This window comes from Mesotoga sp. UBA6090, from assembly GCF_002435945.1.
In the GTDB taxonomy this organism is placed as follows: domain Bacteria; phylum Thermotogota; class Thermotogae; order Petrotogales; family Kosmotogaceae; genus Mesotoga.
Genome location: NZ_DIXC01000042.1, coordinates 1 through 57,394, shown reverse-complemented (window position 1 = coordinate 57,394; position 57,394 = coordinate 1). Strand labels below are relative to the sequence as shown.

The 57,394-nt window shown below is 44.3% G+C and carries 60 protein-coding genes, 1 tRNA gene and 1 pseudogene (1 of these 62 cut by a window edge); 25 read left to right on the top strand and 37 right to left on the bottom strand.

The annotated features are described in order from the left end of the window. The 3 genes from B3K42_RS06345 to B3K42_RS06335 all read right to left on the bottom strand — a co-directional run. Positions 1-1,063, bottom strand: partial view of a dipeptidase gene (locus B3K42_RS06345; protein WP_110990760.1) — the 5' portion only. The gene continues 599 nt to the left of window position 1, outside the view; only the first 1,063 of its 1,662 coding nucleotides appear in the window; its start codon is at positions 1,061-1,063; its stop codon lies off the left edge, out of view. A 61-nt stretch (positions 1,064-1,124) separates the two neighbouring features. Further along, on the bottom strand, positions 1,125-2,408 hold the full coding sequence (locus B3K42_RS06340) for a hypothetical protein (RefSeq protein ID WP_110990759.1): 1,284 nt from the start codon (positions 2,406-2,408) through the stop codon (positions 1,125-1,127). Then, complete coding sequence (locus B3K42_RS06335) at positions 2,408-3,031, bottom strand: DUF6305 family protein (protein ID WP_258367344.1); 624 nt, start codon at positions 3,029-3,031, stop codon at positions 2,408-2,410. Before B3K42_RS06335 ends, B3K42_RS06340 begins: the two co-directional genes overlap by 1 nt. 470 nt (positions 3,032-3,501) lie before the next feature. Between B3K42_RS06335 and B3K42_RS06330 the strand changes: the two genes are divergently transcribed. After that, positions 3,502-3,645: a hypothetical protein gene (locus B3K42_RS06330; RefSeq protein WP_181419092.1), complete on the top strand. Its 144-nt coding sequence runs from the start codon at positions 3,502-3,504 to the stop codon at positions 3,643-3,645. A gap of 25 nt (positions 3,646-3,670) precedes the next feature. Here B3K42_RS06330 and B3K42_RS06325 read toward each other — a convergent pair whose 3' ends face one another. After that, the gene (locus tag B3K42_RS06325) at positions 3,671-3,955 is read right to left on the bottom strand and encodes a hypothetical protein (RefSeq protein ID WP_258367343.1); all 285 of its coding nucleotides are present in this window, start codon (positions 3,953-3,955) and stop codon (positions 3,671-3,673) included. A gap of 24 nt (positions 3,956-3,979) precedes the next feature. Continuing rightward, complete coding sequence (locus tag B3K42_RS06320; protein WP_258367342.1) at positions 3,980-4,528, bottom strand: hypothetical protein; 549 nt, start codon at positions 4,526-4,528, stop codon at positions 3,980-3,982. 29 nt (positions 4,529-4,557) lie between these two features. On the opposite strand from B3K42_RS06320, the gene B3K42_RS06315 reads away from it, so the two are divergent. Continuing rightward, on the top strand, positions 4,558-5,361 hold the full coding sequence (locus B3K42_RS06315; protein WP_110990757.1) for a methyltransferase domain-containing protein: 804 nt from the start codon (positions 4,558-4,560) through the stop codon (positions 5,359-5,361). On the opposite strand, the gene B3K42_RS06310 is transcribed toward B3K42_RS06315, so the two are convergent. The 4 genes from B3K42_RS06310 to B3K42_RS06295 all read right to left on the bottom strand — a co-directional run bounded on the left by B3K42_RS06310 (position 5,353) and on the right by B3K42_RS06295 (position 9,556). Continuing rightward, positions 5,353-6,291, bottom strand: coding sequence for an alpha/beta hydrolase family esterase (locus B3K42_RS06310; RefSeq protein ID WP_110990756.1), 939 nt, complete (start codon positions 6,289-6,291; stop codon positions 5,353-5,355). The genes B3K42_RS06315 and B3K42_RS06310 overlap by 9 nt on opposite strands. A gap of 68 nt (positions 6,292-6,359) precedes the next feature. Continuing rightward, positions 6,360-7,085: a hypothetical protein gene (locus B3K42_RS06305; RefSeq protein ID WP_110990755.1), complete on the bottom strand. Its 726-nt coding sequence runs from the start codon at positions 7,083-7,085 to the stop codon at positions 6,360-6,362. Then, positions 7,082-7,900, bottom strand: coding sequence for a patatin-like phospholipase family protein (locus tag B3K42_RS06300; protein ID WP_110990754.1), 819 nt, complete (start codon positions 7,898-7,900; stop codon positions 7,082-7,084). The genes B3K42_RS06305 and B3K42_RS06300 overlap by 4 nt, the downstream gene beginning before the upstream one ends. Positions 7,901-8,209: 309 nt before the next feature. Next, a complete protein-coding gene (locus B3K42_RS06295; RefSeq protein WP_110990753.1) occupies positions 8,210-9,556 on the bottom strand; it encodes an FAD-dependent oxidoreductase in 1,347 nt (448 codons plus the stop codon). 608 nt (positions 9,557-10,164) lie between these two features. Here B3K42_RS06295 and B3K42_RS06290 point away from each other — a divergent pair. Continuing rightward, on the top strand, positions 10,165-10,698 hold the full coding sequence (locus B3K42_RS06290; protein ID WP_258367341.1) for a hypothetical protein: 534 nt from the start codon (positions 10,165-10,167) through the stop codon (positions 10,696-10,698). Positions 10,699-10,700: 2 nt separating this feature from the next. Here B3K42_RS06290 and B3K42_RS06285 read toward each other — a convergent pair whose 3' ends face one another. Next, the gene (locus B3K42_RS06285) at positions 10,701-11,345 is read right to left on the bottom strand and encodes an MgtC/SapB family protein (RefSeq protein ID WP_110990752.1); all 645 of its coding nucleotides are present in this window, start codon (positions 11,343-11,345) and stop codon (positions 10,701-10,703) included. Positions 11,346-11,626: 281 nt separating this feature from the next. Here B3K42_RS06285 and B3K42_RS06280 point away from each other — a divergent pair, with 281 nt between their 5' ends. Next, positions 11,627-12,346: a sugar phosphate nucleotidyltransferase gene (locus B3K42_RS06280; RefSeq protein ID WP_110990751.1), complete on the top strand. Its 720-nt coding sequence runs from the start codon at positions 11,627-11,629 to the stop codon at positions 12,344-12,346. A gap of 157 nt (positions 12,347-12,503) precedes the next feature. Here the strand turns inward: B3K42_RS06280 and B3K42_RS06275 are convergent, their stop codons facing one another. The 5 genes from B3K42_RS06275 to B3K42_RS06255 all read right to left on the bottom strand — a co-directional run bounded on the left by B3K42_RS06275 (position 12,504) and on the right by B3K42_RS06255 (position 19,395). After that, the gene (locus B3K42_RS06275; RefSeq protein WP_110990750.1) at positions 12,504-13,013 is read right to left on the bottom strand and encodes a ferritin family protein; all 510 of its coding nucleotides are present in this window, start codon (positions 13,011-13,013) and stop codon (positions 12,504-12,506) included. A 92-nt stretch (positions 13,014-13,105) separates the two neighbouring features. Then, positions 13,106-16,636 carry a pyruvate:ferredoxin (flavodoxin) oxidoreductase gene (gene nifJ / locus B3K42_RS06270; RefSeq protein ID WP_110990749.1) on the bottom strand — a complete coding sequence of 1,177 codons (3,531 nt, stop codon included), beginning with the start codon at positions 16,634-16,636 and terminating at the stop codon, positions 13,106-13,108. Positions 16,637-17,022: 386 nt separating this feature from the next. Further along, the gene (locus B3K42_RS06265; RefSeq protein WP_110990805.1) at positions 17,023-18,036 is read right to left on the bottom strand and encodes a lipoate--protein ligase; all 1,014 of its coding nucleotides are present in this window, start codon (positions 18,034-18,036) and stop codon (positions 17,023-17,025) included. Continuing rightward, complete coding sequence (locus B3K42_RS06260) at positions 18,011-18,850, bottom strand: M23 family metallopeptidase (protein WP_110990748.1); 840 nt, start codon at positions 18,848-18,850, stop codon at positions 18,011-18,013. The genes B3K42_RS06265 and B3K42_RS06260 overlap by 26 nt, the downstream gene beginning before the upstream one ends. Before the next feature lie 224 nt (positions 18,851-19,074). Then, a complete protein-coding gene (locus B3K42_RS06255; RefSeq protein ID WP_110990747.1) occupies positions 19,075-19,395 on the bottom strand; it encodes a hypothetical protein in 321 nt (106 codons plus the stop codon). An 88-nt stretch (positions 19,396-19,483) separates the two neighbouring features. Here B3K42_RS06255 and B3K42_RS06250 point away from each other — a divergent pair, with 88 nt between their 5' ends. Beyond that, positions 19,484-21,349: a glycoside hydrolase family 127 protein gene (locus B3K42_RS06250; RefSeq protein WP_110990746.1), complete on the top strand. Its 1,866-nt coding sequence runs from the start codon at positions 19,484-19,486 to the stop codon at positions 21,347-21,349. 100 nt (positions 21,350-21,449) lie between these two features. Beyond that, positions 21,450-23,366, top strand: coding sequence for an alpha/beta fold hydrolase (locus B3K42_RS06245; protein ID WP_110990745.1), 1,917 nt, complete (start codon positions 21,450-21,452; stop codon positions 23,364-23,366). Between the two features lie 95 nt (positions 23,367-23,461). Here B3K42_RS06245 and B3K42_RS06240 read toward each other — a convergent pair whose 3' ends face one another. Next, positions 23,462-24,046, bottom strand: a complete 585-nt coding sequence (locus B3K42_RS06240) for a DUF1349 domain-containing protein (protein WP_110990744.1) — start codon at positions 24,044-24,046, stop codon at positions 23,462-23,464. Between the two features lie 363 nt (positions 24,047-24,409). Between B3K42_RS06240 and B3K42_RS06235 the strand changes: the two genes are divergently transcribed. From B3K42_RS06235 to B3K42_RS06220, 4 genes are read left to right on the top strand one after another with little or no spacing between them, the layout of a single operon-like run. Continuing rightward, the gene (locus B3K42_RS06235; protein WP_110990743.1) at positions 24,410-25,450 is read left to right on the top strand and encodes an ABC transporter permease; all 1,041 of its coding nucleotides are present in this window, start codon (positions 24,410-24,412) and stop codon (positions 25,448-25,450) included. Next, the gene (locus tag B3K42_RS06230; protein WP_110990742.1) at positions 25,447-26,841 is read left to right on the top strand and encodes an ABC transporter permease; all 1,395 of its coding nucleotides are present in this window, start codon (positions 25,447-25,449) and stop codon (positions 26,839-26,841) included. The genes B3K42_RS06235 and B3K42_RS06230 overlap by 4 nt, the downstream gene beginning before the upstream one ends. Before the next feature lie 5 nt (positions 26,842-26,846). Beyond that, on the top strand, positions 26,847-27,818 hold the full coding sequence (locus tag B3K42_RS06225) for an ABC transporter ATP-binding protein (RefSeq protein WP_110990741.1): 972 nt from the start codon (positions 26,847-26,849) through the stop codon (positions 27,816-27,818). Then, entirely contained in the window at positions 27,815-28,843 is a 1,029-nt protein-coding gene (locus tag B3K42_RS06220; RefSeq protein WP_110990740.1) for an ABC transporter ATP-binding protein, read from the top strand. Before B3K42_RS06225 ends, B3K42_RS06220 begins: the two co-directional genes overlap by 4 nt. 580 nt (positions 28,844-29,423) lie before the next feature. Here the strand turns inward: B3K42_RS06220 and B3K42_RS06215 are convergent. The 7 genes from B3K42_RS06215 to B3K42_RS06185 all read right to left on the bottom strand — a co-directional run bounded on the left by B3K42_RS06215 (position 29,424) and on the right by B3K42_RS06185 (position 35,404). Continuing rightward, complete coding sequence (locus B3K42_RS06215; protein WP_110990739.1) at positions 29,424-30,596, bottom strand: iron-containing alcohol dehydrogenase; 1,173 nt, start codon at positions 30,594-30,596, stop codon at positions 29,424-29,426. 66 nt (positions 30,597-30,662) lie between these two features. Continuing rightward, positions 30,663-31,463, bottom strand: coding sequence for an MBL fold metallo-hydrolase (locus B3K42_RS06210; protein ID WP_110990738.1), 801 nt, complete (start codon positions 31,461-31,463; stop codon positions 30,663-30,665). A 159-nt stretch (positions 31,464-31,622) separates the two neighbouring features. Continuing rightward, positions 31,623-32,450, bottom strand: a complete 828-nt coding sequence (locus tag B3K42_RS06205) for a metal ABC transporter permease (RefSeq protein ID WP_110990736.1) — start codon at positions 32,448-32,450, stop codon at positions 31,623-31,625. After that, the gene (locus B3K42_RS06200; RefSeq protein ID WP_110990735.1) at positions 32,447-33,187 is read right to left on the bottom strand and encodes a metal ABC transporter ATP-binding protein; all 741 of its coding nucleotides are present in this window, start codon (positions 33,185-33,187) and stop codon (positions 32,447-32,449) included. The genes B3K42_RS06205 and B3K42_RS06200 overlap by 4 nt, the downstream gene beginning before the upstream one ends. Beyond that, on the bottom strand, positions 33,177-34,061 hold the full coding sequence (locus B3K42_RS06195) for a metal ABC transporter substrate-binding protein (protein WP_110990734.1): 885 nt from the start codon (positions 34,059-34,061) through the stop codon (positions 33,177-33,179). The genes B3K42_RS06200 and B3K42_RS06195 overlap by 11 nt, the downstream gene beginning before the upstream one ends. Further along, the gene (locus B3K42_RS06190) at positions 34,058-34,462 is read right to left on the bottom strand and encodes a Fur family transcriptional regulator (protein ID WP_110990733.1); all 405 of its coding nucleotides are present in this window, start codon (positions 34,460-34,462) and stop codon (positions 34,058-34,060) included. Before B3K42_RS06190 ends, B3K42_RS06195 begins: the two co-directional genes overlap by 4 nt. Positions 34,463-34,570: 108 nt before the next feature. After that, positions 34,571-35,404, bottom strand: a complete 834-nt coding sequence (locus B3K42_RS06185; RefSeq protein WP_110990732.1) for a thermonuclease family protein — start codon at positions 35,402-35,404, stop codon at positions 34,571-34,573. A 161-nt stretch (positions 35,405-35,565) separates the two neighbouring features. On the opposite strand from B3K42_RS06185, the gene B3K42_RS06180 reads away from it, so the two are divergent. Next, the gene (locus tag B3K42_RS06180) at positions 35,566-36,357 is read left to right on the top strand and encodes a diguanylate cyclase domain-containing protein (RefSeq protein WP_110990731.1); all 792 of its coding nucleotides are present in this window, start codon (positions 35,566-35,568) and stop codon (positions 36,355-36,357) included. Next, positions 36,354-37,250 carry an alpha/beta fold hydrolase gene (locus B3K42_RS06175; protein ID WP_292597597.1) on the top strand — a complete coding sequence of 299 codons (897 nt, stop codon included), beginning with the start codon at positions 36,354-36,356 and terminating at the stop codon, positions 37,248-37,250. Before B3K42_RS06180 ends, B3K42_RS06175 begins: the two co-directional genes overlap by 4 nt. Positions 37,251-37,309: 59 nt before the next feature. Here the strand turns inward: B3K42_RS06175 and B3K42_RS06170 are convergent, their stop codons facing one another. The 7 genes from B3K42_RS06170 to B3K42_RS06140 form a co-directional block, all read right to left on the bottom strand. Beyond that, positions 37,310-37,729 carry a hypothetical protein gene (locus tag B3K42_RS06170; RefSeq protein WP_110990730.1) on the bottom strand — a complete coding sequence of 140 codons (420 nt, stop codon included), beginning with the start codon at positions 37,727-37,729 and terminating at the stop codon, positions 37,310-37,312. A 333-nt stretch (positions 37,730-38,062) separates the two neighbouring features. Next, positions 38,063-38,638, bottom strand: coding sequence for a flavodoxin family protein (locus B3K42_RS06165; RefSeq protein ID WP_110990729.1), 576 nt, complete (start codon positions 38,636-38,638; stop codon positions 38,063-38,065). A 77-nt stretch (positions 38,639-38,715) separates the two neighbouring features. Next, complete coding sequence (locus B3K42_RS06160) at positions 38,716-38,949, bottom strand: thioredoxin family protein (protein ID WP_110990728.1); 234 nt, start codon at positions 38,947-38,949, stop codon at positions 38,716-38,718. A gap of 18 nt (positions 38,950-38,967) precedes the next feature. Continuing rightward, positions 38,968-40,083, bottom strand: a complete 1,116-nt coding sequence (locus tag B3K42_RS06155) for a permease (protein WP_110990727.1) — start codon at positions 40,081-40,083, stop codon at positions 38,968-38,970. 14 nt (positions 40,084-40,097) lie between these two features. Continuing rightward, positions 40,098-40,631, bottom strand: a complete 534-nt coding sequence (locus B3K42_RS06150; RefSeq protein ID WP_110990726.1) for a permease — start codon at positions 40,629-40,631, stop codon at positions 40,098-40,100. Further along, positions 40,628-41,113, bottom strand: a complete 486-nt coding sequence (locus B3K42_RS06145; protein ID WP_110990725.1) for a permease — start codon at positions 41,111-41,113, stop codon at positions 40,628-40,630. The genes B3K42_RS06150 and B3K42_RS06145 overlap by 4 nt, the downstream gene beginning before the upstream one ends. Further along, positions 41,114-41,401, bottom strand: coding sequence for an ArsR/SmtB family transcription factor (locus B3K42_RS06140; RefSeq protein WP_110990724.1), 288 nt, complete (start codon positions 41,399-41,401; stop codon positions 41,114-41,116). 147 nt (positions 41,402-41,548) lie between these two features. Here B3K42_RS06140 and arsB point away from each other — a divergent pair, with 147 nt between their 5' ends. From arsB to B3K42_RS06115, 5 genes are all read left to right on the top strand, one after another. Beyond that, a complete protein-coding gene (gene arsB, locus B3K42_RS06135) occupies positions 41,549-42,595 on the top strand; it encodes an ACR3 family arsenite efflux transporter (protein ID WP_110990723.1) in 1,047 nt (348 codons plus the stop codon). 18 nt (positions 42,596-42,613) lie between these two features. Continuing rightward, a complete protein-coding gene (locus B3K42_RS06130; RefSeq protein ID WP_258367351.1) occupies positions 42,614-42,931 on the top strand; it encodes an ArsR/SmtB family transcription factor in 318 nt (105 codons plus the stop codon). Beyond that, positions 42,931-43,701 carry a metallophosphoesterase family protein gene (locus B3K42_RS06125; RefSeq protein ID WP_110990721.1) on the top strand — a complete coding sequence of 257 codons (771 nt, stop codon included), beginning with the start codon at positions 42,931-42,933 and terminating at the stop codon, positions 43,699-43,701. The genes B3K42_RS06130 and B3K42_RS06125 overlap by 1 nt, the downstream gene beginning before the upstream one ends. 201 nt (positions 43,702-43,902) lie before the next feature. Further along, complete coding sequence (locus B3K42_RS06120) at positions 43,903-44,391, top strand: nitrophenyl compound nitroreductase subunit ArsF family protein (RefSeq protein WP_110990720.1); 489 nt, start codon at positions 43,903-43,905, stop codon at positions 44,389-44,391. Continuing rightward, positions 44,391-45,074, top strand: a complete 684-nt coding sequence (locus B3K42_RS06115) for an aromatic aminobenezylarsenical efflux permease ArsG family transporter (protein ID WP_110990719.1) — start codon at positions 44,391-44,393, stop codon at positions 45,072-45,074. The genes B3K42_RS06120 and B3K42_RS06115 overlap by 1 nt, the downstream gene beginning before the upstream one ends. A gap of 61 nt (positions 45,075-45,135) precedes the next feature. On the opposite strand, the gene B3K42_RS06110 is transcribed toward B3K42_RS06115, so the two are convergent. The 3 genes from B3K42_RS06110 to B3K42_RS06100 all read right to left on the bottom strand — a co-directional run bounded on the left by B3K42_RS06110 (position 45,136) and on the right by B3K42_RS06100 (position 47,820). Next, on the bottom strand, positions 45,136-45,492 hold the full coding sequence (locus B3K42_RS06110) for a DUF3147 family protein (protein ID WP_258367338.1): 357 nt from the start codon (positions 45,490-45,492) through the stop codon (positions 45,136-45,138). 100 nt (positions 45,493-45,592) lie between these two features. Beyond that, positions 45,593-46,771 carry an MFS transporter gene (locus B3K42_RS06105; protein WP_110990717.1) on the bottom strand — a complete coding sequence of 393 codons (1,179 nt, stop codon included), beginning with the start codon at positions 46,769-46,771 and terminating at the stop codon, positions 45,593-45,595. Positions 46,772-46,905: 134 nt separating this feature from the next. Next, positions 46,906-47,820, bottom strand: coding sequence for a GNAT family N-acetyltransferase (locus B3K42_RS06100; RefSeq protein WP_110990716.1), 915 nt, complete (start codon positions 47,818-47,820; stop codon positions 46,906-46,908). Positions 47,821-47,906: 86 nt separating this feature from the next. Between B3K42_RS06100 and B3K42_RS06095 the strand changes: the two genes are divergently transcribed. The 3 genes from B3K42_RS06095 (at position 47,907) to B3K42_RS06085 (ending at position 50,920) form a co-directional block, all read left to right on the top strand. Further along, on the top strand, positions 47,907-48,800 hold the full coding sequence (locus B3K42_RS06095) for an RHS repeat domain-containing protein (protein WP_110990715.1): 894 nt from the start codon (positions 47,907-47,909) through the stop codon (positions 48,798-48,800). A gap of 304 nt (positions 48,801-49,104) precedes the next feature. Beyond that, on the top strand, positions 49,105-50,349 hold the full coding sequence (locus tag B3K42_RS06090) for a C13 family peptidase (RefSeq protein WP_110990714.1): 1,245 nt from the start codon (positions 49,105-49,107) through the stop codon (positions 50,347-50,349). An 85-nt stretch (positions 50,350-50,434) separates the two neighbouring features. Next, positions 50,435-50,920: a hypothetical protein gene (locus tag B3K42_RS06085; protein ID WP_258367336.1), complete on the top strand. Its 486-nt coding sequence runs from the start codon at positions 50,435-50,437 to the stop codon at positions 50,918-50,920. A gap of 298 nt (positions 50,921-51,218) precedes the next feature. Here B3K42_RS06085 and B3K42_RS06080 read toward each other — a convergent pair whose 3' ends face one another. Then, positions 51,219-51,488, bottom strand: a complete 270-nt coding sequence (locus B3K42_RS06080) for a 4Fe-4S cluster-binding domain-containing protein (protein WP_110990713.1) — start codon at positions 51,486-51,488, stop codon at positions 51,219-51,221. Beyond that, complete coding sequence (locus B3K42_RS06075; protein ID WP_110990712.1) at positions 51,488-51,670, bottom strand: hypothetical protein; 183 nt, start codon at positions 51,668-51,670, stop codon at positions 51,488-51,490. Before B3K42_RS06075 ends, B3K42_RS06080 begins: the two co-directional genes overlap by 1 nt. 188 nt (positions 51,671-51,858) lie before the next feature. Here B3K42_RS06075 and B3K42_RS06070 point away from each other — a divergent pair. Further along, positions 51,859-52,061, top strand: a pseudogene (locus B3K42_RS06070) (helix-turn-helix transcriptional regulator). Then, positions 52,039-52,545: a hypothetical protein gene (locus tag B3K42_RS06065; protein ID WP_292597582.1), complete on the top strand. Its 507-nt coding sequence runs from the start codon at positions 52,039-52,041 to the stop codon at positions 52,543-52,545. The pseudogene B3K42_RS06070 and the gene B3K42_RS06065 overlap by 23 nt, the downstream one beginning before the upstream one ends. Positions 52,546-52,703: 158 nt before the next feature. Here B3K42_RS06065 and B3K42_RS06060 read toward each other — a convergent pair whose 3' ends face one another. Beyond that, a complete protein-coding gene (locus B3K42_RS06060) occupies positions 52,704-54,215 on the bottom strand; it encodes a YifB family Mg chelatase-like AAA ATPase (protein WP_110990710.1) in 1,512 nt (503 codons plus the stop codon). 88 nt (positions 54,216-54,303) lie between these two features. On the opposite strand from B3K42_RS06060, the gene B3K42_RS06055 reads away from it, so the two are divergent. The 3 genes from B3K42_RS06055 to B3K42_RS06045 all read left to right on the top strand — a co-directional run bounded on the left by B3K42_RS06055 (position 54,304) and on the right by B3K42_RS06045 (position 57,000). Beyond that, positions 54,304-54,792, top strand: coding sequence for an NUDIX domain-containing protein (locus tag B3K42_RS06055; protein WP_110990709.1), 489 nt, complete (start codon positions 54,304-54,306; stop codon positions 54,790-54,792). Positions 54,793-54,860: 68 nt separating this feature from the next. Beyond that, the gene (hpf, locus tag B3K42_RS06050) at positions 54,861-55,394 is read left to right on the top strand and encodes a ribosome hibernation-promoting factor, HPF/YfiA family (RefSeq protein WP_110990708.1); all 534 of its coding nucleotides are present in this window, start codon (positions 54,861-54,863) and stop codon (positions 55,392-55,394) included. 64 nt (positions 55,395-55,458) lie between these two features. Further along, entirely contained in the window at positions 55,459-57,000 is a 1,542-nt protein-coding gene (locus B3K42_RS06045) for an Rne/Rng family ribonuclease (protein WP_258367334.1), read from the top strand. Here the strand turns inward: B3K42_RS06045 and B3K42_RS06040 are convergent. Then, positions 56,979-57,053 (bottom strand) — tRNA-Val (locus B3K42_RS06040). The genes B3K42_RS06045 and B3K42_RS06040 overlap by 22 nt on opposite strands. Positions 57,054-57,394 lie beyond the last annotated feature (341 nt).

The window sequence follows — 57,394 nt, the reverse complement described above, 5'->3', positions numbered from 1 at the left end:
GCTTACTGGAACCGGCATAACGATTAGGATTGCCAAATGGGCCGGCCGCGAGACCCTGGGTCAAATCAAACTCGGTGCCTTCGTAGTGGTCTCTGAACAGATCAATGACATCTGCCACAGACAGTTTCTTGTCAGGTACGATAGAGAATGGGTAGTCTTTTGTAAAACTGTCTTCTACCCAGGGAGAAAGTCCAAGAGATGGGGAGACTCTGTCGAGAACTCTCCATGTTCTTCTCAGACTGTAGTAAGGCATAGAGTACTCGCCTGTACTAACAGTTCCCATCCAGTCTATAGGACCTGTGCTGGGATCGTACCAGCCAGCTTCTGTAGCAACATCGATAAGATTCGGCGAGAACATATTGTCAGGACTTTCAGGATCGAGTTCTCTGATCCTGAACATGTTCGATTCTACGAAGACTTCTCCATCGGGAACCTTCTTTGCCGCCCAAAGTGCACTCTTCTTGTCTGGCGATGCACAGATTTCGAAGACCCAGGCTTCGTTGGGGTCTGCTACTGTGAGTGTTTCTCCCCAACCGTAGTAACCGTACTCAACGGCAAGTGCACCCATGAGTTCGATAGCTTCTCGGGCTGTGGTAGTTCTTTCCATTGCCACTCTTGAAAGAGCTGCAACATCGAAAATGCAATCTTCACTTGGCCGAGCATAGACCTTTGCAGAACATGTACATTCACCGATTGCCAGCTGATGTTCATTGATTACGCCGTAAACTGCATCAAAGTAGCCAAATGTGTGCTCGACCTGATCGATGTAACCCAGAGGCTCTGTTGCCGGAAGGTCTGGATCGTTGTAGGTCGGACCCATATCTGCGCCAACATAACGCGGATATGGCTCAATGAACGGGTAAACAGCTCTCTTTGCTCCCGCTTCATAGTCTGCGGGTGGAACATAGACGTACCTGAAATCACAGAGGCCGCAGTCAGCTGAATGGCTCGTCATTACCGAACCGTCAACAGACGCACCCTTAGTAACGATGATCGTGGTACAGGCAAGGCCTATACTGACTATTGCCGCGGCCACAATCAGGACCGATAGGATCTTACGCAATTGAAACCCCTCCCAACTTGATTTTATTGGGGATATACCCCAGATTTAAGGTCTAAAGACCTTATCTTTTCATTGAAATCAGCCAGAGATCTCTATCTGCCTGAGCTGGTTTAACACCAAATTCACTCGAGTTCGTGTGCCCCGTGAAGAAGACATAACCGTCCGCTTTTGCCAGCGATAGGATTAAGTCATCTTTAGCACCGCCAATGGTAGTAGACTCGAGAAGCTTGCCCGACACATCGATCACAATTACCCAACCGTCAGTCTTCCCGTGATTACTCTTGACATCGTAATTGCTGGAGTTAGTATGCCCGGCGATCATTAAGTCTCCAGTGTCAAGTTCAATAATCCCGCGCGCAGTCTCGGAATAGCTTCCGCCGAAATTCCTGCTCAAGATCTCCTCACCATTTTCATCCGAAGCCAGTACCCAGAAGTCTCTTCCACCATACCCGCTTGAAAAGAGAGACTGACCGGCATCTTGCTCTCCTACAACAAATATCTGACCTTCGCTGGATACAATTCCGTCGTAGCCGCTCTCAAGCCATCTATCTCCATATTGCTTAAACCAGATCATTTCGCCGGAAGGATCAAGTTTTAATAACGAAAGCTGGTTATCAACGTACTGACAGCTCACATTGCAATCTCTCTTTGAGAAGTAACCTACCGAATATATGGATCCCTCACCATCTTGGAACAGCCGTCTCGGGCTGTCCTCACTCTGCGCGACATCAAACAACCACTGACTAAGAAGAGTACCGTCTTCATCGATTTCAACTAACCAGAAATCCTCTCCCCAGATGTAGTTCTCTACATCACCGTCGTTGGATCTAGTGTAACCCCCTACAACAAGGCTTCCGTTTCCCATATCTACCAAATCGAATGCGTGATCCTGAACCCTACCACCAAAGGATCTTTCCCAGAGAAGCTCTCCTTCAGCAGAAACACATATTACCCAGTAATCGCCAAAACCGTTGTTAAAAGAAACATCACCGTCAGATGATTCGGTGAGGCCCACCAAAACGAAATTGCCATTGGCAGTCTGCACAACGCCTTCAGCCATATCCCGCCTGGACCCTCCAAACGAGTTCCACCACTGGAGCTTCAGATCTTCGCTAAATTTCGCAATTAGAAAGTCTTCCTCACCGTTTCTGGAGAAGAATTCGCCCTCAGAAGAGGAAGTGTAACCTACAACAACTATCCCTCCGTCGCGCGTGGCTATAATATCTTTCCCCGCATCATCTCCATTACCCCCAAACGCTCTCGCAACAACAGATGGAACGCTAGCGAAAGAGACCACAGAGAAAACAACTAACAGAAACTGGAGTGCAATTGATTTGTTCTTCATTAGTCACAGCACCTGCCGCCGCCGAAATCCCTTTCAAAGATTGAAACGAGATCTACAACAACCGGCAACTCCACCAATATCGGGATATCACTTTTCAGATATGGCAAGTATTGATCAATGGGGCTCTCAGCTACTATAAGGACATCTAGAAAGGGAACGATTGATCGGACGAATTCTCCCTTTACGGGATCGTCTCCAGTTCCTTCAACATCGATATCTATTGCCAGAACCTTTCCTCCAGATCCCTTCACTGAAGAGGCAAGCATCTCAATTCTATTGACATCTTCTGCTGATCCCCGTTCAGCGCCTCCAACAATGACAACAAGAGTACGATATGGAGTACCGGAAACGAAGAAGGGATGAAAAAATTCGTCGGGTAGCTCTCTCCCAATCCTGAATCCAGCGCCAGAACTGAGGTCTTCGACTGTCGCAAACCGCGAATAGTCACGAGCAATCTGAAGACTGTCACAGAAATAGTTTATATTCAGAAGCTCTATGCTCTCACCCCAAACTGTCATTAACAGAGGATCTTCAATTACGGGCAGAGGTTCCACTGTCAGAGAGCATAGAATCGAACAAGCTAAAAGAATGAATATAACCGTAGCAATTTTCAAGAGTGCCATCCCCAAAGTAAATAATAATTAGTTCAACGCAGAAAACTCATTAAGTTAGCTTGTAAAACTTTCTTATAGTCATTCTATACTCAGTTTGCGCGTCCAATTTCCTCACTAACTACTCATTCTGGCAAATATTGGGTCCAAACGTTTCCTTGAAGGCTGCCGAAGAATAAAGAGACAAACTATAAAATAAGTACGTAATCCTTATCGTTTACAGATTTATTCTACCATCTCTTCAATCCCTGACAAACTATGATCAGTCAAGATGATCTCCAATGTAGGGCAACTACGGTCGATTATCACTTCGTAGTTAATTGAGGTGTGATTAGCCAATCTGCAAATGCATTCTTGTTTAATTCTCTGCTTTCATTCGCTTTCAATTCAGTTAATTACCAGCACTGTTATGTTTGCGGAAATTACGCATACTCATCTCGTGCATGCTACTATAGAAACCGAAAATCTTTTTCGGGAGGGTTTTGATAAAGAGCTGGAAGGTCTGGGAAGATTACGAGTACATAATGTTGAAACCAAGCGAGTTGAAGGACATAAGAAATGCCATAAGATATTACGACCCCAAAGGAAAGCTTGTCGCGGTCCAGTTACTTAAGAAAAAGAAGTAAACTGGGTCAGATGAAGATCGCATAATCATCCTATAATGCAGGTTCCCATATCCATATCCTGCACAATTATCAGGCCCATCGAATACATGACCAGGCATAAGACAAAATACAGCCCAAGAGGAATTAGTACTCGAAGAACTCTACTAGAAGCTCTGGAATTCAGTTTTTCAACTACGAAATTGACTGAGAGTATTATAGCCACAACAAGAACGTACTCGACTCCAAACAAAAAGAATGGTAAATCGTTTATCTGGTTAACGCTGAAATAGGCTTGGCCAACTTTCTCCCAGAAAGGCCAGGGTGTGAACATCAAATGGCTGATAAGATAGACTGCTCACGTGCCAAGAACAACCGGCAAACTCTTAGAGGTCTTCAGATAGTATTTTGAAAAAAGATAGGCGCCAATAACTATTCCCGAAAGATGCACAACGTCATACACTATCTGGAGCATGTAAATGTGGTCAGAAAGATCGAGAGTTGAGAGCGCCGCAACAAGAGAGATTCCCATTGTCGCCATTGCCCCCTGTTTCGCCCACTCCCACCCAAATAACAGAGCCAACCAACCAATCAAGAATACTAGATAACACAGATAGATCAAATTATGTAAGTTGTTCGTCGAGAAACAAGTAATCTCGCCGTCAGAAGTGCGCTCGTATTCCATATCAAGAAGATCGAGATCGAAATGCTGGTTTGGCCTATTGTAACCGCATTCTCGCCACTCGTAAAGCCACCCGTCCCAGGTCAAGTAGAAGATGAAAATCACGATCCACAAAACCATGAAGGAAATTCCAAGCCTTCTCTCGAATTTGTTGTGGTTCAGCTTCATAAAGACTCCCGTCAACAAGACCAAAGATAATCCAGATTTTATCATGATATAATGCATAATAGAATTCATCCACTGGAGCGATTTTCTTGTCACTGAACTGGATCGATGTTACAAACATTGACATCAAGACTCTTCTACTGCTGGAAAAGCACAATATCTCCCATTTTGCGAGAAACCATTCATGCCAACAATCTCTGGCAATAGTTCTAAAGATCAATCCCGAAATCCTCTGGTATTTCAAGACGGTTCTACCTGACGGCGCGGAGATATTCGAAAGAATGGTGAATGAAACCTCGGAAAACCTATCTAGAGAAGAGATCAGAAAAGCAGAACTAGAAGTATTGAAGAATTCGAATGACTGGGTTGTATACATTGTCGATCCATCTGTATACGACTCTCTCGAATTCACGGAGTGGGATGACAAATTACTGACAGACTTGGTTGAATTCAGTGGCAAGAGAGTTGTTGATTTGGGGGCGGGTACTGGCAGGCTGTCATTCGTTGCGGTGAACGAGGAAGCATCAGTCGTTTACGCAGTTGAGCCGATGAGAACTTTGAGGGAGTACTTGAAAAAAAGGGCGAAAGTAAAAGGATTAAGCAATTTCTTTGTTGTTGATGGCTTGATAGAGGAGATTCCCTTTGAGAAAGACTTCGCGGATGTTGTCATCTCGGGCCACGTTTTTGGAGATTTCATTGAAGATGAATTCTGTGAGATGCACAGAGTTACTAGGAATGGCGGAGATATTGTTCTCTTTCCTGGCAACAGTGATTCGGATAATGAGATTCACCAGTTTCTTATAAAAAGAGGATTTAGATGGGGAAAGTTTCAGGAACCAGGAGTTGGCTATGTAAGATGGTATCACCTAGAAGTGCATAAGAAATCATTCTAGGTGCTTGGCTTCAAAAAACTCCCAGATCATTTCACTAGCTTTTATGCTTGCATTGGAGGAACTGCTGAGAGAGTCGATCCCCTTTTCTCTTCCCGGCCAGGTGTGATCACCGTCAGTTAGCATGTAGAAATGGACAAGACTCCTCTCGTCTTTCCCGGTGTACTCTTTCAGTATAACCAGTCCATTTTCCTGTTGTGTCTCCTGTACGGTACTTGCTCCCATCTTGGTTGCCCAAAATTCCACAGATTCTTCTACCGGGGGGAAATACATTCCGTTGGCTTCCGAGCTGCTAGAAAAACCTCCCTCAAATGGTATTATAGGATCTTTCATCCCATGGAACACTATCAGCGGAACTTCCCTATCCGGAGGGTTTATCATAACAACTGCATTTTCATCAGTTCCGCCCGCCGGAGAAGAAGAGACAATTGCACATGCTGCAAATAGCTCTGGATAGCGTGACATAAGCCTGTAGACAATCATACCTCCATTGGAAAGACCGACAAGATAGATTCTAGCCTCGTCAATGGGATAAATGTTTTTTATTTCGCCAACCAGCTCATAAATATACGAGACATCATCAACATTGTTTTCCATAGCGTATCCGCAACAGAAACCCGAATTCCAGCTCAAGAAAACGCTGTTCAGAGGGCCCGTCCCCTCAGGATAGACTGAAATGAAACCCTCTTTGTCAGCAACTTCCGTTATTCCGTATGTATTCCTTGTGTAGTTACTATTGCCAAAGAGACCATGAAAAACAAAGACTACCGGTAACTTCTCGTCTTTGATTGTCGGAGGTAAATGAACTATGCTCTGCCTCGTTCTGCCGTCATACTCCATCGTTATAATCTCATCTACTCCCTTTTTCGTGCCACTGACGAGGTAGAATCCCATGGCCAGAAGAGTACCGATTATCACCATTGTTTTGAACACTTAGCTGCCCCCCATTCACCTCTTGATTTTGACAGCAAATAACATATTAATACTACCACTTGTCAAGACTAGAATCTCTTCCTCAACTTCTCTAGAAAACCTAACACATTGTCCGAACAAACCCGCTTTGCAACTCTTACTAAGCGGCATTCAGAATGTGAAAGCATCTCCCTGGCGTAATTCAACGAGCGTATTTCCATCGCCTGAAACAGTAAATCTGAAGCTGTTTTGAGCCTGCCGGAAGATGGTTCCCTAAAGTTGACAAGGACTGTATCTCCGTCCGAGATAAAGGATACTGGAATCTGGCTAAGATATGTAGTGGTAACGTATCTGCCCATATAAGGCGGGAAGAGACCCGGGAAAGAAATGCATGAGGCTGCAACTCCCCTGGCCATTCCTGAAACAAGTTTTACCGTCCGTTCTTCAAGATCAAAGACCTCGGAACTGAAATCAATATTTCCTGAAACCCCTTTCAGAAAGAAATCCCTCACATTGCTCTCAAAGACATGATTTTGTCTGGACCAGATCCGGCAGTGCCGAAGCTTTTGCAGCTTATGTCGCAGCCCTATCGGTGTGGAGACTGCAAAGCCATCCATTACTCTCAGCGTGTTGAAGAACCTTTTTACGAACTCAGATAACCGGCCAATACCCTCATTTTCTCCCAGCGTTTCTGCAATCACAGCATAATATCCGGCCAGTCCGTTAAGTATAATCTCTCCCTTGCCAACGAGACTATTCATGTGTTCCACAGCGGCAAGGCCCTGAAAACCGTATCCCCCGACATGAATCTTCAAAGTGTCACTCCATTCAGATCGCATTTGAGCGTTTCTTCATACGATTCATTCATGACATCAATACAGGATGAGTAATCCAGCAAATCGATATTCCTGGTCATAACTGGAGAGATCAAAATGTCTGCAGCAGCTATTTCTCTCTGCAAAATCAAATCGGCTTTGTATTCATCCATCAATCCCAATATTGAATTCGAAGTGCTGAAGGAAGTAACCCTATTAGATGAAGAAAGATCTACGGCAACGACGAAAGTACTATTGGCCTCTCTAGCGACGCTTACAGGAAGATTGCTTAGGATACCGCCATCAGAAAGTTTAAGGTCTCCTTTCTCCTCAGGTTTGAATAAGCCAGGAATTGCCATTGAAGCTCTAAGAGCTTCGTATATACTTCCCTCATTATGAACGCAGAGTTTAGCGGAATTCATAATTGTAGATGTACATATAAAAGGGATTTTTGTGTCGGAGAACCTGTACCCCCCTAAGTGCTTCCTAAGTGTTCTGAAGTATATCCCGGAGGGAAGCGCTGCTCCGAAGGCATTCAAATACGCACACGCGATCGTATTGAAGATCGGCGAGTATGTATTCCCTCTTGATTTCCTTAATGATAGCCATCTGGCCGCCTTTCTGTGGATCCTCAACGTAATTTCCCAGAGGCTACTGGAATCAGCCAATATTGAATATCCCGCCCCGACTAGCGCACCAATACTAACTCCAACGATGAGATCCGGAACGAACCCTTTCTCTTCAAGTGCGCGAATAACCCCAACGTGTGCTACTCCTTTTGCTCCGCCACCACCTAGAACCAACGCTCTCTTCATCTGACACCTCAAAATTCAATCCAGTAAAGATGCTCCTCCTTGAAACGAATAATCGGCGCAGGAATCTGTGCTCACTTGTCCTCCAATGCTCGGGATTTTATGTTCACATTAAGAGATACTCTGTTAATCAATGCCGTGCCATCTTCTCCTCGGGAAAATTCACCTCTGCTCTTTCTTAGCCGAAAAGACTGCATACAATGCTTGGACCCGGTGCAACACTGACTAAGTTCTCTTCTACACCTTTTCCAAAACCTTATCTGCTAATCGCTTATAATGCGCCTCCCAAAATCCAAACAAGCATGTCCAGTCTTAGTAGTTGATTTTCAGAATGTCTGCTAGAGAAAAGATTGAGTTTCTATCAGTGATTCTGTCAAGTTCTCTACTAATTTCATCTCTGGAGATTTCTCTTATTGGTCTGCCACTTTCAAATGAAATCGCAGAGGCCACTCCAATAACCTGTCCCATGCCGGCCGACGTCGGCATAATCCTTCCTGCGCTTTGACCTTCAAAATCACTTGAGAAACATCTGCCTGCGGTGTATAAATTATCGAAGTCGCTGCTGATGAGTGCCCTTAAAGGAATCTCATAGTAGTCTGAATAGAGAGGAACACTGCCCTTAACTTCCGGAGTAATCTTTTGAGTTTCAGAGGAATGGATATCTATTCCATATGTTGCTTTGACAACACCGTCAGAGAATTTCCTGTGCGACCTAACGTCTTCTCCAGTAAAAACGTAAAGCCCCTTCACTCTTCTACTCTCTCGAATTCCTATGTCGTCTGCAATCTTCTCAATTCTTGACTTCTCGAATCCCTGAACGTACTTCCTCGAAAAGGCAACAAGTTGATCGATCTGCTCATAACAATCGAAGACCGATTCCGCCAGTTCAAAAGGATCAACGGGATCTCTATCGAACGAGTGAGTTGTATTTATGGATACTCTGTCTTCTCCGGGAAGTTCTATAAAGAAAAAGTAGTCGTTAAGATTGTTGAATCCGCCCTTTCTAGCCTTTTCGATCTCATCGAAGTAGCCCGCTACTGAAAGAGGCTTTGAATCGGGTCTCACCCATTTGAAGAAGTTGCTTCTTCTACGACAGACGTCCTCTCTGATTCTCTCAAAGTCGATGTTGCTCATTGTAAACATCAGGGTTGAAGCCTGGTGTGCACCCTCCATATTACCGGAGAAGAGAGTGGCACCTGCCATTTTAGCTAGCGAGGCGTCCCCCGTTGAATCGAGAAACATCTTTGCTCTTGCAGTGAACTTGGCTCCCGAAGAGGAAATGAAACTAACTTCATCAATTATTCGCTCGGAGGAGACGACTTCTGTAGGTAGCGAATGAAGAACAAGCGAAACTCCTGCTTTTCTCAGCTTTTCCAGAAAGACAATCTTCAGAGCCTCCGAATCGAAGGAGTTTCTGAGGATCCCCCCACGCTCATGAAGCTCAACCAGAATTTCGCCGAAAATCCCCGAAACAAGAGATTCGCCCCCAAGCCAAAATCTCATAAAGGGACTGCAAAGGCCTACAGTAGAAATGCCGCCAACGGAACCATTCCTTTCAACAAGCAGCACTTCGAGGCCTTTTCTCGATGCAGCCAAAGCTGCGTGGATTCCCGATATTCCAGAACCAACTATAACTAGATCCTTCTCAATGAAGCTCAATACTCATCACTTGCCTCAAGACTCGTGCCGCAACCTCACCTAACAAGAAGACTACGAATCCGTTTCCCCCCGTCTTTTGTCTAGCAATTGCACTCCATAGAATCACCGAAAACTCCTCCCCCTCAGAGCATTGAAACAGGAAAGACACTTATTCGACCCTAGAACGGAGACCGAATAATCTTGCTATTTTTCTTTGTAGTATTTACCAATCTTCTCTAACACTATCCTATTCACATTCAACTGCTGAAAGCAGAATCCTTTTACATGAGGCTACGACTTCAGAAGTTCTCAGATTGCTTTCCCCTGGTCTCCACTATCATTGGTATAGACTATTCTTAGCTTCTTCATATTAGCATTGGCAGTAGCTAAATACTTTCAGATTCAAGAAAGCAAATGACCAACGTTTCTATTTGTTACTCTTCGAGCTTCACTCGCAAGTCTGGGAATGAATTTTGATAGATTAAGCAACTGTTCAAAGCAGTTAGGCCGACACAGGCATTAACCTTCTTTGATCTCAGAGAGCATAAGAATATAATTGTCAGGTCATAACCATTCTTTCTCATATTCTCACTCCAGTTTCTGCCAAATTCTACGGGGGAGGCGATTTTGTGAAACGCATTGTCATTTTAGCACTTGTATTGACGACACTTCTTCTGTTCTCTGGATGTTACCTGGTCTTGAAATGTGTTGACTTTGAGGGATTCACTGTTGGAACACAGTATCATAATGGTGATGTCTTTTCTGAACTAACAACACAGATGGTAATGAAGCCATTCTTCTGGTTCAATGGAACTCCCACTCCAAATGGAGTAATGACAGTAACGAATGCAGGCATGGCAGGGCACGCTGGTAAGGATGTCAATCTGAACAACATCACTATTTCCTTTAAGTTCCCTGTCAAGCCCTCTGGCCTTATTCTCTATTACGGAGAATACGGCGGAAATATCAATGTGGAGATAAACGGAGTTCTCGAAAATGTACAGGACTTCTCCGACATCAATGGAAAAATAATCGGCGGAGTGAATGTGACTCTGACAGGGGTGAGCGGCCCTAAGGGAATACTGAATCTTCAGGGTACAATTACGTCTTTTTCGATAGGAGGTCAGGAACTCTGGATAGACCACATTTGTCCGAGAAAATGAAGTTAACGAAGCTCAGCACTTCTAATGCCCTTCAGTCCTGAAAGCCCAACAATAAGGGTCTTAACTTTTATGGCATCACCTTTACTCACTTCAACCAAGAGACTGAGGCTCTCTTCATCCTCGTCGATTTCTAGTGACTCAACTGTCAATCCGTTATCCATGAACCATTCTGAAACCTTCTTTGACATCTCTTGAGTGTTGTTCGCGACAATTAGGACCCTGGGTAGATTCCTTCCCCCTATGAGAAGCTCTATTCTCTTGAGAAAGAGAACAATCATCAATGCAAATACAGTAACTACTGCAGATAGCAAGTATTCTCCACTGCCGAAACCCATACCTACGGCAGCGGTTACCCATAGTGTTGCAGCAGTTGTCAAGCCTTTAACGGAAAACCCCTTCTTCAATATCGTTCCCGCTCCAAGAAATCCTATTCCAGAAACGATTTGTGCCGCAACACGCCCAGGGTCACCATGCTCGGCAGTCACGAATACGGTTGTGGAAAGAACCGTTATGAAGGCGGCCCCAACACAAATTAGTGAATGCGTCCTAAGGCCAGCGGGCTTGTAAATTCTCTCTCTCGTGGCTCCAATCAATGCTCCCGCAACGAGGGCACAGAATAGTCTTAAGGATAGATCCAGATACTCCAAATGGAAACCCTCCCTTAAGTAATGATTATAGCTCTTCTTTCCCGAAAGAAGGTGCTGAAATATCACCTTTTTATGCGATCGAACTTTCCAGTAGTCTTACTGAGCTACACTTGATCACTTAGACGAGAAAACTGATTTGCATTTTTCTTTGTTTGACATTGTGCATCTAATGCTTATTGTGAGTCATCAACAGTCCTGCTTGTCTTTTTAGAATCAAAATAGACAGTCCTAATAATCTTGTTCGGCTGAAATGTTATCATTGTTTTTGAGGAGGGATTAACGTGTTGGTTCCAGTAGTTCTGGCTGCTGGTAAGGGGAAAAGGTTGAAAACTTCAATACCAAAGCCTCTTGTCAAAGTGAGAGGAGAATCAATGATAGTGCTCGTACTCAATAAAATCAAACGAATCTGTGATAGCAATACTTCGATCGTTGTTATCAATCCCGATTTTGAAAGTGATTTTAGGAAAGTTCTTGATAGCAATGTTCTATTAGCAAATCAGGATTCCCCAAAAGGAACTGCTGACGCTTTGAAAAGGGCTCTTCATCTGATTCCTAAAAACTCAGATATTCTCGTTATGTATTCAGACCTCATACTCATTAGGGAGGAATCTTTGAAAGCTATGACTGACCTTCACAACATTAAAAAATGTGATATCACCTTTCTCTCTGGAGTAACACACAGAAGATTTCCATATGCCCTGGTAGAGAGGGACGAATCTGGCAATGTGATCTCCTTTAAGGAGAGAAAGATTCCTGACTTTCCTCCACCCTGGGAATTCTATATAGGCCCAATAATTATCAGGAAGGAAATTGTGGAACACTACATTGAAAAACTTGTACCAAATAGTGAAACCGGAGAAATTTATATTGCCGATCTTGTCTCTTTGGCATTGAGTGACAATAAGTCTGTATGCGGCTTTAAGACGCAGAATGATGAGGAGTTTCTGGGCGTTAACACTCCTGAAGATCTAGAACTCGCAGAAAAAATCCTATCTGACTGAACCTTTTTCTTCGGGGTTAAGTCTCATTATCAGAGACCAGAGAAACCACAGGCACAACCCCTTTAGAATGTAAGGCAAGCGAAGGCGACATGGATTACCCCTGAGTTACTAAGACCGGGACCTAGTCCCGGTCTTTACTTTATCAAGTTGATGCTAATCAATATTTGTCTAAATCGGTGAACTTATCCCATTCTTCAAGATGGCTGAATTCAGGGGATTCACTCCAATCGAGACCCTTTCTAATGAAATCCATAAGATTCTCAAGAATTATCTGATGTTTGTTTTCTTCCGCGGCTAATCTAAGGAGTGTCTCCTTCTCAGATGGTTCACCCGTAAGCTTAGCCTGATCAAGATAAAGCTTCACACTTTCCTTTTCCATCTCAACCGCATGCTCATAAGCTTCAAGATTCGTAGCATCAACCTCAAAGCATTTCTTATCATTGAGCATTTCAGAAAACATATTTCTAGTGGTCTTGAAAGTATAAGTGCCCCTGTACTCGTAATTCTTGTCTTTGAATCCACTTATGATCTCATAATGCCTCTGTTCATCATTTGCGAGCATTTCAAACAGCTTCTTAAGCTGTATGTCTTCCGTGCACTGAGCCTGTTTCGTGTAATAAGCCTTACCGTCTTTTTCTAGTTTCAATGCATAATCAATTGCGTTCATTTGAAACCTCCTTCAGTAAATCTGAGTACAGGTGACTGGTACGTTCTTCAAGAAACGGGTGGTTGATCACCCACCCGCCCATTTAGAATCCTCTATTCAGAGGCAAGCCTTCTATAAATCTCGTATCTCTCCTTAGCGTCTCTTTCGGCCTTCTTGAACAATTCATCGGCAATATCGGGGAATGTTGATTTGAGAGCGCTGTATCTCACTTCACCCATCAAGAAATCGATGAATGACTCTTTTGGTTCCTTCGAGTCAAGAATAAAGGGATTCTTACCCTGTTCCTTCAGGAGGGGGTTGTATCTGTACAGATGCCAGTAACCTGCTGCAACCGCTCTCTTTTCTTGCTCTTGAGTCTTTCCCATTCCAATCTTGATACCGTGATTGATGCAGGGAGAATATGCAATTACCAGCGATGGACCAGGATACTTCTCGGCCTCTGTAATAGCCTTCATAACTTGATTCTTATCTGCTCCCATGGCGACTTGTGCCACATAAACATAGCCATAGGTCATTGCCATTCTACCAAGATCCTTCTTTTTCGTTTTCTTTCCTGAAGCGGCAAATTTCGCTACAGCAGCCGTTGGAGTAGACTTCGAAGACTGACCACCGGTATTGGAGTAAACTTCAGTGTCGAATACGAGAACATTCACATCTTTACCGGAAGCAAGCACGTGATCAAGACCGCCGTATCCAATGTCATAGCCCCATCCGTCACCTCCGAAGATCCAAATAGACTTCTTAATTAGTAGATCCTTTCTCTCTTCAATCGCCTTCATAAGAGCATTTGCCCTGTCATTCTTACAACCCTTCGAAATAACTTTCAAGATATCAAGCGTTGCTGCCTTTGAAGACTTCGCGTCGTCTTTTCCTTCCAGCCAAGCTTCAAATGGAGCCTTCATGTCTTCGGGAATGTCTTGCTTCAGAAGCTCCTCCATTATCTCGGCAAGCTTACTCCTACCATGATTAATTGCCATTGCCATTCCGAATCCATACTCAGCGTTATCTTCGAAGAGAGAGTTTGCCCAGGCCGGTCCCTTACCTTCGCTGTTCTTGCAATAAGGAGTCGCTGGGGCCGAAGCTCCCCAGATAGACGAACAGCCTGTTGCGTTGGCGATGAGCATCCGATCTCCGAATAATTGTGTCACTAACTTCGCATATGGTGTCTCTCCACAACCCGCGCAAGCTCCAGAGAATTCGAGAAGAGGTTTAGAGAACTGACTGCCCTTAAGGGTCTCAACATTCATGACGTCTTTCTTCTCCGAAACGGTAGTGGCAAATTCCCAGTTTGGGACCTCTCTTTCGATCTGCGTCTCGAGAGGCTTCATTACCAGAGCCTTCTTAGGAGCCGGACAGATGTCTGCGCAGTTTCCGCAACCCGTGCAGTCCAGCGGCGAAACCTGAATTCTGTACTTCAGTCCGTCGAAGGTTTTTCCACCCAATGCCTTCTTAGTCTCGAAGGAATCGGGAGCCTTGTTTTCTTCTTCATCATTGATCAGGAATGGCCTAATTACTGCATGAGGACAGACATAAGAACACTGGTTACACTGAGTACAATTGTCTATCTGCCATTCTGGAATCATAACCGCTATTCCGCGCTTTTCATATGCCGATGTACCGTTTGGGAATTCTCCGTTTTCTCTCCCAACAAAGGCAGAAACTGGTAGTTTGTCTCCCTGCTGTCTGTTCATAACATCTGCGATGTTTTTAACGAATTCGGGTCTTCCAGATTCTTCCTCTCTCTTTTCATCTTTCGCATTCTTCCAGGATTCTGGAATCTCTATCTTCTTCAATGCTTCAATACCTCTGTCTACTGCCTTGTAGTTCATCTGTACAACTTTCTCGCCTTTGGTACCGTAGGACTTAACTATTGCGTCCTTCAAATACTTGATAGCATCTTTTATTGGAACAACATTTGCGAGTTTGAAAAAGGCAGCCTGCATTATCGTATTTATTCTTGTACCAAGCCCTATCTCCATCGCGATCTTCGTAGCATCGATCGTGTAAAACTCTATCTCGTTTTCAGCAAGGTATCTTTTCATGCCCCCAGGTAGATTCTTGTCGAGCTCTTCAAAATCCCAACTAGTATTGAGAACGAACGTTCCACCTTTCTTAAGTCCTTCAAGCAGTTCATACTGATACACATAGGACTGCTTGTGGCATGCAACATAGTCAGCTTCATCAATGAGGTATGTAGACTTTATCGGCTTCTTTCCGAACCTCAGATGCGAAATCGTTACGCCTCCAGACTTTTTCGAATCATATGCGAAGTATCCTTGTGCATACATATCGGTATGATCGCCGATTATCTTAATTGCATCTTTATTAGCTCCAACGGTGCCGTCTGAACCTAGTCCCCAGAACTTGCAGCGTATTGTCCCCTCTGGAGCAGCATTTATCTTCTCCTTGATCTCTAGAGAAGTGTTGGTCACATCATCAACAATACCTATTGTAAAGTGATCTCTCGGTGTCGAACGCTTCAAATTGTCAAATACGGCCTTTATCTGAGAAGGAGTTGTATCCTTAGAGCCTAGTCCATATCTGCCACCGAAGATCTCAGGAGCATTCTTATCTCCATAGAAGAGAGTCTTGACATCTTCGTAGAGAGGTTCTCCAAGAGAACCGGGCTCTTTTGTTCTATCAAGAACGGCTATTCTCTTCACCGACTTTGGAAGGACATCAAGAAAGTACTTTGCTGAGAACGGTCTGTAGAGATGAACCTTGATGACTCCAACCTTTTCACCCTTCTTCATCAGGTAATCAATGGTTTCCTCTATCGTATCGGTGACAGAACCCATAGCAATAATCACGTGCTCCGCATCGGAATCACCGTAGTAGACAAAAGGCTTGTACTCTCTGCCGGTTAGCTTAGAGATCTCCTTCATATATTCTGCAACGATCTCTGGAACTGCATCATAGAAGCTGTTTGAAGCTTCCTTCGCCTGGAAGTAGATATCGGGATTCTGTGCCGTTCCCATTGTCTTTGGATGATCGGGATTCAAAGCCCTGTCTTTGAACTCCTTTAGCGCTTCATAGTCGAGAAGTCCTTTAAGGTCATCATAATCCACAACTTCAATCTTCTGCACTTCACTCGATGTTCTAAATCCGTCAAAGAAATGAAGGAAAGGAACTCTTGACTTAATCGCCGAGAGATGAGCCACAGATGCGAGATCCATTACTTCCTGAACACTTCCCGAGGCCAAAAGAGCAAATCCAGTCTGTCTTGTAGCCATAACGTCAGAGTGGTCTCCAAAAATCGAAAGAGCGTGGCCGGCAACTGCTCTAGCACTGACGTGGAAGACACCGGGCAAGAGTTCTCCAGCAATCTTATACATGTTCGGAATCATCAATAATAATCCCTGCGACGCTGTGAATGTAGTTGTAAGAGCGCCTGCAACAAGTGATCCGTGAACTGCACCGGCTGCACCGGCCTCTGATTGCATTTCTATTACGTCAACTGGTCGTCCAAAGATATTCTTCATTCCATTTGCTGCCCATGCATCCGCAAGCTCCGCCATTGATGAGGAAGGGGTAATAGGGTAAATAGCTGCAACTTCCGTGAAAGCATAAGCAACATGGGCGGCGGCAGTGTTACCGTCCATTGTCTTCATTACTCGTGCCATTTTAGACCTCCTGTAATCCTCGAATTGTTTCTTGATATATCTAGCATTACATAAAAAAACCAAGTGAGACCGAAGTCTTCAACTATATTATAGAACATCTTCCCAAAGCTTTCACAGATCTGACTTTTCAATTTGGCAAATAGATACCACTGTCCGCAAGCTTACAGGTTTCCTCTTGACTGAATAACAGTAGGGGCTTCAGAACATCGAGGAGGTAACTTGCAGTCTCCTAGCGTTAAGCGTAAATCTATTTGTTTGCAAGGGAATGGCTTACTCTATGAAAGTTACCAATAGAGGTCGGAAATTCACGAAGCTCAATAAAGGCAAGTCATCTCTTTTGAACTACCTCACAGATCGGCGTCTATGTTTAATTTCAGACTTAGCTCTTAATTAAGATCTGTTCTATGTAGCCAATCAATAATATCGTCTCTCTCAACGCATTTTGGGAGATTATGAAGCGCTTCTAAAATACTTGGTTTAGAAAAATCAACTCCCGTGAGGCCTTGTCTCAAATGCTCAATGAAATCAACATCCATCGAGTCAGAGTAGATCGCAACATCAACAACTGTCCCCTTTCTGGATGTAAATAACAACTCTATTCCTCCCCAGGGAAACCTATTACTGATTCTGAAATTGAATTCCGGACTCCTTCCAAGAAGCCATTCTTTTGAGGAATACTTATCGAAGAGTTTCGTGACATCTGCTAACTCCGCCAGTCTTTCAAAGTCAAGAACATTGTCTATGTGACCGTATTCTTCGATAAAACCCATGTACATTGCCTTTTTCATTTTTTCAATTGTCAGGTCAGGTTTCAACTCTCTAAGATTCACAACCCTTGATACGACCGACTTCACGCCTTTTGATTCTATCTTTGCTTTGGAAACGTTCAGATATTCAGATAGTTTTCCTGTGTCTACGTCGATCAGAATTGTGCCGTGATGATAGGATGCGTACTGTCCATGATAAAAGGCGTTTCCGGAGAATTTTCTCCCCTCGGCCAGTATGTCATTTCGACCGCTAAAATGGGCCTCGATACCGATTTCCTTAACGGCGTCCACAATTACCGAGAGTTGCCTGTGAAGGTTATACTCTCTCTTAGGCAATAGAAAGGTGAAGTTCAAGTTTCCAAGATCGTGAAAGACAGCCCCGCCCCCCGAAAGCCTTCTTGCCAGTTTTCCGTTATCCCTTTCAAGGTTGTCAAGTCTGCACTCTTCCCACGCATTTTGATTTCTGCCGATAACGACCGTGTTTTCGTTTTGCCATAGGTAGAGAACGATGCTCTCACCGGCAAACGAATTCAAAAGATATTCTTCGACGGCCAGATTCAACCAAGGATCATAAGAGTTTGACTCAATGAACGCAGTGTTGTGTATACTATCTACCCCCAACGCCGAGGCTATCGGTTTCTCTTCTGACGTACATGTAATTGGATCCCGTAAGATAGCTTCTTGGATCTCTACATTGATCTCTCGAATCGATAATCTCAAAGTGAAGATGAGGCCCTGTTGACCTCCCCGTCTCTCCCACTCTCCCGACCAACTCTCCCCTTAAAACTCTTTGCCCAACATAGACACTGATATGATTCAGGTGAGCATACCTCGTTTTGGTGCCGTCATGGTGTTGGATTACTATATTCAGCCCATATCCGCCGTTTTCCTGCGCCTCAATTACCGTTCCTTCCTTTGCAGCAAACACGGGAGCATCTCGCTGAACTGCTATGTCCATACCTGAATGAAAGATAGAAACTCCTGTGAACGGATCCTTCCGCCAACCAAACTCTGAAGAAATCTTTCCGTACACTGGCCAGGTAAATTGTGTGCCGGGATTCGCGTTACTACAAACACTTATTGATTCAAGCGGAATAAACAGTCTCTGACCGGGATAAATAACTGAATTGCAACTCAAGTTGTTCGCAGCAATAATATGCTCTGCAAGTGCAAAGAAAAGTTTGGCAATGTAATCGATGGAATCACCGTACTGAACCTCGTAGAAGAAGCCGTCTCCTGTAGGGAGATAAATGAATTCACCCGGTTCAAGGTTGCGAGGATCGTCTATGCAGTTTAAGTCCAGCACGGTGCTGATCCTCAAATTGTAATCCCTAATGATATTGAAAAGCCTGTCTCCGGGTCTAACCAGATATCTTATAGATCCAACTCCGAAAGCACTTGCAATAAAGAACACAATACCAAGCGTCAAGAGAATCTTAAGCTTCATTTGAAACCCCCAAACCATCGTTTTTTGATCCGCTAAATAAGAAATCGAACTAATTGAACTAATAGTAAATTTAATAATATCACAGTGAATATCCTTAAAAGAAGCTTATTACAAACAGGTCCCAGATCGAATGCCGGGAATTTCGCCATGTTCTACAGATTTTGAAAATCATTTCTTGATGCAATTATTCATTTGCTTTAGTTCTTTTCGTAACTCTATTCAGCTTATCTGGCTCCTTCAAAGAACGGAATATCACCAAGATAATCCCCTGTCATCTCCAAACCATCAACCCTGACAAAAGTCCCTTTATCAGTCTCAATTTTTCTCAGCTGATCTCCTCTCTTCCAGTTACCTTTTTCGTCTTTTGTGATCAAGCAAAATACAAACACATCACACTTTTCAATTATCTCTTCACGCGTCCATTCCTCACCATATTCATGGGTCTCTCCAATGTTCGGATGAATGAGCGCTGCTTCTATTAGCCAGGTCCCGTTTCTGTCTGAATAACTCGCAGCAGAAATCCAGTAATCTATCTTCTCAAACATGGTCATTACCTCCCTATTTCAGGATACAAAAGTTTCCACGATTTCTGCTACTCTTGAGGAGAGAGGATCTTCTTTGGAGGTGAACAAAGTGACTTTCGTTAATGACACGTCACGGTCACCAAGAGCACAGGTGAGACCTATAGCAATTGAAAGAGTCGAGCTGGAAGGGTTTGTAAGAAGATATCAAGATCTAATGAAATCGACCAGTCTCGCTCTTCAATATGAGTATCTTGAATCTAGCGGCAGAATTGATAACTTCAGAAAGGCTATAGGAAGCATTGAAGGAGATTTCACAGGCTGGTTTTTCAATGATTCCGATATTTATAAGTGGATAGAAGCGGCCTCGTATTCACTTGCGTATAACGAGGATTCCGAGATTAGGACAAGAATAGACTCTTTGATAACCCTTATAGAGAGTGTTCAGAAGAAAAGTGAAGGAGGTTACGTTAATACTTACTTTACAGGCAAAAGAGCTTCGGAGAAATGGAAAGACTTGAAGAGTAAGCATGAGTTCTACTGCGTAGGTCATCTTATTCAGGCAGGAATAGCCTACAAAAGAGTTACCGGCAATGAGTCTCTCTTCAACGCATGTGTGCGTGTGGCCGACAACATCCTGAAAACTTTTCCCGATGATGACTGTGAGGTGACTACCGGACATCCGGAACTGGAAATGGCAATGGTCGAACTGCACCGTGAGACCGGTAATCGCAATTATCTGGAATTTGCCCAAAGGCTCATTGACAATCGAGGAAAGGGTTACGTCGGTGGAGATGAATACCATATCGACCACGTATCTTTCAGAGACCTTAAGGAACTTGCGGGGCACGCGGTTAGAATGCTTTATTTGCTGACAGGAGCAGCCGACGTATTTCTCGAAACAGGCGACGAAACACTTCTCGCCGTTCTCGAGAGGCTGTGGATAGATCTGACATCAAGAAAAATGTACATTACGGGCGGAGCTGGATCAAGATATGAAGGAGAGGCTTTCGGAGAAGCATATGAACTGCCAAGCAGGAGAGCCTATTCCGAATCATGTGCCGCGATTGCAAATGTTTTCTGGAACTGGCGAATGTATATGATCGCTGGTGATGCGAAGTACCTCGATGTACTAGAAAGGTCTTTATATAATAGTGTCTTGTCGGGAATCTCTCTTGACGGGAGACGCTACTTCTATGTCAACCCACTTGAAGATGTCGGTAACCACTACAGAGAGGAATGGTTTGAGTGTGCCTGTTGTCCTCCGAACATTGCCAGGCTTCTAACCTCATTCGGTGGTTATCTTTACGGTACAACACTCGATGAGATAAGAGTCAATTTCTATGAAGCAAGTAGAGCGTCCATTCCTTTCAGAGGCGGAGAGGTGTCAATCGTTCAAAAGACAGCCTATCCTCATTCTGAAGAAGTGAATCTCGTGATTTCTACAGATCTTGTTACAGATCTCTCCATTCTCCTGAGAATTCCAGAATGGACGGATGGGGATTTCGACCTTCAAGTTGATGGCGTGAAGCAAAAGATAAGACCGGAAAAGGGATTTGTCAGACTTGAAGGAAACTGGAAGGGCAAGACTGAAGTTTCACTGACACTTCGGATGCGAATCCGAATGATGACAGCAAATCCGCTTTTGAGAGAGAATACTGATAAGGTGGCCATCCAAAGAGGTCCGCTAATATATTGTGCAGAAGGCGTAGACAACCCTTCTTTTGATGTACGAACGTTATCGGTTCCTTCGAAAAGAAACTTCGAACTATCCGAGAGTGACGCTCTGGATGGGAATCCAGTTGTTATAAGTGGTAAGGGAATAGCTTATGATCTTGATGACTGGGATAAGAAGCTATACAATTCTCTTGGTTCAGTCAAGAGCAAGGGCAAGAATGTTAGATTTTCTCTCATTCCCTACTACGCGTGGAATAACAGAGGAAATTCACCGATGTGTGTATGGCTTCATGTCCACTAGAAACTCCTTTCAGGAGTCTAATTGTCGTTTGCGTTCATCATCAAGCGATTTAGAAAGGTTGCTTAGAGAGCTTCTGACTGTTTCATGAGGAGATCGAAAAATGGGAAAGATTAGTGACAACCACTTGATTGGCGTGTCCCGTTTAGGAATTGCCTTTGCTGTAGTGCTATTGTTTGCGTCAACAGTCTGCCTACCATATGAAGGACAGATATTGTTCAACGGGAACAAAATCTATTATGAAGTGGAGGAGGCAGAAGGTGAATTTATCGTAATTGTTGGCGACGGACCTGGTCTTGACAGCTCTTATATGAAAGGTGTTTTTAGTCATGGAAAGTCTCTGAGGTACGATCAGTTAGGGAGCGGAATGTCCCAGAACTTATCCTCATTAGATATTACTTTCCAATATTATATTTCGGAACTCGCCGCGCTGATTTACTCACTGAATATTGATTCATTTCATTTGATTGGCCATGGTTTTGGGAGCGCAGTTGCCGCAGGATTAGCTCTCACAAATCCTCCCGGACTACTTAGTCTTGTGATTGTTAACCCTAGACTAAACTTTCCGGCAATCGATTCAGCTTTGTTCGAAGCTAGAGTCCAAGAGTCGACGAAAGATCTTGACAAGTTTGAACTGTTGTTTGGCAATTCTTCCGAGCCTGAAAGAGGGTCCTCAATCGCTAAGAATTTGATTAACATGGATACATACAATCTCTTCTGGGGTGATGATCCAACCTTCATTAACGGAAAACTGCGTGGGTTTGACTTATCTTGCGGACTCCCCGATATTAATGTGCCTGTTCTCGTCTGCGCCGGACTGGAAAGTTTTCCAGGCGTTATTCACACAGCGACCTATCAGGTAGGAACCTTCGAAAGTGAATTTGTTACCTTTATGAACAGTGGGCACTTTCCAATGATTGAAGAGACCACTGCCTTCAAATTGATTGTCGAGGATTTTCACAGAAGAGTAGAAGAGGCTGTAGAAAATAATCTAAAAGATGAGACCAACAGTGATGTCCTATCGGAGACGCCTGGCGAAAGAATTTTCAGGCTACAAGACTCGGGAAGGACTCTGGACATGCAAGTTGGAGACGATTTTACTGTTATGCTTCCTTCAAATCCAGGCGCCGGCTACTTCTGGAGGGTGGAAAGTTTCGAAGAAGACGTATTGAGACTCATTTCGGATCCATTTTATGAAGAACCAAAAGAATCCGGTAGCGGCTATGATATTTTCGGCTTCAGAGTCGTTGGTTCAGGGTCTTCTCCTCTAGTCTTTTCTTTTGGTTCTTCATGGGACATTGTTCCAATAAAAAGCTGTTCTATGCTTGTTCAGGTTGAGGAGTATTTCGTTGAACCCCTTATCATTCACGCGTCAGACTCGGGAAAGACTTTCATTGTTGGGCTTAATGAACCGATCGAAGTAGTTCTCGAATCTACAGTCAGTTCCAGCCTCAGCTGGCGTATAGCATTGACAACTCCTGGGATTGTTCGGCAGCCGAAGGAAAGTGAAACTAGAGTCTTTGAAGACTCTTCTGGTCTGGCAAAAAAGATTGAGCAGATCTACTACTTTGAAGGAATGAACTACGGAGAGGCTACTCTTGAATTTGCTTACGGAAGCCCATGGGACGACATACCCCCGGAAAAAACCTTCGAAGCCGCATTGATCGTTACCGAGCCTTTTAAGGAAGTTTTCATTATTCAGGACTCAGATAATGGTAGAGCAATTGAAATTGGAATCCATCAGACCTTGATAATAAGGCTTAAGAAGGCCCTTGCCACAGATAGTGGGTGGAGAATCTCTTCAATGGATACGAAATTTCAGCTTATTCAGAACCCTTATGAAGCTGAGTACTCGCAAGTCTCGTATTCAGTATTCCACTTGAGACCTACCGAATTAGGAGAATCTTTACTAGAGTTTTACTACAGTGAGGACGCATCGAATGATCAGCTGGTAGGAACCTTCAAGATCAAGATACAAACGAATGAAACCGCGGATCGTTCAAGAGTGCCACTTCAATAGAACAATACCAATCAGCATAAACACAAAAGCTCATAAGCAACTCAAGAAGCGTTTTTCAGAAAGAACCATCGATGGCGTTCACTTGTGGCAAAAAATCATTCAGACTGTAAGGCGATCTCTTCAAAAACCACTCTGTAACCGCTACCTTTTGGGCTGCAGCAGTAAGGCCCCACCATAACAGGAAACTTCCCGTCGTCTTCCAGTAGCCTGGCAAGTCTTAATTGAACCCATCCGTTCTGCCAAGCATAAACGGAATAATCAGGACCTTTCCTGTCAACTCGTACTCTGAGGCTTTTCGTTTCGACCGGAACATTTTGAGTTGACCAGTCCGAGTAACCTGAATTAGTTACCACTACTCCCAGTCGGGCAGGATCAGACCCCTCGAATTCAACCGAACTCTTAAGCCAACAAGAAGGAGAAACTCTTACCATAACTCCAGCTTGATCATACTGGTTCACTGGAGAGAATTTGGCTCCGACAACCAGAGAGAAATCGCCTGTTAGAGAGAGAAACAGAAAATGCCCATTGTCATTCCGAAACCCATAATGTGTTCTCTGCCAGAAATCTGTTGGAGCGTCTGTCCTGACGATCAGATTCCCGTCCTCCAATTTCCATTGTTCTGGCTCATTGAACCATGTAAAACGTTTTATTGTTTCTGCATCGAAATAGGACAAATTCATTACCTCCGCAAGTTTGGTTTCCTAGATTATATCGTGCGAGCTAATTAAATATCGGTTTTTATAGTATATAATTGTTTTGAGTTCTCGGAGCCTCCTAATGTTTTTTTGATCTTGCAATACAGTTTGTCCATTGAGAATGGCAGATGTTACAGATACGTTTTTCCTCTATTATGTCGTTTTAAGCCCTTTCCTAAGACTGTCAATGCCGCACGAAAAAAGCTAGGTGTCAGTAGCGTAGTGAAGAAAGTTGTCAAAGCTATAGAGATTCAGATGATTGTCCTAAAGGGCTCAAGAGCAAATCAAATTGAACCACATTTCATAAATGAATCAACAGAAGAATTCATCCGTTTATCGAGGTGAGTTATGTACTGGAAATATGCAATCAAAAGAGTTCTCTATGGGCTATTGATGTATGCAATTCTGATCTTTATTTTCTCGGCTCTATTCAATACTGTCATGGAACAGACGTTGAGGGCGCAGATCGAGGAACAAATCAGGGGCGAGACGATGCGAATGACAAGTCTCAATGAAAGTCAGCTTGAGAACTACGTCATAAATCGGAGAAACGATCTATACTCTCTCTATCGCCTGAACAAACCTGTTGCTGAGAGAATAATCTGGCGAACATGGGACACGTTAACTCTGAATCTCGGAAATTCCACGATAATAAGGTCTTCAAAAGGCAGCAGAAGTGTGTGGGATGTGGTTTCCGAAGCAGTTCCGAAGACTCTTCTCCTCTTTTCTGTAGCAATGCTCATAGACATTGTTCTAGGTCTTCTTCTGGGACTGAAGAAAGCTCAAAAAGCCGGCGGATTTCTGGATAAAAGCACATCAATTGGAACAATGGTGGTTTTTGGCATGCCCTCCTGGTGGCTGGGGATGATCATGATCATGTTCTTCGCATACGGAGTGAAGATCTTTCCTTCTGGCGGGCTGCATTCCACACCCCCTCCAGAAGGCATCTCATATTTCTTCGACCTTCTTTATCATCTTGCCCTTCCGGTACTCACACTTGTTGTTATTGGATTTTGGGGGCGAGCCTTCCTTACGCGAAACATAGTCCTTGGAGTACTTCAGGACGACTACATAATGGCAGCAAGAGCTAGGGGAATTCCCGAAAGAAAGGTATTATACGGGCACACAATGAGAACATCGGCCCCGCCAATCGTCACAATGTCACTTCTAGCTTTGCTAGCCTCTGTGGGGGGCAACATAGTGTACGAAGGGATTTTTTCTTGGCCAGGAATGGGAAACCTATACTGGATTGCTTTACAGCAGAATGATGTTCCAGTCCTTATGGGAAACCTTGCAATAACTACGGGGTTATATATTTGTGGTCTTGTAATCCTGGATCTCATCTATGGTTTTCTTGATCCAAGGATCAAGGTGGGTGGAAGACAATGACTGTAAGTGATTTCAGAAGATCGGCAAGCGAATTCTGGAGAGAATTCAGAAAGGTTAGATCTGGAGTGTTCGGTCTTATCTTTCTTGCAATATTCATCTGTATTCTAATTTTCGAACCGGTCATTGTACCTTATCCAGAAGCCAATGAAAAGTGGAGAGATGTAACTTACTGGCAAGACCTCCCCTCGAGCGCGCCGCCCTCGTGGATCAATCTCTTCACCTCAAAGAAACGCGCTGTTTCGGAATCGATAGAGGAATACACTTTTTCAGAGACCCTCGCGGGCGCAATGAGAATACAGGAATATGTCTTTGAATATGATTACTCCGCATCTGTTGCTCCTTCAGATGTTGTTTTCCACGCTTCTGGAGTTGGTAAGCCCACTGTGGTTATCTCGATTCAAAGGCCCGACGGACTTTCAATTGATCTATATAGAAAGCAGCTTGAAATGTCTCCAGCTCAGGATGCCAGAGTCTCTATAGACAGATCGGCGCAGACTGCAGCAATGAATTTTGGCAAGAAATACTCTCCTTCAGAAGGGGTCCAGCTTCAAACGATCAAGACCACCGATGTGCTCTTCTCCGAAGCAAAGCAAGGGATATTTAGAAGTCCTTCTCCTCTCGCCGGAATATACAAACTGAAGGTAACTCTCCTGCTTCAAAAAGCAGAGGAAAAGGTAGAGGACGCCTTCGTGACTGTTGCGGGAAGGGTGCATGGAATTCTTGGAACGGATAACTCCAAGAGAGACATCTGGAGCGGGGTAATCGCCGGTGTAAAGTGGGCAATGTTAATTGGACTCCTTACAGCACTTGTTTCAGTTTCAATTGGTGTCGTGTATGGTGTCATAAGCGCTTACGTTGGCGGATGGAAAGACTCCCTCATGCAGCGTATATTCGAGATATTCATAAGTGTTCCAATGCTTCCCGTTCTCATCGTAATGAGTGCAGTCTTCAAGCCGAACATATGGGTAATGATAGGAATAATGTGTATATTCTACTGGGTTGGACCCGTCAAGACCGTCAGGAGCATGGGACTCCAGATAAAGGAAGAGACCTACATAGAGGCCTCAAGAGCTCTCGGGGCATCTAATACGAGAATAATCTTCAAGCATATGGTACCTCTGCTTATCCCATACGCCTTCGCTTCAATGGCGCTCAATGTTCCCGGAGCTATCGTTGTCGAGGCCACGATAAGTCTATTGGGCCTTGGGGACGCGACAATTGTTACCTGGGGTCAGATACTGCAGGCAGCTAACAGCGGCGGCGCGATGCTGAGCGGAATGTGGTGGTGGGTAGTACCGCCTGGGATGGCAATAGCCTTCATGGGAATGACATTCGCGTTTGTCGGGTTTGCAATGGATAAGATACTGAACCCGAAACTGAAGACGAGGTAGCGACTATGGATAACATATTGACTGTAGATAACCTCAAGCTTTACTACTATACGAGCAAAGGTGTGGTTAAGGCTGTAGACGACATTTCTTTTTCTCTGAATAAGGGAGAGACTCTTGGTCTCGTTGGAGAGTCTGGCTGTGGAAAGACAACTACAGGCTTCGCCCTTCTCAAGATGCCCACTCCCCCCGGAAAGATTGTCGGAGGAAGGATAGAGATCGACGGTATAGACATAACTCCTCTGCGAGAGAATGAAATGAGAAGGAACATCCGCTGGGAGAAGATTTCCATGGTCTTTCAGGGTGCTATGAATACTCTCACTCCCGTTTACACAATAGGAAAACAGATGTTGGAGACTTTGCAGGAACACAGGGAGATGGAGAGGGAAGAAGCGAGAAAGAGGATAGAGAAGTATCTCAACCTAGTTGGACTCTCGGGCGATATAGTAAAGAGATATCCACATGAACTCTCAGGAGGAATGAAACAGAGAATCGCCATCGCCACCGCCCTCTTTCTCGAACCGAAGGTAATAATCTGTGACGAACCTACCACAGCCCTGGATGTTATAGTGCAGGCTCAGATTATAAACCTTCTCAAAGACCTTAAAGAGAAGCTCGACCTTTCATTCATCTTCATAACTCACGATCTTGCAACGGAGGCGGAGGTGTCAGACAGGATAGCAGTTATGTATGCTGGAAAGATAGTGGAGATAGGAACAAACCAGCAGATATACGGAGAACAGGGACCCTGTCATCCGTATACGAGAAACTTGCTGGCTGCAACTCCCAGACTTCACGCAAAGGTAAGCGAACTATCGTTCATCCCCGGTGCTCCTCCGGACTTGCTCGAACCTCCATCGGGCTGTAGATTCCATCCGAGATGTTCCCTGGCCATGGATAAGTGCAAAGAAGAAGAACCACCCCTTATTGAGATAGAAGAGGAACACATGGTGGCCTGCTGGAGGTGTGAGAAGAGATGACCGAAAAGATCATTGAAGTGAAAGACCTTCAGAAGTGGTTTCCAATAAGAAGAAGCATATCCCAGTTCTTCAAGGGTGAACACAACTACGTCAAAGCAGTTGATGGAGTATCCTTCTCAATAAACAGGGGCGAGATATTCGGTCTTGTCGGAGAGTCAGGATGTGGAAAGACTACAACGGGAAAGCTTATCATGAAACTCCTCGAGCCCACAGACGGCACCATGTTTCTAAACGGAGAGGATGTCACTCATATAGAGAAAGATGAACTGAAGAGATACAGAAGGAACGTACAGATGATCTTTCAGGATCCATACGCTTCCATGAACCCGAGGTTCAAGATAAGGGACGTTATGGAAGAACCTCTCATAATACACAAACTAGGAGAAGACAGGAATGCAAGAATGGAGATGATAGAGAAGGCTTTAATGGAAGTCAAGCTCAATCCTCCAGATGAATTCCTTGTGAGGTATCCCCACATGTTATCCGGTGGTCAGAGACAGAGGGCCGCTACTGCGAGGACTCTTCTTCTCAATCCCGAACTGCTCGTTGCAGATGAACCCGTATCCATGATAGACCTTTCAACCAGGGCAGAGATACTCCACATGATGAAGGAAGTGCAGAGAGACCTCGGACTGACTTATCTCTACATAACTCATGATCTCTCTACTGCGAGATACTTCACGGACAGGATAGCGGTCATGTACCTTGGAAAGATAATAGAGATAGGAGTTCCCGATGATGTTATAGACAATCCCGTTCATCCATACACAAGGGCTCTCATTGCTGCAGTATGTGAACCGGTAGCCGGAAAGGTAAACAAACCCAAGGTAGTACCTATAAAGGGAGAGATTCCATCTGCTGCCAATATTCCAAAGGGCTGCAGATTCCATCCGAGATGTCCTTATGCAAAAGAAGAATGCTGGGAGAAGGAAGAACCTCAACTACAGGAGATAGAAGAGGGCCACTTCCACGCCTGCAGAAGATGGAAGGAAGTAGCTGAAGAGAAAAACCGGGGTTGCGGGTAGCAGGTAGGTGGTAGGAAGAGCAAAGGATCAGTTCCAAGTTGCAAGTTGTGAGTTGTAAGAGCAAAGGTCGGGGTCAGAGGTTGGTGGTTGGGGGTCGGAAGATCAAGACAAACCGGTTCTCCGCTTTATGGTTATCCTTTCGCCGAGGAGAGCTGTGAAGCAATAGCATCAAGATTCCGACCAGGAACTTTGTCGGAATGACAGAATCTGGCTTTTAGGAATAACCATTCGCTGTCATCCCGAACTAGTTTCGGGATCTGGTTTTGCGGTCTCGGCGGGGGACGGAGGACTGTTGACGGGCAACGTGGTTTCATCAGCGTCAGCGGGTTCTCGCTTTTAAGCGCACAGCGGTTCTTATCCTTGCAACTTGGAACAGGCAACTTGCAACTGATCTTCCCGAAGGACCAAGGACGTTTTCTCCTTCATTATCCTCAACGCTCTGACCTCTGGCATCAATCTCGGATGTCCTTGTAAGAAACAAAAAAAACGGAAGATACGCTGGGTCAAACCCCCAGTTCTTTTAGATTTATCTAGGAAACTTATATTCTCGCCAATTTAAGCTCTTTTTTGCAGCTCCGGATCAGTAAGACATTTCCAATATCCTTTCCAGGTCTTTAGTTTTCAGGTTGCCCGGTGTCACTTCGACAAGAGCTCCCATCGTTCTCATAGCATCCTCAGCAAGCCTTCCAAGCATAGACTTCTCTACTCCAAGTTCCTCTAGACTTATATCGATGTCAACGCTTTTTTGAAGCCTGTGTATTATCTCTATTGACATTTTTGAAAGCCTATCGATATCTATTTCACTTTCAGGAGCTCCCATTATTTGAGCTACTCTGGCCAGTCTCTCTTTTGTATGAGGCCTGATGTAATCAAAGAAAGCAGGACCGGTTGCACAAAGTCCAGCTCCATGTGTAGCATCATAATGGGCGCTTATGGGATGCTCGAGGGAATGATTTGCAATACAGCCAGAAAGTGTTTCACAAATGCCTGCCGCGGTACTTGCCCATGCAAGAGCTGTTCTAGCTTCGATGTTGTTGCCATCCCTGTAAGCTATAGGTAGATAATGATTTATAAGCGACATGGCTTCCAACGCGAGAAGGTCCGAAGTTGGTTGGTGGTTTGTATTTATGTAGGACTCTATAGCGTGGTAGAAAGCGTCCATTCCGGTTGCCGCCGTTTGATAGGGTGGAAGAGTCTTCATAACCTCGGGATCAACAATGGAAACTGTAGGAAATGTTTGATCAAATCCAACACCAATCTTCTCGTTAGTTTCTGTATTCGTCACTACTGCAAAGGGATCTGACTCGGTTCCGGTTCCGTGAGTAGTGGGAATAGCGATGACTGGTAACGCCGATTTGGGAACTCTTCCTCCCCCAGATCCCGTATAATCCCAGCAATGACCGCCATCCTTGGCGACCACAGCAATTAGTTTTGCCGAATCTACAGGGCTTCCCCCACCGAGACCAATGATTAGATCGCATCCTTCATTGTTCGCAAACTCCGCGCCTTTATCAACCGTAGATGAAAGAGGATTTGGAACTATCTCATCAAATACGACCGTTTCTACTCCATTCTTCTCTAGAATAGCTATAACCCTATCAAGAAGACCCGTCTTTTTCGTACTGCTCTTACCAGTTACAATTAGTGCCTTTTTGCCCAAAGACTTTGCAAACTCTCCAACTCTGTTTACTGATCCAACGCCAAATACTAGCCTTGTAGGCAAAAAATACTCGAAATTCAAAGTCCTATCCACTTCATAAACCTCCTTAATGTCTATAATCGAAAACAAATTATGGGATGTAACTCATACCACAGTGCTTCAATCATGGAACTCAAAACTATCACCGGCCATAAGCTCTCGCACTTCGACAGGAAATCTTTCTGCGATCTTCTTCACTACGTTGTCACCTGTGCAGTGACCAATATGGAAATTATCGATATCGAAACCCAATAGATATTCAAAGATTTCTTCGAGCTCCTCTTCAGTCTTATGCAGCAAGTGTAAACCCCCAACCACATTCTTCACTTTTCCAAATCCCGAGGCCTGCTTCACGATGTTACCAATCCCCCTGTGTGAGCAGCCGGTTATTACTGTCACGTTACCATTCTCAAGAACAGAGAGAGACAGCTCATCGTCGAAGAAATCTCTCTTCTTGATCCCTTCAGTAATCTTCACGTGCTTTTCTCCAGGTCTTTCTTCAGTAACAAAAGGTGCTGCAGTCATTACATGGATTCCGTCAGCAATTTCCTTTGAAGTCCCCACTGTTTCAACAATTGCTCCGAGGCGCTCATATTCGGTTCTCCCATCTTCAGGGCTGGAAAGTGTTGTCTCACTGAACTTCCTCTCAAAGCTTCCTTCACCCACCAGTACTTTCTTTCCCCCGGCCTCCCGAAGCACACTTCCCAGCCCTCCAAGATGATCATAGTGACCATGGCTAATTACTATCAATTCAATTCTGGAGAGATTTATTCCTAGCTTTGTGGCATTCTTAACTGCGACATCAGTAGATCCCGTGTCAAACAGATAGTTTTTACCGTTTAATTCAACGAAGAAAGACACACCGTGTTCGCTTTCAAAGCCTTCAATAGCCTTGTCATTGCACAGAACAGTTATCTTCATATCCATTCTCCTTCCTGAATCTGGGTTCCCCAGTCCTCCACTCTGAATTAATGTAATTCTTGAGTGAATCAGAGAATCTACCGATACTGCCAGTAAAATCCACAAAGCTTTCTGATATCATGATTTGCTCACAATCCGTGAGCCTGATTGTCAAGTTCATTACATTCGACCTCGAATGAGTCCTTTCATTGAGATCGTCATCAGAAACTCTAAGAAGAGCATTATAACAATCACTGGTCCAGGGGGTATATCAAACACGTATGAAATGAACATGCCAATAACACTTGCTACAACTGCCATGCTTACCGAAATCACAATCATACTTCTAAACGAACGTGCAACTAGCTTCGAAGTAACCGCAGGAATCACCAGGAATGCGGTAACCAGAATAATTCCAGCGATTTTTACAGAACTTACCACACTGAGACTTATACCAATCAGTACTCCGTAATGTATGAAGCCAACGGGCACACCAAAGTGTTTTGCCATCCCCTCATCATAAGAGTAATACAAGAGCTCACGATAAAATACCGTAAAAAAGACTATTGCGGCAATGTCAGCTATCAGAAGCATCCAAACATCTTCAGGAGTTACCATCAAAATGTTCCCAAAGAAAAGTCCCATTACATCGGGAGTGTAACCTTTCACAAATGAGAGGGCAATTACGCCCAATGCCATTGATAGAGGAAGTAACATTCCGATAACACTGCTTTCAGACAACTTATTCTTTCTCGTAAAATAGCTTACTGCAACAGCAAAAACCACGGCAGTGATCGCAGCCATAAATATATAGTCGGTCCCTAGAAGCAGGCCGAAAGCAATGCCTCCGAATGTTGCGTGAGCTGCACCGTCTCCAATAAATTCAATCTTTCTTAGCACTACTACACTTGAAAAAAGCCCGGTAAGCGCACTTACGAGAATCGCTGCAAATATTGCGTTTCTAAGGAAAGCATATTCAATAATATCTCTAATAAAATCCTGAATCATATGTTATGTTCCCTCTCGAAGTGGTCCCTGGACCTTATGAAGAGATCAAAATCACCGGAGAATGCCAATTGCACCTCTTCAGGCGTGATTCTGTCCGCCGCAGTGTGGCAATGAAGAGTCTTGTTGATACACATCACAGTATCACATGCTTCGAAAACCATTCCAATGTCGTGGCTTATCATCAATATTCCCATATTCTTCTCATTCTTTAGAAAATCCAGCAGCCTGTAAAAAGAAGCTTTTCCCATCTCGTCCACACCAGCTTCAGGCTCGTCAAGTATTAGCAATTCAGGATTGGAAGCCAATGCCCTTGCTAGCATTAATCGTTGATACTCACCGCCGGATAGCGTACCGGCCTTCCTATCTTTCAGATCCAGGATTCCCACTGTTTCAAGGAGTTCCTCCACTCTCCTCCAATCGCTTTTTCTAAAGCTTTTCAAAATTCCGCGTTCCCCGTAAAGTCCCATGCCGGCCACTTCTCTCACCCTTATAGGAAAGTCGCGTTGTCTTTCCGGATTCTGAGATAAGTATCCTATTCTGCCCGAAACAAATATCTTTCCCGAATAATCGTTAAGATCGCCAACAATAGCCTTGATTAGAGTTGTCTTTCCGGCCCCGTTCGGTCCAATTATCCCGACAAATTCTCTACGAGACATATCGAAAGAAACATCTCTGAGAATCCAGTGACTTCCAATCTTATAGCTAAGATTCTCTACTCTGAGAATTCTACTCTCCATCAAATACCCTCTTCATTTCGATCAGATTCCACTGAAGCAACTCAATAATACTGCCCATCGAGATGCCAAGACTATCCAATTCTCCATATTTTACAGAGGTCTCATCCGTCAATATATCTAATGCTCTCTTCGATTGCTGGTATTCCGCAAACATCCCAATCACATCCTGATTCCTTACGAAATCAACTAGTTTCATTATTTCCCCAATCGTGGGCTCATCTCCAACACCCTCCAGAACAGGCTCAAGCTGTATTCCATATCTTCTGAAAAAGTATGAGAAGCTGGGATGAGCTACAATTACAGTTTTTCCTTCAAATCTCTCCAAATATGAGGCTGTTTTGTCGTTGAACTCTTGAAGATTCTTGATCAAACTCGCCGCACTAGAAGAGAAGAATTCGGAATTGCCAGGATCAAGAGTAGACAATGTTCTAACTAGAATTGGAACCACATAATCCGACAGAATAATCGGATCGAGCCATATGTGAGGATTATCATGGTGTCCGGATTCATCGTCATCACCATTCTCCTCTTCATTCACAAGAAGCTCATCCGGCAAAAGACTCCCGATATATATAACAGTCTTTCCCCGTGAAGTCAAATCATCAAGATAAGGTTCCAGGAAAACTTCCAGATCCAGACCATTCGCAATCACCAAATCTGCATCGTTGAGCTTTCTTATGTCTGAGATCTTTGGGGAGAATATGTGAGGATTCTGACCTGGTCCAATAAGAAGATCTACCTGCGCCTCCTGACCGGCGATTTCTTTGAGAATCAAATAGTAAGGGTTTATTGTTGCAACGATTTTTAGCGGCAATGCAGTAGCTGCAAATAGAAAAATCAGCAGAATTGAACTCATCATCGGTCTAATTCTCACATTTTTCCCTCCTCGATATCGGAGAATATTTTTCTTTTGCATTCTCCACAGATTCCGATGAAATAGAAAACGTGGTCCGTAATCGTAAAGTCCCGATCTTCAGCAACTGATTCTGCATGTGAGTCGGCAATGCACTCATAAAATGGTTCCGTTTTATGACATTTCTTGCAGTGCAGAAAATGAACCGGCTCCTTCTGACGACTGAAATAGAACCTGGTCTCACACTCAAAAGATACGGAACGTATTAATCCCTCTTCTTCCAGAAAGGCAAGGCTTCTGTACACGCTTGAGAGATTCGGGCTTCCTTTGAGCATTTCGTGGATTGAATCTGCATTAAGCGGCGCATCAGAATTGTTAATTATCTCAAGGATTTCTCGTCTAAGCGATGTCAATTTTCTCAAAAAGCACCTCCTGCTTGCATATCATTTGCGCAACTCACTTGCAACTTATTTTCTCATGTTCAGCCTGCGCTGTCAATTCGGCAGCTGAAGAAGATCTCTTTTCTCAGATCAAAAAGACTTCAAGGCGGCTCTGAAAACAGCAAGGGGAAAGACATTTGCAAACTGGAATGCGCCAGTTATCTCTATTCCCGGGTCTCTCAAGAGGATCAAGACTTTACCGGAAGTGTCTTGCCAGACTTCTCCATAGACTCTAATTCTTTTTCTGTAGAATCTCTGAAAATCAATAGAACCCTGAACGAAGAGCGCTGCCTCTTCAGACCTGACTCTTGCAACGACATCATTGCCGATGATACTGAACCCATTTATGTCTGTAACGATGAATTCTATCCAAATTATCTTTCCCATGAAGCCTCCTGACTTGTATGAATTCAGGTTTCTCCTTACAAATGAGGCTTCATAGACTTGAGAATTGTCGTACAATGAGAAGATTCCTCTCCTATTACTGAAAGCATCTCTATAGGCATCTCTTATCTCCGATGAGTATTGAGATGTTTCCTCGTAAGTTAAGGGTCTCGCCAGACCTTGCCTCACAATTTCCCCGTTTACAAATGTGCCGTTGGAATCGAAGACGTAGGCAAGATGCCTACCATAAGTGTCCTTTCCGTGGAGCTCAAGAGTAACCTTTCCGCTGTCAAGCGTCATCTGCTCCAAAAACCCTCTCGCTTCTTCTGCGAACTGTCCCTCAGGTTTACTCCCCGGCCTGATCTCGGGCGCATCTATTCCAATAAGTCTTACGGTACCATCGAGAGCCCTTACTGTCAGGGAATCACCGTCGATTACCGAGGTGACCGCAGTCACAATCTTTGAACGGTCACATTCTTGCAGAAGAAAGAGTGCAAATAAAAATGCGTAAACTGCAATCAAACCCCACTTTCTCTTCATCGTCCACTCCTCCTTCGTCAACTTCTATCGTTTGGTCTCACAAATATGACTTTCGGTCTTGGCTCCCAACCAATATACTACAGGCCCTCCAAAAACAAGTGTCTGATTTTGTATGTCAAAGGTTAGAATATAGACGTTGGTAGCACAAAGGTGGTGTGAGAATGTTATCTGAAAACCTTCCCGAAAACTTCTCTGATCTTGTGGTGCAGGTTGTTATGAACATTGAAGATGCGATAGCGATTTTCGATGAAAACTCACAGGTAGTGTTTTCAAATGATAGCGGCTCAGTATTGATAGAACACAGTGGAGAAGAAATCGCAAAGAAGATAAAAGACTTTAAACATTCAAGTGAGGATTCTATGATGTATCGTCACATGAAGCGGAGCGGAAGGTGGCTGAGATTCTACATCAAGAGATTGATGGCTGCAGAAAAGAGATATTTTCTTTTTGTGGCTGAGGACATCTCCGACCTCAAACTGGCAGAACAGACTATCGCACAACTCGCTCACTTCGACGGCGAAACCGGTCTTCCAAACTACGTGCTTTTCAGAGATAGACTGAACATGGCGCTATTTAGGAACAGGAGAAACAATCTGTCATCAATGGTGGCCGCCCTTGAGCTTTGCAGCAGTGACGGCACTTCAAGTATAGAGGAATCAACCATAATAAACATGACGGATGAACTAATAAAGGGGATCAGAAAGAGCGACACACTTTGCAGATTCTCTCGACGCGAATTCCTCTTGCTTGCAGAAGATCTCAAAGATCAAAGGAGTGCAAGCACTATACTCCGAAAGGCACTTGACTCGTTCGAAAACTGGAAAGCAGTCAGCGGAGAACCTTCTCTGGAACTCAATTCGGGATTCGTCTTGCTTCCAAGGGACGGGGTTGATCCCGAGCAGCTTGTTAACAAGGCCTTCGCATCTATTCAGAATCGAGTGCCCGGAAAATGAAGGTCCTCCTAATAGTGGTCTCACTTCTCGCGATGCTGCTTATCGCGCCTTTCCTGATACCGGTCAATGACCTTGAGGACACCGTAAATCCTAGAATTTTGGCCGACAGTGATAGCATGTTTGCAGAAATCAACAACATTGAGATACATTATAAGATTTTCGGCGAGGGTGCTCCTTTGATAATTTTACTTCATGGATTCGGCGCAAGCGCATTTTCCTGGCGTGAGGTTATAGAACCTCTATCTGAAGAGTTCACCGTTGTCGCATTTGATAGACCGGGGTTTGGTCTCACTTCCAGACCTATTGGAGAAGAACTGAAGGCTTTCAATCCTTATTCTCTAGAGGGCCAGGTGGAACTTACGGCATTACTAATGCAGTATTTTGGATTTGAGAAGGCTATCCTAATTGGGAACTCGGCCGGTGGACTCGCTGCGCTGGAAACAGCGCTGAAGTACCCAGAAAAGGTTCTTGGACTGGTACTTGTAGATGCTGCGATATACAATGCCGACGCAGATAATTTTTTATTCAGACTCTTGACAAGCACCCCGCAAGGCAGATATCTTGGCCCGCTCTTGTCCAGAGCTTTCCTGAGAAACTCACGAGATCTGCTCGATCTGGCTTGGTACGATACCGACAAGCTCACCCCGGATATTCTTGAAGGATACGAAAAACCATTGAAGACGGAAAACTGGGACAGGGCTTTATGGGAACTGACGCTTGCAAGAAAAGCTTATGACTATTCAAAAATCCCTATGATATCTGTACCATCGTTAGTTATCACCGGAGATAACGACAAAATAGTTCCCGTTGAGGACTCAGTAAGGCTTGCGAAAGAGCTCCCATTAGCTCAGTTGTCCATCATTCAAAATACCGGTCACCTGCCACACGAGTAAAGCCCTGGGGAGTTTCTCGGGATTGTAATGCCTTTTCTGAGATCGCTAGCGACAATAAACTAAAGGATTGGAATCCAAATAGAATATGGCGCTAGAATGTGGAAAAGAAACAGCGCCCATGTGACTATCATCAGACCTTTGTGTATGGGTCTCCATTTCTTCTTCATAGACGCAACATACTTTCCCAGCAAATAGACTATGAACTGCGCAAATACCCCGATGAACACAAGACTGCCACTGTAAAGTACGAAACCCCCCGTCGCAAGATAACCGTGATACAAGGCTGTTAAGAGAAGAATTGCTCCAGTCCAGGGATGAACAGTTGCCAGTATTACCATAAGTTTCTTGAAACCCTCCCAGGGAAACCGCTCAAGCCTCTTGTTGAATTTGCGGTAGAACCATCTTGTCAGAAAAAGGGATGTGTTTATGAAAAGAAGAATGAAGCTTATCGATCCAAGAGTTTCTATCCACGCGTTCACTTTCACACCTCCAACACAACAACAAACATACAAACAAGATACCACTTTTCGCTCTCGAAACGCCCTTTTCAAAGAGTCGGAAATAGGACTCGAATGCTGAAATCTTGTCTGCAAGAAACGAAACAACCATAGGTCATAGGGGGAAATCGAGTTTCGTTTAGAAGTGTAATATGAAGTGTCATGAAATACTCAGTGAAACCAGCTTCTCATAAAGAAGCAGATAGTGTAGCTGTTTTCTATTTAGAGCCTTGTCAGCCGTATGCTCTTTCAGAGAGAGCCTGCCACCTATTCCAGTTCGGTAGAAATTCTGACAAAGGTTCTCAAGACAACAGACTACTCATGGATCTTTCCTAGCAACCAGGCCATGTTTTCGCCGAGAACCCTCATCGTTCGAATTCCCTCTTTATCCTTCTCGAAATCCCCTTTTCGCCAGGCTATCGAGAGATTCCAGTATGATGAACCGGGAATTATCATCTGAGAGATAAGGAAAAAGTGATTGACAGAATCGAATGCGTGAATCGATCCTCCTCTTCGAACCGCTACTACGGCCGCACCCACTTTTCTCTTGAACATAGCGTTGTTGGCAAGCGCCACCATTCCAGCTCTGTCAATCAGAGCCTTCACCTCGGGCGAGAGATCTGCAAAATACGTTGGCGTCCCAAAGATAATTCCGTCTGCATCAAGCATCTTTTCTATGCAACCGTTCACATAATCATCATCAATTGCGCATCTCTTGTTCTTCGTCTCGAAGCAAACATTGCAGGCAGTGCATCCCATTACACGACTACCGCCAATTTGGACTATCTCGGTATCTATTCCTTCATCATTTAGAACGGCGAAGACTTCTTCAATCATCTTAGAGGTGTTTCCATCAATGCGCGGACTTCCATTAAAGGCTACCACTTTCATTCTTGACCTCCAGCCACATGGTTGAAAAATGGAGGGGCCACCCCCTCCACTAATCTATCATCTAAACATCTCTTCATTCAACCCTTGATAAGTCTCTTCGCCTCATCTAGTGAGGGTATCTTCCCTGATAGAACGATCTTCCCGTCCACTGCGACAGCGGGAGTCGATACTATTCCCTTCTCCATAATCACCATCATGTCTGTTACCTTCTCCACTATCGCATCTGAACCCATCTCTTCAACGGCCATCTTCATAATCTTTTCTGTCTGCTTGCACCTCGGACAGCCTGAACCAAAGATTTCGATCTTCATTGTGCAACCTCCTTAATCCTAAAATAGATTTCCATATATGAATCCCCACAGTGTGGAGAATACCACTACCAGTCCAAAGTAAGTGAATGCTCTCTTCTTTCCGAGAAGTCTTGTGATAACTATCATGCTAGGCAAACTAAGTGAGTTACCAGCCATGAAGAGCGCCAGGGCAGGACCTTTGCCCATTCCCAGAGACATGAGCGACTGGACGATAGGCACTTCGGTCAGAGTCGCAAAATACATGAAAGCTCCAAAGACGGATGCGAAGAGAGTTGAGCCGAGCCTGTTACCTCCAAGAAGCGATTCCACGAAACTTTGCGGAAGCGCGCTGGATATTATTCCAGCGGCAAAGACCCCAAAGAAAAGATACGGCAGGATCTTCTTTGCAAAATCCCATGTTTCACCTATCCACTGATTTCTCAGTTCTCCCTTGAAACGTATAGCCATCACAAAAACTGCAATAGCGGAGATAATCAGTATTGATGACTTAACAATCGGGTTGATAGCCAGCCCGCCAACAATTAAGAAAGTCATCTGGAGACCCAGAAAACCAATCGCCTCGGGCCAAGAAACCTGATCATCCGATTCCTGAGTCGCAAAACCTCCTGATCCCTTTTCTCTAAAGATGCTCTGCATCATTAAGCCAATCAAGATTGCCGAAGTCAAGGCCCCAACGATTCTCACAAGTGCTATTTCCCATCCAATCGCGCTTCCAGTAAGAAAGATCGCGGCAACGTTTATTGCCGGACCGCTAAAGAGAAAGGCAACTGCCGGTCCAAGACCGGCGCCTCGTTTGTAGATACCACCGAAAAGAGGGAGAATCGTACACGAGCAAACGGCTAGAATTCCGCCAGAGACAGAGGCAATCGGATAAGAGATAATCTTTCGGGCATCTGGGCCGAGCAGCTTGAGTATTGCGTCTTTTCGTATGAATACAGTGATTGTGCCTGCTATGAAAAAGGCAGGCACTAGACAGAGAAGTACGTGTTCTCTTGCATATGAACCAAGCATTGTAAAACCGCTGATTATTGCATCTTGTACATATTGACTTCCAAAAGGAAGAAAATAGAAAACCAGAAAACCAGCTGCTAACAATCCAAATCTCGTCACTTCTTTCTTTGAATCTTTCTCCATCTCAAGAATGCCTCCTATTCACTCATGCTGCTAGCCTGTGCATAAATCGCCTCAATACTTTCCTTGCCGGTTATTTTCTCGAGTATCATCGCCATCAGTAGTGTCCCCGGAATGTTTATCGCCAGTCTGAGCAGAGCGAACCCTGCTCCCAGCGATCCCATCTCGAACATAAACATCGGAATCTTAGTTGTTGACCATGCTCCAATGAAGATCAGCACGTTCGAAAACTTCACTCCTTTCTTCATGAAGACTGCTGCTATTGGAAAGGCTCCATATAAAGGCCCCGCCGCAGCCGCTCCAAGAAGAAAGGAAAGTACTATTCCCTTAATGCCTGATTCCTCTCCCAGATGTCTGATAATCTTCTCTCTCGGAATCCAGACATCGAGAAGGCCCAATAGAATAAATATCGGAGGAATAACGGACAACATTTCTAGAAAACTCGATCCAGTAATGCTCAACGCGTTGCGCCCAACCTGATTGTCGACGGCAAATACAGCAGAAACGACCGCTGCCATTGCCAGCGGAAAGATATACCTTTTCGCCTTCATCCCAGAATCATTCCCATAAGACCAGCCACAATAAACGAGAATACGAATGCCATCACATTTCTCATAATCGTCAGCCCACTTCCGAAATATTTCTTCTCTACCGGAAAAGTGACAACTCCTACCATCATCAGAGTGGAGATGAAAAGAGCTATCTGAGGTATCCCGGCACCATTATCGAGCAACATGGCCGCCGTAGGAAAAGCGACAAAACCGGGGATCAGCGTGATAGACCCCACTACTGAAGCTATCAGCAACCCCCAAACTCCCGAACTTTCTCCTAGCAGCTGCGAGATTGTGTCGGGATTCAGCAGCGCGATAAGCAATCCGATAAAAAGCAGAATAGCAATAAGTTCAGGTAGAATTCCCTCAAATGATCTCCATGCTTTTTTGAGCGCCATAAGAGTCTTTTTTCGACTTCCAATGAGAGAGATAACTAGAAGAGATCCAGTTATTAAATAGATTACGATGCTGTACACAGTCATCTACTCCGATTCTTGTAATGACACATCAGTGATTGACTTGGCAAGCTCGATAATCTCCAGGACTCTTCTATCTGCTATGCTGAGCTCCTTTCTCGTGCCATTTCTATTCTCCTTGACGAGGCCCGTATCTACCAGTGCCTTAACGTGTCTTGAGAGAGTTGTCTTGTCAATCAAATAAAGGTCATCGAGCTCGCAAATACACATAGTACCCTTTGAAAGATGCTCAAGTATTTTCAGTCGCCAGCTACAACCCAGTGCCTTGAAAAGCATTACTGTCCTCTTGTTCATCAGACACCTCCATTGAAGTACAATCTAGAATAACTTATGTTGCATTGTTGTGCAACAATGAAACTTAACTTTCTGAAAAAGCCCAGAAAACAATAGGCGAGTATCATATCCATATATTCGAATGTGAGAATATTGGAGGTAAATATATTGGAACAGAGACTTGACGTATTCAGCAAATACCTAACAGTTTGGGTGGGAGTAGCTATGTTTCTAGGGGCCATACTGGGCAACATTCTTCCCGGTCTCTCAAATTCCCTGGGAAACTGGCAAATAGCTAATGTGTCAATTCCTGTAGCAATAGTCCTACTTTTCATGATGTATCCGATCATGCTAAAGATTGAGTTCAAAGAGATAGTAAACGTAAAAAAGAACTCCAGGCCTCTTCTGGTAACACTGGTTGTCAATTGGGCGATTAAGCCGTTTACTATGGCCTTTATCTCATGGCTTTTCATGAAGATCTTTTTCAATCCAGTAATTCCTGATGGACTTGCTAATGAGTATGTTGCAGGGATGGTATTGCTGGGATTGGCTCCGTGCACAGCGATGGTTCTAGTTTGGACATATCTTGCAAAGGGAAACATAAACTACGCGCTTGTACAGGTCTCAATTAATGATCTGGTTATTCTCTTTCTTTTCGCACCAATGGGTAAGTTTCTAATAGGAGTATCGACAGGCTTCCCGGTACCCTTCTCAACTATTTTCTGGTCGGTTGTCTTCTATGTGGCGATTCCTCTTTCTTTGGCGCTTCTGACTCGAAGGATAGTGGTGAAAAGAAAAGGCGAGAAATATCTGAACGAAACCGTAATAAGGAGATTCGATCCATTCACGAAGCTTGGACTATTGTTGACCCTTGTACTAGTATTCATGTTCCAGGGCAAGACGATTATAGACAATCCCCTCCACATACTTCTAATAGCCGTCCCTCTCTTGATTCAGACCTATCTAATCTTTTTCATTGGATACTATGCAGTGAAAAAGCTAAAGATAGACTATGCCGAGGCCGCACCATCGACGTTTATCGGCGCGTCGAATTTCTTTGAACTTTCAATAGCGGTTGCACTTATACTTTTCGGTATGAATTCCGGTGCAGCGCTGGCTACAGTAGTCGGCGTGCTTGTCGAAGTACCGGTTATGCTTTCGTTGGTCGCAATAATGAAAAAGAGAAGAGCTTCGTTCGACTTCTCGAAAGGATAGGGGGTAACAGGATTGAAGATGCTTATCTATAATCTCCCAGAAGTCATGAAAAGCCTGGCAGATGAGACAAATCTGAGACTTCTGGGCCTTATCAAACTTCATGAGGAATTATGTGTCTGTGAATTCGAAGATATGCTTGAACTACCGCAGCCGACAGTTTCCAGGCACCTGAAAGCACTGGCTGATTCCAGGTTGATTCAGGCGAGGAAAGACGGTAGATGGAGATATTACAGCATGGCCGATTGCCCAGAGTTTGTTGATGAAGTTTTAAATGTCGCTATCGAGCAATTCGGAATCAAAAAGCGAGAAAGACGCAAGAAGTGTGGTGAAAAGTGATGAGATTAGCATTCTTTTCGGATATACACGGAAATCTTGAGGCTCTCGAAGCAGTGCTGAAAGATATTGAGAGTCAAAACATTGAAAGAATTTACTGTCTCGGAGATCTAGTAGGGTATGGCCCTCAGCCACAAGAGGTTGTTCAAAGAATTCGCGACCTTAAAATCCCTACGATAATGGGAAATTATGATGATGCAATAGGTTATGAAAAGAAAAGCTGCGGCTGCGCATATAATCCCGGCAGAGAAACGGAAGTTGGAGACGAGTCCTTAAACTGGACCATAGACAACACTTCAGCTAAAGCTAAGGAGTTCCTACGTTCACTTCCTCACACATTGGAATTCGAAGAAGAGGGTGTGAAATTTCTTCTTGTTCATGGAAGCCCTGTAGATCATCTACTTGAGTACATAAGGCCAGATACTTCAAGCGAAAGGCTACAGAAAGTGCTGGAGAGGGTCAAAGCTGATGTCATCGTTAACGGCCACACTCATCTTCCTATGGTTCGCTGGGCGATGGGAAAACTCGTCTTCAATGATGGAAGTGTTGGCAGACCAAAGGATGGAAACCCTGAAGCCTGCTATCTGATTGTCGATGTTATCCAGCAGAGCGTCTCATATGAGTTTCGAAGAATAGAGTATAACGTTAAGTCTACAATTGAGAAAATGATTGAGGTCGGGCTGCCAGCAGAACTTGCTTTAGTCCTTTTGCTCGGCAAAGGATACAAAATGGGGCCGTCGAAACTTAAGAATACCATGGACTTCAGAATCTAAAGCTCTTTCGCTGGAGATTGAGATCGATTGCAATTGTTTGAAAGCCTTTCTAAGAAAGAGATTCTGAAATGAATTCAGATGACGGGATAAGGAACTACTAGCCATGCGCAGCGCCACTATCCACCTCGGTTGCAAGCCCACCTTGGAAGACTGGCGAAGTCAAACCGTAATTGCATAACTGCTTTTTTGTGGGGGTGAGACGTGAAACTGAAGAGAATCATTACCATCTGCTTACTACTGCTCGTCTTGATCAGTATTACTTATTTTGCGTACGATGAAATCAAACTCATTTCTCAGTCTTCGAAGTCTCGAGAATCCATTCTTGAAGAACAGGATGATCCTTTTCTTCCAGAAGATTTTGTTGTTCTTTATTACTTTCACGGAACTATCCGTTGTAAGGTATGCCTGGACATGGAGGCAAACGCAAAGAAAGCAGTCGAGACATACTTTTCTTCACAATATGGAACGGGGACCTTGAGGTGGGAAGTGGTAAACATAGACCTTCCGGAGAATCACCACTACCTCGAAGATTACACTATCATGTATAACACTCTTGTCATCCAGCAATACATAGACGGGAAGCCCGGTGAATGGAAGGAACTGTGGCATGCCTGGGACCTTTCAGAAGAGGAAGACCAGTACATTGAATATGTGAGAGATGAAGTAGCTTCTTTTTTGGGGGTGAACTGATGGACAACTTTGCGTTTTCAATGATTTCCGCTCTTTGGTTCGGGATTTTGACCTCCATTAGCCCCTGCCCTCTGGCTACGAACATTGCAGCGGTTTCTTTTATCAGCCGGAATATCGGTAGCCCCAAAAGATCGGTGGCCGCAGGACTTCTTTACACACTGGGAAGGGTACTGACATATGTTGTCATAGGTGCAGTAGTTGTTTCAAGCTTGACGGCGGCTCCGGGTCTGTCGAGGTTCCTCCAGAAATACATGGGAAAGTTGATTGGTCCGATAATGATCATCGTTGGAATGTTTCTTCTTGAACTTCTAAGTTTTAGAAACAAGGGAAGAAATCTGGATACTACGTCTCAAGAGAAGATCAAGAGCAAAGGTCTGCTTGGTGCCCTGATTCTTGGCTCTTTGTTCGCCCTTACCTTCTGCCCTGTATCGGCTGCACTGTTCTTTGGAAGCGTAATACCCCTCGCCGTCAATGAACAGTCCAGGCTAATGATTCCTGCAATCTATGGTATCGGCACAGGCCTACCTGTCGTGGTAGTTGCAATCGGCATTGCCATAAGCACCAAGCTGGTCGCGCAGATGTTCAAGCAAATCAGCAGATTCGAATTCTGGGCGAGGACAATTACCGGCATAGTTTTCATAATTCTGGGAATCTACCTGAGCATAACCAGGATTTTCTTGTGAAACGCTCAGGATCACACCGCTTCACAAACAGCAGTCAAACAATTCGCTTAAGTCAGAACTGCTATAATCTTACTCCAAACTTTGAAAGGATAAGTGAAAAGAAGGCATAGCCCGCCATCATGATTCCACTAGACAAGGCAAGTGCTACATAGAAATTGATGCCTCTTCTAAGAAACAATGGCATCGCAACAAAGAAAATCAGAGAAGGAAGAACAAACAGGAGAATGCCGGTCGAGAGTTCTGCAACTTTACTTGCATTTTTCGTATCGTTGTAGAGCCAGAATAGCGCCAGCATGGAAGTAAGAGGTAAAGATGCTATAAGTCCTCCAATGTATCCAGACTTCTTGCTAACTTCAGAAACAAGAGCGATTATTACCGATGACACCAGGATTTTGAATATGTATCTCAGCAAATTCATTCACCTCCGCTTGACTCTTCTTGCTGATAACATTGCCAATTACTTTGAATGATCTCCTATCACTCCTGTGTTCTAATACATTATCACACGCCAGTTTGACTCAGCTTGTAATGAATCGATCCTTCGTAAAAACGATTACGATTAGTCCTCCAGTGGCAATGAGTGAAGCCATCATAATGAACATGCCGAAATAAGAGTATTCTGCAACCATTCCGGCCAGTAATGGCCCCACCATGAAACCAATGGCTCTCGCCGACCTGAGAAGTCCTAGAAATTCGGCTCTTCTCTCCGGCGGTGAACTAAGAGATATCATAGTTCCGGCACCGTTTATGAAAGCTCCAAAGGCAATACCGAGGCAGAAGTACCCGATCGCAATGAGGACCCAGCTCTTTGCCACAGCAAAGAAAATCATTGTGAATATTGTTAGACCTATACCGATCAGCGTGCTCTTTCTTGGTCCAGTTTTCGATATCACTCTTCCGAAGAAGATATGAGAAAAGATCTGCATAAAGGGGTTTATCGAAGTAATAATTGCTGTAGCCGCTCCTGACAAGCCGATTCTTTCAGTCATATATATTGCAATTATCGAAGTGGCTCCGGCCGTTCCAAGCTGTCTCAAGAAAGTACCAGCATAAACTGCCCACAGTCCATTTTTCCAGAGCGGCGAAGAATCCTGCTTAAGAGGAAACAACCTGTTCAGAAAACCCTTTCTGCGCGCGACAGTGTGTTCTAGATCCCTCAGGAAAAGGGCAGGAATCACTGCTAATAGAGCTATTGTTGCGTACCAGTTGATAGTCTGGGTTACAGTGAAAAACACTAGAAGCACTGAAAGCAGCAGCCTGCCTGTCAACATCCCCATCGAATTGGCGGTGTTCAGTATAGACAATTCCCTTGAAGTGTTTCTGACAGAGTCTCTTGACCGCTCTGTGCTGAGCGCCATTGCTATGGGCTCAAATCCAGCTGTGAAGAATGCAATCAGAGCAGAAAACAATACGAAAACCCCCGGGGTCTCTATAACTGAATAGGCAAAGTACAGAAGAGCAGAAGTCATCACAAGCATTATCATTAGTGGCTTCCGCCTCTTGAGCCCGTCAGCTATTGCTCCCCAGGCCGGAGAACCAAAAGTCTCCACAGCTCCTCTCACTGTTGTAAGAAGCCCAACCATAAGAAGTGAGGCCCCAAGTTCTCTTAGCTTCAGCTGCAAGAGCAAGCCAAAACCGAACATCACGAAGAACACTAACAGAGATGTCAGCAAGAGTGGAAGACGTTTGTTATGCAAGGGAGATTCTCCTTTAGTTTTATAGACCTATAAATTATATCACTCTCCCAAGAAGGCTTAGCGAAGACATCAACGTGAGTAAGTTCGATTTTCAACAAGAACTCCTGTGCAAATCAGCTACTTAGAGATTCTTATCACTCAAAACTCTTTTCGAGAAGAACAGAGAATTCTCGCATTCCAACAAGCTCAGACCACTTGTGGTAATCGCTGTCAAAAACGCACTCAAAGAACGTTTGGTCTACACCATTCTTTGAGAGATCCTCGGAGAGGAACGACAGAAGGCTTTGACCTATTCCCTTTCTACGGAAACGGGAGCCGACCAAGATGAACTCAACGAATCCGAGATAGTTGAAAGTCATTAGGTCTTCGAAAATCGAATATATAAGAAGTCCAACTGTTTCCTTCTCATGTTGACAAATAAGTACTCTCCCTCCGGAGTCCAGAGCATTGTTCAGTGTGAAGAATAGTTCACTGGCCGTTACAGATAGCTGGTCTCTAATTGATTTTGCAGTACATGACAGTTCGGTGAAAAGAGCTCTTAAATCCTCTGGAACACCGCGAAATATCTCGAATTCGCTTTCGTTGAAAGCGCCGTATATTCTACTGAAGCTGAAGGATACCTTCGTTTCACTAAAGCCTTCGCTCTTCAGAAGTCTCCATCCTGCACCGTTCCGATACGTGTTTGCAGTTACAGTGACATAAGATGAGTTTCTAAGTTCATTGACTGCCTCCTGAAGTAACAGCCTTCCAGCTCCTTTGCCTCTGCACTTTTTGTCGACATACAGGTCGTATATATGGCCTTTTTCTTCAGTGGAAACTCTGTCCTCTCTCTGCGGACCGAAATGAACGTGTCCTGCTATCTCAGAGCCGTTCCTCAGAACAATCAAAGAATCTCCCTTCTTTAGAAAATCGTAGTAGACTTCTTCCACCGGCCTGAGTTCGGAAAGTGAGTACATTCCACTGCTTGATTCTGGAATTGAGTGGTACATATTCTTCATGATTCTCTCTGCCTCTTCAGCAGAGGGCCTATCAATAGACAAGTCCTTCATTTTCTCCACCTACAGGTCAGATAAATGATACCGATTTTCTCTAGCTACTGTATGATTATAGTAACTTAGCACATGGAGGTGTAGCAATGAAAAGAATTATCCTAGTCTCAGCATTGTTGATTCTCTCTTTGGTTGCTCTGGGACAATCAGAGTTCATGATACCTATGAGCAAGGCGGATTTTGAATTGAGAGGACCCGTAAAAACTGTTAAGATACTCTACCCCGAAAATGAAATGGAACTTGGGATCGACGAAGAATTCGTGCTTTCCGGGTACTCCATACTCTCTTTCAATCCGCTGGGCGGTCTTGTTTCTCAGATTGAGTATGACAAAGAAGGCAACGAGAAGAGTGCGATAATATTTAACTATGATATCAACGGCAACCTACTCTCTGTTTCAGGAAGAGAAAATGGTGTTGAAGAATCAATCGATGAAATCAGGGTTGAGAACGGAAGAATTGCCGGAATAATCGTTGAAGACTCTGAAGGTGACTCCAATCTGGTTATGGAATACGATGAAGCGGGAAGACTAGTCGCTCAGAAGATCAGCGGAATGAGCGAGGGACAGGAAATCGAGATGACCATATCGATGAAATACGATGACAACGGAAATCTGGTTGAGGAATCCTTTGGAATGATGGGAATGGTCCTTACAAAGACCATTTTCGAGTACAATGATAGGAACCAGAGCGTTAGAGAGCTGGAGTATATGTACATGTTCGCAGAACCAGGCACAGAACCCGAACCGATAGAATCTACTCTTGAGTACAACGAAATGGGTGACGTATCGATCAAGATCTCCGATAGCTACTGGGGAGATGAGAAGGAAGCAGTGGTGTACGAATATGAATACGACTCTATGGGGAACTACGTTTCTATGGTAGCCTACTACGTCATGAATATAGCTGATCTAGAAAAAGATGGTTGGAAAGAGCTTGCAACGATAGAGCAGGAAGAGACAAGAGAGATTGAGTATTACTGATTCAAATGACAAACCATAAGAGGGTGGAAACACCCTCTTTTTCATTTTGAAATACCTGCTTTCATTTCACAGTTGCCACTCCCAATAATCACGACTCTTCGTTGTGATATCACTACAATACTTACACTCGACATGCAATCTTACTCGAAATACTTGAACAATCGAATTTATGACGTAATCGATCGTTGAGTGAATCAAAATATCTATATTGTTCTTCCAATACTATAATCTGCGTGCACAATGATCTATTGACATATAGCCCGTATTGGATAGCGAAGCTTCCGCATGAGGGGAAGGTGATACTATGCGGCTGAAAAGAGTATCGATAGTTATTGTTGCGGCTCTCATTGCAATGCTTCTTATATCTTCCTGTATTCCCAAAGACCCTGTCGCCGCTGCCACAAAGAAGTTCATTCAATTCATAGAGTCTGAAGGAGAACCCGAAGGTCCATTCACCGGACTTCTCCTGGGTGAAGTGGGAGAGGGAGACGTCATCGGATCCGAGTCGGCTAAAGTCCCGCAACTCCAGTATCAGTTGCAAGGGATAAATGAAGCAGGTTATTTCTTCTATCTGGATGAAGCTCCCGGTGCATTCTATGATCACCCTGGAAAACTTGTCGTAGTCTCTAAAGGCGGCCAGATTATTTTTGAAGAAGACACTGAGGGCTGGCCAACACTAAATGGAAACATGGTTACAGCGATGAGCGACAGGGAAGTCTATGCCACCGCAGTTATTTGGGATAAATGGAAGATTATTAAGCCTATAATCACAGTAATAGATATCGATTGGATTGCTCGATTTCTAAGGATAAAGGGAGCTGTAATAACCAGTGGAATAACTCCCACACAGAATCTTTACGCACAGGCTCGTGACGTTAGAAACCTAATGTCTGATGCCTTCAAGGCCATAATGGGTTCTGACAGAGTGCGTGACGTGAAGTATGTTTCGGGTGCAGCCGCTCCAAACTGGACTGCCGTTCAAGCTGCGATCAATGATCTCTTAATGACAGAGAAGGTAGACTACATTACGCTCTATTTCATCGCACATGGAAACACTAACCTGATGAATCTTGGAGGAACAACTTTCTACGCGAATCAGTTGAGAAGCTACATCCTTGAGCATCCGAACGTTAAGTTCTGCATAATCATCGAATCCTGCCATGCTGGTAGCTGGCTTGAAGGCCTGAAATCCGGTGGAGTAACACCAGCAAACATCGAGATTATCATCACTACGACTACCGCTGCCAAGAGCGCATACCCAGACTGGGATAGCGCGGGCGGATACGCAGATCACAATCCTACCGATATGTATGTTGAGTGGTCAGGGGACTTCCTGCAGAAACTAGCTTATTACACAAGTGATGCGCATTGGCCGGAAGTGACTGCATATGCCGATACTAAATCAATAGATTGGTTGCCAGCTCTGTTCTACAAATGCTATACGGCAATTAAGGGAGTCACTCCGTCCAGCACTTCATGGACCCTTACGGAGCGCTCGGTTGCTGGATCTATTCAGGAACCAATGCGCTACATTACCTGGACTCCCTGAAGAAAAACTCTTTCATACTGAAAAGCGGGCAATAGCCCGCTTTTTTCATCTTCAGTTCACTTTCGACAAAAAGTTATAATTGTGTATGGACTTATTTTCGATTATCAAACCCGAAAAGCTGGAAGGCTATCAAGTCAGGAGTAGAGTTCTCAGGGATGAGACAAAGCTTCTGAGGGCGGAAATAGAGCTCTTAAAATCTGAAAATGACAGTGTTATAAGAAGCTCGCTCTTCGAAAGTGCTGTCATTAGAGCTTCAAAGCTCGTAAGGAACAGCGGATTCACAATGAAGAGTTTCCGTGAATACATTCGGCAGGGCTGTCCCAGGCAATTTCGAAGAGAGCTCTATCGTGTTCTCGACGACTTTGAGAAGGAAGAAGCTCTCCTTGCAAATAGAATAGTAAGACTCAAGAATCGCCGTGATCGCGTAATCGTTCACATGGATCCTCGTTTTGCCTTTCACCCGGAAAGAGAAGATGAGAACAGAGTAGATCTAGAAGACATAGAAGCGATATGCTCCCATCTTGAAAGACAAATTGCTTTCTTCAGCGGAAAGCTCTTAGACTGTAGATGAAGCCAGCGTTTAAGGACCTAATGAACCATCAGGAGTATTTCAACTGAGTTCCTTCTCTAGAGGCTGAAACTGATAAACTGGAATGGCTAGACATGATTTATCAGTAGAGCTACAATTTGGGCGACAAGCACCTATCTGGTGGAGCCGAAAGAATATCAACTGATGAATTATTCGAAGAATTCTTCTGTGACGAAGTTAGATATAAATATCTCCAGTCCTGTTCTCTTTCGTAGCACAATCAGAAAGAGTATGTCGACCAAAAGCTCTATTCATAACCTCTTTACGCATTAGAGATTATCTATTGTCTGAAAGACAGAATTACCGAAGAAACAAACCACTCAAGAAAATGTGACCCGTGTGGATTCACGAATGATTCGCCTCCCGCGACAAGAAAAGTAAAAACCCTGAGCCCTCTGCCCTTATCAATCACTTTGTCCCAATCTTCGCTGTCCATAGTCCTCTTACCGTAGGTAGCCCTTCCGGAGTTGCCAAGAGTACTTGCGAAGCATCCCTTGCAGTTGAGATTGCACCTGTTCGTGGTACTCATTATCATTATAGGATGAACCATCAATCCTTCCTGAAGTAGGGAGTCTCTTTCAGCGATTCAGATTCTTTGAATGCTTCCAAAAGTTTTGCAGAACAACGAATGTATCTTGGATTCTCCACTATCCATGGAAGAAAGACTTTCGATAGACGAGGATTGTTCGACTTGAAAGCAAGATCAGTTTTTTCGAAGATTCCAGATTTCATACATTCACCCACTGAACATCTCAAAAACAATCTAGTGCAATATTGTGGCTTATGCGTTTTGACAAGAGAGCTCTTTACTCTTTTCTTCAAACGTTATAATTTGCTTGAGAAAGCCGAATCACATAGATGTGAGGATATAATACTTGACATTATGTAAAGTACTGTATACACCTGTCTCAGGTGATGATTTGAACAACAGGCTGAAGGAATTCAGATTTAGAATCGAGACATGACACAGGACAATCTGGCAAGAATGGCAGGAGTGAGCCGGCAGACAATAATCGCGGTCGAAAAGGGAAAGTTCAACCCTTCAGTTAAACTTGCTCTTAAGCTTGCAAATATTCTTTACTGTACCGTCGAGGAACTCTTTGAACTTGAAGAAGGTGATTAGGTTGGTGCTTAAAATGGTTATCTTGATATTCGATGTCTTGGTAATTACCCTATCGATTTCTCTCATTTGGACCGCGGCAAGCTGGTATTCTCTGCTTTTGCTGGGGCTCTTTCTTTTTCCATCACTGAGAACGCTACGAGTAATCCCCGAATTTGACGAAAGAGAAAAGGCTATTGACAACCTTTCATCTAATATAGCATTGGGAATAAGCTTTGTTTTGGCGATCTTTTACATTGTAATGAAGTACATCCTTACGATCGACGGTGCGATCTCTTTCATTCTTGTTCCTTTTGTTGCAAAGGCCGTCTTTTTTTCTGGATTCACTCTTGAGAGAAGGCAGTCGATTTCAATCATTGGGAGATCAGCCGGCTTGATACTTGTAGGCTTTGCGCTTCTTTCCCACGGTTTTTCTATGGCCGGTCTAATAGAGATGCTTCCCGGTACCGTTATCCTTGTTTGCACAGAGCTTTCTGTCAGATATTGATGGTTCGGTCTCAGCTATCTGTTCTCGATAGTTACTGCAACATGGATCTACGTACCAAACTTTGGAGGGATCACGTCGGTACTTGTCTACTCATTGTTTGTCATTCCGTTCGGTTTTCTTCTTGTCAGATCTCTTATGAAGACCCAGAGTACTGAACTCTAGGTCTTTCTTCGATACTGTAAAGCTTCTGCAATATGCCTGGACTGAACTCCGCTTTCTTCGAGATCTGCTATTGTAAGTGCTAATTTAAGAACTCTATCAATTGCCCTTGCAGTTAATTTCATCTTATCCATGGCCGCCGAGAGAAGTGATCTCGATGCTGCATCAAGCGGTACGTATTCTTTCAGCAAGGCATGACCCAGCTGACTATTCGAGAATATGCTCATTCCTTCATATCTTTTCGACTGCCTCTTTCTTGCTGCAATGACCCTCTTCCGAATTTCGCCGGAGCTTTCTGCCGTTGAGTTCTCCATGTACTTTTCGAAATCAAGTCTGGGTAGATCGACAAAGATATCAATTCTATCCTCCATTGGACCAGAGATCTTTCTGTTGTATCTCTGAATGTCGTACCATGAGCACGTGCATTCTCTTGTCTTATCGCCATACCACCCGCAAGGACATGGGTTCTGGGCAGCAACCATCATGAATCTCGCGGGATAAGTAGCGGTAAGTTTCGCTCTTGCCACGGTAATTACGCCATCTTCAAGTGGTTGCCTTAGGGCCTCAATCACATCTCTTCTAAATTCGGGAAATTCATCCATGAAAAGAACACCATTATGAGCCAGGCTTATCTCACCGGGTCTCGCATCGTTTCCACCGCCAACAATGGAAGTTGTAGACGCGGTATGATGAGGCGACCTGAATGGTCTCTGCTTTACCAACCCTCTATCGCCCAGCAGCCCGGCAACACTGTAAATCATCGTTGTCTCAATAGCTTCATCCATAGTCAACGGTGGAAGGATCGATGGAATTCTGCGAGCCAGCATCGTCTTGCCACAGCCCGGTGAACCTCGAAGAGAAATGTTGTGCCCACCTGCTGCGGCAACTTCACAAGCCCTCTTGGCAAACTCCTGGCCCTTTATTTCGGACATGTCGGGCCCACTCATATTTCCAAGTTCAGGCTCCGAATATACAACAGGTCTCTTCTGAACATATCCGTTGAGGAAACCAACCAAATCATTTAGACTCTCGGCAGTGTAGATCGTAAGGTTGTCCACTATCGAGGCCTCTTGGCCATTTGGGGCCGGAAGTACTACTTTCATACCCTTTGCCCTGCTTGAAAGTGACAGTAGAATGGGCAAGACTCCCCTAACACGTCTTAAGCTTCCATCAAGACCGAGTTCTCCAAAAAAGACAAAGTCCGAGAGATCGGTCTTTATTTTGGACGTGGCTTTTAGAAGCCCCACCGCTATAGGGAGATCGAGATATGATCCCTCCTTTTTCACGTCACTCGGAGCGAGATTTACCGTTATCCGACCATTGGGGAGCTCAATTCCTGAGTTCTTAACGGCACTCTTAACTCTCTTCTTGCTCTCCTTAATAACAGTATCTCCGAGACCCACAATATCCATTTCTTGGATAATTGCTCTACTGTCAATATCTAGTTCAACGAGAACATCCAAAACGTTTAAACCCATGGTTGTAATCGTCCTAACTCTTGAATAACGCATCTCATAACCTCCTATCCTATCTCAAATTATATCAATCAACTGGCGAAGAGGTGATATACTATAAACGAGGCATGGTCGAGGTGTGCATATGAAGAATACACATCGAATTGGTGTAAGAGCTGTAGTTATAAAAGACGAATCTGTTCTTCTTGTTCGTCATGAGCATCGCGACAGACCTCCCTTCTGGTGTTTTCCCGGCGGACTTGTCGAACCCGACGAAGATCTTCTCAGCGCTGTCAAGAGAGAGATAAGGGAAGAAACAGATCTCGAAGTTTCACCTCGCTCTGTTGTCGCACTACAGGAATTTAGAAGAGAAAACCTTCTGGAGGTGATATTTTCCTGCGATTACGTCTCAGGAAGTGTCAAACTGGGATCAGATCCCGATAACTTGGGAATGCCGACGTTAGTTGATGTGAAGTGGGTAAGATTTGAAGAGATCAAAAAGTACAAAGTATTTCCCGTTCAGCTTGCTTATCATCTTGAGAATGGGTGGGCCAATCTGGGTTCGGTAAATCTCTACCAGATGGAGAGCAAGCAATCAACCGTTGGACAGGATCTTGATCGCGGTGTACTGTAACGGTATTTGATATTGTGATAACATGTAGTAACACAACTTGAGTCACATCACACGAGAGGAGGGTTATCATGGATTACAACATCTACTCCAAAGACGTAACTGTAACAGACTCCATGAAAGACTACATCGACAAGAGGTTCTCAAAAGTGTCGAAAGTTGTCAACGAGGAGAAACTAATCTCGATGGATCTCAGGCTCTCGAAGGAAAGAGCTTTCTACAAAATCGAAGCAACTGCTCATTTACCAGGTGTGATGGTTCGTGTGGAAGAGAAGGGCAGTGATTTCTACACAGTCATCGATTCAGCATCTGATTCCTTTGAGAGAAGAATAAAGAGGTTCAAAGAGAGAACTCGCTATAAGCACAAAAACGGCCTTAAGGAAAACCTCGAATCAATTCCCTCCAAGTTCGAGGAAGATCAATCAGCAGTAATCACTCGACGGAAGAAGTTCACAATCAAGCCCATGACTGAGGAGGAGGCCCTGCTTCAGATGGAAATGCTTGGCCACACCTTTTTTGTCTACAGGAATGTCGAGACAGATGAAGTCAATGTTCTTTATACCAGGAAGAACGGGTCTGTTGGAATAATCGAGATGAATGAATAGCGCTGGCCACCAAAAGGTGGCCAGCTTTTTGATCGTTTGAAAACGAACATTAGTTGTAGTAAATTTGAAATCCAGTTCTGTCAATAGAAATGAAAGGGCGGTGGCAAGAATAAAGAATAACAGAACGCAGACCATAGTCTTCAGTCGAATTGAAGATGAGGTCAGAATCGCCTCGCTGGATGGTGATCAGCTAGAAGAAATCTTCTTCGAAGACATGGATAGCGAGAGCGTTACAGGGAACATCTATCTGGGTAAGGTGGAGAATGTCGTTCCCAGTCTAGAAGCGGCATTTGTGAATATCGGAATTGGAAGAAACGCTTTTCTTAGGTTCAAGGATGCATCCGGACAATCCAAACTGGAGAAAAGTAACAAGGTCCTTGTCCAGGTTAGCAAAGACCCTGTTGGATCGAAAGGTCCTCAGATAACTCTAAAAGTTAGTATTCCAGGTCGTAGCCTCGTCTATACACCCTTCTCAAAACACATCGGAATCTCTAAGAAGATAACAGAACAGCAAGAAAGGCATAGACTGACCGAGGTTGCAAAATCCGTTCTCGAAAACAAAGAAGGTGTGATATTTCGTACAGCCGCTTTTGGTGTGGGCGAGGAAACTATAAAAGAAGAGCTCGAGAGTCTTCGTAGTAACTGGAATCAGATAAATGAAACGTTCAGGAGGAGCAGAAAGCCAAAGATTCTATACGAGGAACCATCGTTTGTCGAATATATACTCAGAGAGAGGCTTACTGAGAACACAAAGGAAATAGTGGTTGACTCCGAGGAACTCTGGCACGATGTCGTCGCAGGAATTAGCAAGTTCAAATCGGGCTTTAAACCAGTTGTAAGGTACGTCGAAGGTGACGCTTTCGCATCTGAAGAAGTGTATGAGAAAATGAAGATTCTCTACACTAGAATGGTTTCCTTACCTGGAGGAGGGAATATCTACATTGATAGAACGGAAGCAATGACTGTAATCGACGTAAACTCGGCCAGCAATATCTCTGGAAATGACGTATCTGAGACTTCATTGAATACTAACCTTGAAGCTGCTTCGGAAATAGCAAGACAGCTGAGACTGAGAAATATCGGAGGAATCGTTGTTATCGACTTCATAGATATGAAGAGCGACGAAGATAGACAGAAAATAATTGACAGCCTCACCAGTGAATTTAAGAAGGACAAGGCAAGGACCATGATAATGGGATTCACTAGACTGGGACTTCTGGAAATGACTAGAAAGCGATCTACAGCTGCCATCGGATCAAAACTATATTCTTCATGTCCGATCTGTAAGGGCACGGGAAGAATAGAATCTCCAAGGGCTGTATATCAGAGATTGTTGAAGGATCTTGCGAGAGGTTTTCAGGATGAGACTATTAGTGGGGCAGCTGTTCAGGTGTATCAAAACATGTCAGGAATCCTAACTCCCGAAAACCAGAAAAACCTAGGCAGAACTCTAAAAAGAGAGATCTCAGTTGGCTTTACATGGCCGATTCCGACTTCTTACGAAGTAAAATTCGTGAAGCAGCAAGAGAAACCAAAGAGACCTAGAAGAAAAAAAAGGAGTCTAAATGACTCCCTTTTCTTTTCTGGTGGATGCGACAGGGATTGAACCTGTGGCCTCTTCCGTGTGAAGGAAGCGCTCTTCCGCTGAGCTACGCATCCGCACAGTAAATTCTATCACCGGCCGGGTATGGTGTCAAGGTTTGACAATTGGCTGCGAGCTGGCCGATGGTGGTGATGGTTGGGAAGAGACAAGGATAAGCTGCAAGATGTAAGTTAAAAAACCGAGGTCGGAGGTTGCAGGTTGGGGTGTGGAAAGAGCTAAGGACAGAGGTTATCCGTTGACCGTCCTCCGAAAAGAGAGAGCCCGTGACGATTTTGATCTTATCCAAGGACCGGTTCACGGTCTTGGACGAAGGACCAAGGACGAAACTTTTCAGCGAGCAGCGTCGACTATCAGGCGGACAGCGGCACTCTGTAACCTGCATTCCCGGTAATTATAA

What these genes read in the sequence shown, in the direction of transcription:
- B3K42_RS06275 (WP_110990750.1), bottom strand. Translation starts at nt 13,013, where the DNA reads ATGAACGCAATTGATTATGCATTGAAACTAGAAAAAGACGGTAAGGCT.
- B3K42_RS06185 (WP_110990732.1), bottom strand. Translation starts at nt 35,404, where the DNA reads ATGAAGAGAAAGTGGGGTTTGATTGCAGTTTACGCATTTTTATTTGCA.
- B3K42_RS06060 (WP_110990710.1), bottom strand. Translation starts at nt 54,215, where the DNA reads ATGCGTTATTCAAGAGTTAGGACGATTACAACCATGGGTTTAAACGTT.
- B3K42_RS06335 (WP_258367344.1), bottom strand. Translation starts at nt 3,031, where the DNA reads ATGGCACTCTTGAAAATTGCTACGGTTATATTCATTCTTTTAGCTTGT.
- B3K42_RS06090 (WP_110990714.1), top strand. Translation starts at nt 49,105, where the DNA reads ATGCGGCTGAAAAGAGTATCGATAGTTATTGTTGCGGCTCTCATTGCA.
- B3K42_RS06130 (WP_258367351.1), top strand. Translation starts at nt 42,614, where the DNA reads ATGCTTATCTATAATCTCCCAGAAGTCATGAAAAGCCTGGCAGATGAG.
- B3K42_RS06100 (WP_110990716.1), bottom strand. Translation starts at nt 47,820, where the DNA reads ATGAAGGACTTGTCTATTGATAGGCCCTCTGCTGAAGAGGCAGAGAGA.
- B3K42_RS06235 (WP_110990743.1), top strand. Translation starts at nt 24,410, where the DNA reads ATGTACTGGAAATATGCAATCAAAAGAGTTCTCTATGGGCTATTGATG.
- B3K42_RS06210 (WP_110990738.1), bottom strand. Translation starts at nt 31,463, where the DNA reads ATGAAGATAACTGTTCTGTGCAATGACAAGGCTATTGAAGGCTTTGAA.
- B3K42_RS06200 (WP_110990735.1), bottom strand. Translation starts at nt 33,187, where the DNA reads ATGGAGAGTAGAATTCTCAGAGTAGAGAATCTTAGCTATAAGATTGGA.
- B3K42_RS06220 (WP_110990740.1), top strand. Translation starts at nt 27,815, where the DNA reads ATGACCGAAAAGATCATTGAAGTGAAAGACCTTCAGAAGTGGTTTCCA.
- B3K42_RS06085 (WP_258367336.1), top strand. Translation starts at nt 50,435, where the DNA reads ATGGACTTATTTTCGATTATCAAACCCGAAAAGCTGGAAGGCTATCAA.
- B3K42_RS06225 (WP_110990741.1), top strand. Translation starts at nt 26,847, where the DNA reads ATGGATAACATATTGACTGTAGATAACCTCAAGCTTTACTACTATACG.
- B3K42_RS06230 (WP_110990742.1), top strand. Translation starts at nt 25,447, where the DNA reads ATGACTGTAAGTGATTTCAGAAGATCGGCAAGCGAATTCTGGAGAGAA.
- B3K42_RS06325 (WP_258367343.1), bottom strand. Translation starts at nt 3,955, where the DNA reads ATGTTCACACCCTGGCCTTTCTGGGAGAAAGTTGGCCAAGCCTATTTC.
- B3K42_RS06180 (WP_110990731.1), top strand. Translation starts at nt 35,566, where the DNA reads ATGTTATCTGAAAACCTTCCCGAAAACTTCTCTGATCTTGTGGTGCAG.
- B3K42_RS06095 (WP_110990715.1), top strand. Translation starts at nt 47,907, where the DNA reads ATGAAAAGAATTATCCTAGTCTCAGCATTGTTGATTCTCTCTTTGGTT.
- B3K42_RS06080 (WP_110990713.1), bottom strand. Translation starts at nt 51,488, where the DNA reads ATGGTTCATCCTATAATGATAATGAGTACCACGAACAGGTGCAATCTC.
- nifJ (WP_110990749.1), bottom strand. Translation starts at nt 16,636, where the DNA reads ATGGCACGAGTAATGAAGACAATGGACGGTAACACTGCCGCCGCCCAT.
- B3K42_RS06125 (WP_110990721.1), top strand. Translation starts at nt 42,931, where the DNA reads ATGAGATTAGCATTCTTTTCGGATATACACGGAAATCTTGAGGCTCTC.
- B3K42_RS06145 (WP_110990725.1), bottom strand. Translation starts at nt 41,113, where the DNA reads ATGACTGTGTACAGCATCGTAATCTATTTAATAACTGGATCTCTTCTA.
- B3K42_RS06155 (WP_110990727.1), bottom strand. Translation starts at nt 40,083, where the DNA reads ATGGAGAAAGATTCAAAGAAAGAAGTGACGAGATTTGGATTGTTAGCA.
- B3K42_RS06160 (WP_110990728.1), bottom strand. Translation starts at nt 38,949, where the DNA reads ATGAAGATCGAAATCTTTGGTTCAGGCTGTCCGAGGTGCAAGCAGACA.
- B3K42_RS06320 (WP_258367342.1), bottom strand. Translation starts at nt 4,528, where the DNA reads ATGCATTATATCATGATAAAATCTGGATTATCTTTGGTCTTGTTGACG.
- B3K42_RS06245 (WP_110990745.1), top strand. Translation starts at nt 21,450, where the DNA reads ATGGGAAAGATTAGTGACAACCACTTGATTGGCGTGTCCCGTTTAGGA.
- B3K42_RS06260 (WP_110990748.1), bottom strand. Translation starts at nt 18,850, where the DNA reads ATGAAGCTTAAGATTCTCTTGACGCTTGGTATTGTGTTCTTTATTGCA.
- B3K42_RS06150 (WP_110990726.1), bottom strand. Translation starts at nt 40,631, where the DNA reads ATGAAGGCGAAAAGGTATATCTTTCCGCTGGCAATGGCAGCGGTCGTT.
- B3K42_RS06055 (WP_110990709.1), top strand. Translation starts at nt 54,304, where the DNA reads ATGAAGAATACACATCGAATTGGTGTAAGAGCTGTAGTTATAAAAGAC.
- B3K42_RS06115 (WP_110990719.1), top strand. Translation starts at nt 44,391, where the DNA reads ATGGACAACTTTGCGTTTTCAATGATTTCCGCTCTTTGGTTCGGGATT.
- B3K42_RS06205 (WP_110990736.1), bottom strand. Translation starts at nt 32,450, where the DNA reads ATGATTCAGGATTTTATTAGAGATATTATTGAATATGCTTTCCTTAGA.
- B3K42_RS06240 (WP_110990744.1), bottom strand. Translation starts at nt 24,046, where the DNA reads ATGAATTTGTCCTATTTCGATGCAGAAACAATAAAACGTTTTACATGG.
- B3K42_RS06165 (WP_110990729.1), bottom strand. Translation starts at nt 38,638, where the DNA reads ATGAAAGTGGTAGCCTTTAATGGAAGTCCGCGCATTGATGGAAACACC.
- B3K42_RS06175 (WP_292597597.1), top strand. Translation starts at nt 36,354, where the DNA reads ATGAAGGTCCTCCTAATAGTGGTCTCACTTCTCGCGATGCTGCTTATC.
- B3K42_RS06255 (WP_110990747.1), bottom strand. Translation starts at nt 19,395, where the DNA reads ATGTTTGAGAAGATAGATTACTGGATTTCTGCTGCGAGTTATTCAGAC.
- B3K42_RS06140 (WP_110990724.1), bottom strand. Translation starts at nt 41,401, where the DNA reads ATGAACAAGAGGACAGTAATGCTTTTCAAGGCACTGGGTTGTAGCTGG.
- hpf (WP_110990708.1), top strand. Translation starts at nt 54,861, where the DNA reads ATGGATTACAACATCTACTCCAAAGACGTAACTGTAACAGACTCCATG.
- B3K42_RS06075 (WP_110990712.1), bottom strand. Translation starts at nt 51,670, where the DNA reads ATGAAATCTGGAATCTTCGAAAAAACTGATCTTGCTTTCAAGTCGAAC.
- B3K42_RS06110 (WP_258367338.1), bottom strand. Translation starts at nt 45,492, where the DNA reads ATGAATTTGCTGAGATACATATTCAAAATCCTGGTGTCATCGGTAATA.
- B3K42_RS06340 (WP_110990759.1), bottom strand. Translation starts at nt 2,408, where the DNA reads ATGAAGAACAAATCAATTGCACTCCAGTTTCTGTTAGTTGTTTTCTCT.
- B3K42_RS06300 (WP_110990754.1), bottom strand. Translation starts at nt 7,900, where the DNA reads ATGAAGAGAGCGTTGGTTCTAGGTGGTGGCGGAGCAAAAGGAGTAGCA.